This is a genomic window from Vibrio ostreae (genome assembly GCF_019226825.1).
Taxonomy (GTDB): Bacteria; Pseudomonadota; Gammaproteobacteria; order Enterobacterales; family Vibrionaceae; genus Vibrio; species Vibrio ostreae.
The window spans coordinates 57249-114919 of record NZ_CP076642.1 but is presented as its reverse complement, the minus strand read 5'-3'; the positions used below and the strand labels follow the sequence as shown (position 1 = coordinate 114919).

Here is a 57671-nt window from a genome sequence, read left to right as displayed (position 1 = left end):
AATCGGATGATTTTTGTGCTGAGACAAAATATCGTAAGATCCCTGGCGTTTCATCAGTTCATACACCATCTCCTGCGTCACCAGATCGATCAGAAAGGGAATGTTACTGTCATTGCTGCGCAGAATCTCCAGTGTGCGTAGATGTAAGGCTGACATCCGATCCTGTAAACCGGACAGCTGAAAGTGGCCGTTTTCAGCCTGTAAAGACGTGTCAACTTCCAACTGCTCATTGACTCTGGCACTGACATCTTCCAGTACATCTTCGCTGAACTCATACACCAGCGCCTCGGTAAACTCCGGCATCGACATCATGACATTGGCATGAGGTGGTAACAGCACACATTGCTCTTTATGGTAATTCAACGACTCAGACTGATTGATTCGGATATGCTTTTCGCCCTGCAAAATCGTACACAGGCGTGGCGTTTCAAAGCAGCGGTATTCGCCCTGAAAATGCTTAGGCAGATGATAATGCAGCAGATTGACTTTACCGGTCGATAACGCGTATTGCGTTTCATCGACGCGGTGGAAACTATTGAGTGTTTTCATGCCATCCAAGTCGTCATTATTGTTATTTTTCGAGATTGTCAGTGTAGTGAATAAATGCGGTGTTAAACATCACTTGCGCTGAAAAAGGGAGTATTTGGCGTGTAACAAAGGCAAGAATGAGGCCTAGTTTACAATCTTGAGCAGACTACACGATAAAACTGCAAATACAATGTGACAAGAATGCGAACTTAGCGACTGCACTCATTCTCGAAAACAAAACGCCCGCAGCGAAGTGCGGGCAGAATGTGTTTACTGTAATCAGTATGATGATGACAAAAGCGCAGCGAAATGGCATCCGCGCCTTATCTGATTACATTGCCGCTTTCAGAATCGCAACGATCTCTTCATGCGTAGCTTGTTTAGGGTTCGTGAAACCACAAGCATCTTTCAGTGCATTTTCGGCCAGGATGTCGAAGTCTTCTTCTTTAACGCCCAGCTCTGTCAGGCCTGCTGGGATGCGTACATCAGAAGACAACTGACAAATCGCCGCAATGGCTGCCGCCGCGCCGTCGCTGCCTGTCATACCTGTTGTATCCACACCCAGTGCTCGAGCAACGTCAGTCAGGCGCTCAGCGGCGACTTCGCTGTTGTAGCGCTGTACATGTGGCAGGAGGACAGCATTACATACACCGTGTGGCAGGTCGTAGAAACCACCCAACTGGTGAGCAATCGCGTGAACGTAACCCAATGATGCGTTGTTAAACGCCATACCGGCCATAAACTGAGCGTAAGCCATGTTGTCACGAGCCTGAATGTCATCACCATGATCGACTGCCTGGCGCAGATTAGCCTGAATCATCTCAATCGCTTTAATCGCCACCGCATCAGTGATCGGCGTTGCAGCAATAGAAACGTAAGCTTCGATGGCGTGAGTCAGTGCATCCATGCCGGTTGCCGCTGTCAGCGATGCAGGTTTAGCCAGCATCAGCTCCGGATCATTCACCGACATCAGTGGCGTGACGTGCTTGTCAACGATCGCCATTTTGATATGACGCGCATCATCGGTAATGATACAAAAACGGGTCATTTCTGATGCAGTACCGGCTGTGGTATTGACTGCAAACAGAGGAAGTTGCGGTTTCGCTGAACGATCCACTCCTTCATAATCTTTAACTTCACCGCCATTGGCCGCCAGCAGCGCAATCCCTTTCGCACAGTCGTGAGGTGAACCGCCGCCCAGTGACATCACACAGTCACAGTTGTTGGCTTTTAACTTAGCCAGGCCCGCTTCGACGTTTTCCACCGTTGGGTTAGGTTTGGTTTCATCAAACACAACAGACGCAACACCAGCTTGCTCAAGCAGTTTACTGACTTTTTCCACGACCCCGATTTTGTTCAGAAATTTGTCTGTCACGATCAGAATGCGATTAAAACCGTGCGAGGCAATGGCAGTTGCCGCTTCACTCAGACAGCCAGGACCCATCAGGTTAGAGGAAGGAATGTAAAACATATTAGACATTTTGTGCTCCTTTTGCGCAGCCAACAATGGCGCTTTGCGTGTCCGTAACTCCATACGTTACGAATCATTGCCGGTAGGCTATCAGGGACAAAAAGGGATAACTCACGCGTTTTTCAACAAAGTAGCTCGTATTTTCAAAACCACGAAAGGAAACTTGATCAAAATCATAAAAGTGAAATACCCAGTTAAAAATTGCTCAGCCAGGCTATTCTGACCTGCATCTTGAAACGTGTTGAATGCGTTCTCTCAGCGCCCCAAAAAGTGACCGTCATGAAAACAACTGACCCGCTCAACTTCACCGTCTTTGATAATATAGAAAGCATCCTGAGGAAGATCGAGTTGCCAGATGTCATCGTAGCTTAAACCCAGCAAAAGGCCGCGCAACACAATCCCGGTCAGGCCATGACAAACCACCACCAGATCCAGATGATGCGGCGCTTCATCTAACCACGCATTAACCCGATATTTTACCTCCGCAAACGACTCTCCGTCTGGTGCTTGCAGATACCAGTCGGGCGCATCCAGGAGATCAGGCTTTTCATCCAGCAGATCGAACAAAGGTTTTTCTTCCCATTGCCCAAGCGAGAACTCTTTCAGGCGGGGCTCATGGGTGAGGTCAGTTTTAGCATAACCGACTTCATCACAAATAATGTGCGCAGTTTCTACAGCACGTTCGAGTGAACTGGCATACATGCGATAGCTTCGGCCTTGTAAATGAGATTTGAGGTGTGTGCCCATCGCCAGGGCTTGCGCTTTGCCTGTCGCAGTAAGCGGTGAATTGCAGTGCCCCTGCAACTTACGTTCGGCGTTAAACTGGGTTTGTCCGTGCCTCAGCACAAAGATTTTTCTGGTCATGCCTGTCTTGACTTCATGGTCCGCAAACCGCCACATTACCCAATCCCGTTATCTAGGGCAAAGGCATCAGACCATAATGGCGATCGGGCTAACACTCCATCCTGCTGACCGCTCTCTCCGCTCCAGCGCTGAGTATTCCTCGTCATCCCTGCTGACCGCGAATTCGGTTGAGATGGATCAAGCTGGTCAGTTTGATCGCAGGTTTAATAATCAGTTGTGCGCTGCCAACAATAAACAGCCAGGTGCCGCTTTCAATCAGTGCATTATTGAGAAAGAAAAAACTGCCCAGCAAAAACCACACCGCAATCAATAAATCATTAAACGCGCCAAGTGCTTCGTAGCGTGCTTGAATGACAATATGCTGATTACCGATATCGAAATCCATTTCCCGAGTCTGTGTACTTTTCACCACTTCCACCTTAAGCTCAATCCACCTGACACTACCCTAGCGAAGCCACCTTCGATATGCAAACCTGACTCATAACTCAAACATTCGGTGAGTCAGTGTTTAAAAATCAACAACCTATTGTCTATCTGGGCTATAGTATTTCTATATGTGGCTGACGAGTTCATAACAATAGAGATGATTTATCTGATAATGCTGGTTGCGATGTTCGCTCTGATAGGTTTTATCGCATACGGCGCCATGCTGGGTATACGTTCGCAACGTCAGTTCGCCGAATTGCAGCGGCGCATTGATCAATTGGAACGTCAGTTGCAAAGTCAGTCAGACAGCGAGAGTTATGCCGCATCGTTTGCCGAGCAGCCTTCAAATCCGCAGCCAGTTTCTGTGCAGCGATCTGTTTCTGCGCAGCGATATATTTCTGCGCAAGAATTGGCTTCTCAAGCTCAACAACCCAAGGACTCAGGCCAGCAAACAGAAGCGCACGCCGCAGCCTGGCCACAAGGTTATCAGGTCAAACTGGCCGCTAAAATTTCACCTAACACAAATGCAGCTGCCAATGCATGGTGGAGCCGTATTCGTCAGGTGATCGCCAACTTTCCGACTGGCGATCAATCCACCAACGCGCTGTTCTGGCTCGGCGGAATTGTATTGACCTTTGGTGGTCTTTTCCTGGCCAAGTACACTCTCGAAGCAGGCCTGCTGTCACCGCTAACCCGGGTACTACTGGGCTTTATGGTCGGGATCGGCTTTATTGCGGCAGCGGAATATCTGACCCGTAAAAAACAAGCTCTAGAGATCCACAGCGACTATCTGTGCGCCGCGCTGGTGTCAGCCGGTGTCATCACCTGCTACGCCATGACGCTGGTCGCATCTCACTATTATCTGCTCATCTCGTCTGGCACTGCGTTCGTTATGCTTGCCATCATCGCACTGACAGCCACCGCCATGACACTGCGTTATGGACCGATCGTGGCGGTGATTGGCATTTTAGGCGCCTACTCGGTGCCGTTCCCTTTCTGGTCATTCAATGACAGCCTGCTGACCATCGCCGGCTATATTGTTTTGGTCAGCGCGTCCGCTATCGTAGTTGCCAACCGGGTCAGGCGCCCTTGGCTGTGGTGGCTAAGCTTCTGCGCTCACTTCAGTTGGCTGCTCGGATTGATTGTCCTCAGTGCGGTGTCTGATGCCTGGATTATTGTGCTGTTTGCCCTGATTTCAATTTACCTCTATGTACTGAGCGATGTCCTGGGGTGGCGCCTGCAACAAGGCCGGCAGCGGCCATTGTCGCTTAGGGTGCTGTTCATGCCGAGAAAGGAGCAAGCCGGCTTGCTCGCTTCATTATTGCCAGTGTGGCTCTTCTATGTGGTGCATGGTTATCAGCCAAGCTTAATTGTCGTCACGGTACTGTTACTGGCTCTGCTGTGCAGCGGGCCGCTGCGTCACTCTGCATTTGATACCTGGCCTCTGCTTGGCTGGCTGCTCTCCATCGCGACCTGGTGGTTGCTATTGCCACAAACGAATTATACCGATCTCGATTTCATGTTCAGCGGCGCTCATCTTTACAGTCAGGCGATCGCCCTGGCGCTGTTTAGCTACGCGCTATGGATGCAGCATTGGCTGCCCAAACGGCTGGCCTTTTCTCTGCTGCTGGTGATCGGGCCAACTTCCCTGCTCGCCCTGAGCTATATTTTCTCGCCGCCGCAGGCCAACCTGGGCATGTATTCACTATGGGCTGTTGAACTATTGGTATTGGCTTTGATTGCCGAGCGGATCACCGCCCAGCAGCCACGGGGCTGGGTCAAGTTGTCAGGTATTCTGCTCGCTAACCTTAATATCAGCCTGATCTTAACCATGCTGCTGGAATCAAGCACACTGACACTCGCCTTAAGCTTGCAGCTCATCGGGCTTGGCTACTGGTGTCAGCGTTTGACACTCACTCCGCCCCAATGGCTGGTCAAAGTGTTACTGGCCGTATTATTAATCCGCCTCACCCTTTTCCCGTGGCTGGATGAATACCAAAATGATCAGGTTCTGGGCGTACACTGGACCCTCATCGTTTACCCGCTGATCCTGATCATTCTCGCTTACGCCCGCCGCTACTATCAGGACAGCCAACTGCGTCAAGTTATTGCCGGAGCTATGTTGCACGTGGTGGCGCTGCTGGTCACCACCGAAAGCAGTTATCAACTGGTCGGTCACTATCCTGATTTCAGCGCGCCAAGTTTCAAAGAAGCGATACTTCTGGCAATGAACTGGCTGATCATGGCAACTGTCTATGCCTACCGTAGTCAGTATTCCCGCACACTGCGCCCGGTTTATCTAGGCTTCGCAGCTTTATTAACTGCTGGCTCCGCGCTGTACCACATCGCCCTGCTGACCACCTTTAATCCGTGGTTTTCAGCTTTGACCATCGGCAACGCTCCGCTGTGGAACTGGATGCTGCCGCTGTGGTTAATACCGGCGTTATTATTACTGGCCGCGGCGCGTTTAAATCTGCTCACCAGCCAGATAAAACCGGCACTGTATGGCATCAGCGCCTTGTGGTTACTGCTGTTTATCAACGGCACCATCAGGCATGCATTCCATCAGGATATGATTTGGCTTGGCCTACCGACCGAACAACTGGAGATGTACACTTACTCACTGGTCTGGCTGCTGATTTCCGTGCTGACGCTGATTGCCGCGCGCCGCATGACGCAACCTGCCCTCACCCAAACCGGTTTTATCGTGCTGGCCGCCGTGGTCTGTAAAGCATTTTTGATCGACATGTCGCAGCTGACCGGCCTGTACCGCGCGCTGTCTTTCCTGGGATTGGGTCTGAGTTTACTCGGTGTGGGGTGGCTGTTTCAGAGAATGAAAACAGAGAATAACGACGTTGGTCGTTGATGCTGTTAAAACGCCGAAACTCTCCATTACTATTCTAGGATTTAATAAACCAATCGGACTTCAGCCCGTCTAATGAAGACATACATGAAAAAAGATGCTCGTTTACAAGGACAGTCAACCCAAACGAAAATAAACAAGACTAGGATTATCCATAAGCCTATATATATTATTTCTCATGTCGATGATGATGCTTAACGTTTTTCAAGTAACGACGAGTACCTGCGATCGTCATAAGCAAGAGTGTCCATATCCCCAAAGCACCGCCAGAGCCGCCACCCGAGCCTGCATCTTCCGAATCCTTAATTTGATCATCAGGCTCACCAACTTGTGCAGAAGTCCACTGCGTGTTAACCGACAACAGGTCATAAGCTGAGTCACTGATTTCGCTATCACCCAACGCGACGATATATGTGCTTTGATCTGTACCATCAGCAGCGTCAAATATCGGATAAATATCATCAAAGAACACACTGGTTGACGCCGTAACTGCACCCACACCAAACGCGACATCAATCGGTGTCAGACCTGCACCGGTATCTGAATAACCACCCGCGATATACACGCGGATAATATCTGCTGCGCTGGTATCGGTACGAGTAATATTGATGTCAAACGACTGGGTATTCATGTTTTCAGACGCAGACACAGTTAAGGTACGATTATTGCGTTCTGCCGCTATGGTGCCAACTAATGGGGCATATTGATTGACAAAACCGACCACATCGCCGCCGCCCACCGAACAGTCTGTCGCACCGGCAATAGAAATATTCTCTTTATCGGTATAAAGCGAGGACGCACCGATGAGCGATTGATGCCCATTGTCGCAAATATTGGCAAAGCCGTCTTCACGAGAGTCGCCTTGTGTGTTGAAATTAATCGCTGTTGCTTCTTCGTGCACCGCCCCTACGGCATGTAGTAATTCATGCCCCGCGAGGTACACAAATGCAGAATAATTGCTCAGCCCCATCGAAGCTCCACCAGCGATAGCCATTTTACGAGTCTCGTTGGGTTCGTTTGTGAATGTGTTATCACGAATTAGCTGTGCAAAGCCATAATCGCTACCTAATCGTGGAAAGATACCGATCGCGATATCACCCACATCGGTCTTTGCCTCAACCGCAGCGTCCAACCCCCTCATGTACTGAAGCCCAGAAAACACATTTTCGGTAGGAGCGACTTCCGAGTCACTGAGCGTTCCGAAATAAGTGGGTTTAAATTCTGCGTTGATGCCCTTCTCAGCCATCAACTCGTTAATGTTTTCCAAGGAGCGATATACGCCCACAATTTCTTGTGAGACGTTGAAACCAGATCCGCTTTGATAAAAAGCACTGACTTCAATTGTGGTTGCAGAATAGGCCGTTGCTGATAACAGTGAGCTAACCAGACCGACGAGTAGATTTTTGTTCATGAGGATGTGTTCCTTTGCTTTATTCACTGGCAATCTAACTAGAACACCTAAAAAACCAGCAAAACAGATTAATACTCATATGAGGTAACCCCATCACTAACAAAAGAAAACTCAGTTGCATATTAATTAACTATCAACATGCTATGCGGTTAACAAAAAAACCAATCAATCCAATAGAAACCGCCATTATCAGGAGTATTATCAGTAGGACACACACCTCCAAAATAGCTACTGAGCCCGCGATAACTCACTCAGGGGTGAAAAAAAGAACTCCCCATACTCACCGCAACAATAACTAAAAACAGTGCCATCAGTTTATTAATCATGATCAGATAACGGGTTTGATTAATATTTTTTCCCATGAAGCGTCCAAACATACAGTACGCCCATGGCGCACCAAAGGCGAATACTGCAAGACCGATACACCAGGCAAACAGTAGCAGGCCAGTAATCCCTGCGTTCGAAAATTGCACGGTTGCGACCGGCAATGCCACCGTTATGCCTTTTGGGTTAAGCAATTGCATCAGCAGCCCATCGCGAAAAGTCAGCGTACGTGGTTGGGCATGAACATCATCTCCGACCGGAGCGCTGAATATCTTGTACGCCAGCCAGAGGATATACAGGCTGCCCAGCACTGAGGCGCCTTGTAGCAGTGATTCGTTCATCACCTGTTCACCGATCAGAGCGAGTGAAAAAAACAGGATAAACATGGCAACGGCCACACCAGAAAAAAAGCCCAAAATACGCGGCTGCTTTTGAATCCCATTATTTAAACCAATAGCGTTCACCGGCCCAGGCGTGTACATCACGCCAAAGGCATAAAGAATTATGTCTGTCATGGGTTACTCTTAGAATTAATCAGATAGTGAAAATCAAACGTTTAATTGACGCTGATATTGATGCGGTGTGATGCCGAAGCTCTTTTTGAACTTACGATTTAAATGGCTCACATCCGAAAAGCCAAAGTTAACCGCGACATCGGATACTTTATCCCCGGTATGCAGTGCCTGTTTCGCCCTGTTAATACGGCAATTAAGCACATATTGATGCGGCGTCATACCAAACTGCTGGTTAAATTCGCGAATAAAATGGTATTTGGACATGTTCGCTGCCTGGCAAATCTCATCGACTGTCATCTTTTGACTCAGATTACAGAGAATGTACTCTTTGGCACGCAGTAACAGAGTATCTTTACGCTGGTGATAATTGCCGGAATGAAACGTACCGCCTCCGAGGCGGATGACTGACTGGGCAATCGCCAGCAACGCGGCTTCTTCTTCCAGAGCGGACAGAGCAGCTTGCCCCATCATTTGGCTCAGATTCAATACCTGACTGCGTAGCGCGTGATCGTTGAAGATCGACGATTTAAGACGAATCTGATCGTCCGATATGTGTCCGAGCGACCGCATCAGATTAGTCAGGGTTGCCTGCGGAATATAGAGCATCTCATATTGCAGCTCCGAGCGTGCTCCTGCACTGCCATCGTGGACCTGCTCCGGATTAAACAACATCACGTTACCGGCATTACTCTTATGAAAAACGCCGTCACTGAAAAAATCCTGACGACCTTTGCGAGTCACACCAATGCTGTACTCTTCATGCGCATGCTTGTCATAGCTGAACTCTTTCATCTGGGCAGAAAAAGCGCTCAAACCATGAATATGCTGACTCGGAAGATACTGAAATTGCTCTTGCATGATGCTGCTAATCACTCGCGTTACTGTAGGGATTCAGTATAAAAACTCCGCCAGCGGAAGAATAGAATAAAATTGCGAAGTTTATCGCCAGCCTGATAATCGCCACACACTGACTGTTCAATACAAGGTGTAAAGTATGAACACTTGTGTAACCCAGCCTGCTTTACGCTAATTTTTCAGACACTTAACCGACTCTCCTCATTCTGAGCCTGTTGAATGGCACACAACAAGTGTTCACATTAGTAAAATCTTAACTATAAAAACCATAAAATTCAGAATGATACCTATTGGCCCACTCTATGCTTTCTGACCCGGTGCAACACCAACTCGATTTTTGTAAGAACAAACATGACGGTTGTACGGGAAATAAAACAGATTCCTGTACCCGGCGGAGGTTTTATGAAAGCGACACCAAAAACATGGTGGCACAGTATAGGTTCGCACTGCGCCGCTTTATCCGAGCTCAACCCACTCCAAGATTGGGAGGCCCGCAAAGTTATTAAATGGCTGGCGTGGCTGCTGATTGCGTGCGCGGCTGTGGGTTTTCAAACAGCTCAGAGCGCGGCCGGTGATGCATCCGGCCAGGGAGTACAACCTATGGAGGTGGACGGTAACCCTACCTGTTCTGATCTGTTAGGCATTCCCGACGTGCAAGAGCTCAAAGTTGAACCGGTCGCTGACGGGACTTACAGCGATGGCGACCTGACAGTCATGATCGAAGTTCAAGAGGGGGCCAAAACCTTCTCTTGGGATCAGGGTGACAGCAGCATCATCATGCACAGCGTATTTGTTAAAGGTGGCCCTGGCGGTAACCTCTATGAATACTATGCCGATGGTTTGCTGGTTAGCTCAGACACAGGCTTACACGCTCCGGTTGGCAAAAATGGTCGATACGCTGGTCTAAGCCATATCTCTTTTTGTTACACTCCTGGCGCACCAGAAATCAAAATCACTAAAACTTGTACCTATGGTGGTTTAGAAGGCGGTGACACCCTGCGTTACAACTACACATTGCTGGTAGAGAACACCGGCCAGTTACCTTTGTATGATATTACAGCCACCGATACAACGGCAGAAAATGTCGACCTGTCCGGTAACTCTCATGTCTACCCTTGGGGTATGCTGGACGTCGGGGATTCAAAAGAGTTCAATGGCTCCTTTACGGTCGGCCAAAACGGTATTCTTAATGAAGCCATGGTCACAGCCGCACTGGTCAGTGGTGGCACCCCATCCGTTACCGATGATGATTCATTCGACTGCCCTTCGCAAAACATCCCAGGCACACTGTCACTGCAAAAAGACTGTGATGTCTACGTGGTCAATCGTTTTGCAGAAACTGGCATGAATGAGTACGGCCTGAAAGTGCACTATAGCGGTAGCGTATGTAATACCTCTGACGTCACCATTAATGGCGTCATCGTTCAGGACAATAAAGACCCTGAACCACACGACATTGGCACCCTGTACCCACAAGGCACCGATGGCGATTGTGCCGACTATAGTGGTAGTTATGAACCTGTTCCTGAGGAAGGTGAAGGTCTGCCATTAGCGGGTGAAGCTGTGCGTGCCTTTACCGATGAAGTAAATGCGTTAGGTGTTACCGCATTTGGTGGTATTGTTGAAGCCGTTCCTGCAGATGCAAGTTGCACCTTATGCCCAGCTTGTGCTGACCTGGAGCAATGTCCGGTCGACGTAGTGCAGTTTTAATCAATGACATTAGACACCTGAAAAAATACCCGGCATCAGTGCCGGGTATTGTCATTATTTGTTACGCCCTTTGCCAGGCTTAGTCGTTCCGCCCGAAGTATCAGGATCTGCAGACGTCTGCAGGGCAATCGACACCACCGCGCTTGAACTACCAACACCATTACTTATGGTATATCTAAAGCTGTCGCTCGATTTAAAGCTCTTATGCGGCGTATATTTCAGGCTACCATCAGCCAGTAATTGTACGGTGCCTTTGCTTGGCTGAGTGAACGAGGTAAGAGTGACTGCAGAAGTGTCTTCAATCACATCGTTCGCTAACACATCAATCACCACAGAATCTGTATTCGCTAGAGAAACCGAATCATTAACTGCAACCGGGGCTGTGCCTGCTGAGCCGTTATCCGCCACAACAGTATAATTCACTGTGGTCGTTGCTTCTGTCTGGGTTTGTGAACTGTGCTTAGTTGAGACAGTCAGCGTATAGTTGTTCGCCGCCGCACTGTCCGACGACACCACGGAGATAACGACCTGACCAGACTCCGCAGGAGCCAAAGTCACCTGTTCACTGCTCGCCTGCCAACCGATTGGTACAGCCGTACTGACATTAAACGACTCCGTCTCACAGTCCGTACTGTCATGGTTGGTGACCGTAACTAAATACTGCACTTGCTCTCCGGCTGCTCCCGCATTATCGCTCATGGCAGTCGCACTGATTTGTGGAGCGCTCGTACTACAGCTTTGGGGCGAAACATTACCCTGCCCTGAATCTCCGAAATTAACGCTCACCTCTGCGATACCGTTTGCGGCACTGATGAGGCTGAACGTTACACCCGAATCTGGATCGGTATAGCTGTCACCAACCGGCATCGCCGGATCGAACCAGTCATTACGTCCATATGCCTGGTGAAACTGTGAATCAGTTTTAAAGTGAAGCAGATTACTGCTGCGGCCATCGCCATCGGTGGCAGCACGAACCACAATGCCATCCGTCACATCACCACGGTAAAAGCGATATGAGCGGTCAGCAAGGAAATCATCGAAGCCGACAGACTGACGGTATTCGATATAGAACCATTTCATTGCCCCAGTCGACGCATCGGTGCCTCGTGGGATTTTGATAGTAACCGGTTGAGTGTCTACGCTTTCATAATTGGAGATCGAGTAAGTTCCGCTTTGCGTCACTTCTAAAGTTCGTGCGGCATGCGCACCGTTCAGCCATCCCAGCTGTTCTTTCTGGAAGGTGTTGAAATAACCAATGTCCGGATTACCCATCACATCGTAGGTATCGCCATACTCATTGATTGTACAGCTGCTGCCCAATGTTTCATCACCACAGTCCAGAGCACGCGAATGATACAATCCGAAGTTATGACCCAGTTCGTGAGCAATGTTGGTCGCTGTCAGTACACCGTTAATAAACGCGCGGGTTGGGACACCGTCCATCGTGGCAGAGCCGGCAACACCACACGCTGCCGTGGTCATCAGATACACGATACGGTCATAATTACCTATATCGATGCCAGAATTGGCAGCCTGTTTATCCGCTTCGTCCTGTACCGCGTTCAAATCACACACCTGGTTGGACAAAGGCAGTGTGAACCAACCCGCAACCTGACCGGACAACCAGGTTTGGCCAAAAGAGTTCTCACGATAGAACTGATCAACCTGACCAAATACCAGATCATCCGCCTCGGCAAGTGTCAGTGGTTTTTCGTCAGGATTTTCCTGAAAATTCACCATCAGAACCAAGGTATTTTGCTGACCCGTAGTCGAAATATTTATTGCTGAATGTGCCGAGAATGGAACCATGGTCATGATGCTGAGCAATAGCAACCCAATAGCATGCAAATGATTAAGCAAGCTTTTCCCTACCCTAAATGGCACAACAGAGTTAATAGAATTCAACGTCTTCCCCTCAGACTCACGAGTAATAATTTTTAAAATATTCATTACTTAAGAAGTTATCATGTGAAATAACATAAACTTGCCGAACATATATTTACGCTTAAAATAAGTAGCGGATAAATGTTTATATACAATAAATTGCAAATATAACTTTTATGTTGTTAGCCAAAATTTCCGCAATACAACCCCCCTCCTCGCAGGGAAAGAGGATAAAGTTATAATATTAATTTTCAGTCAGTTACGAAAAAATAATATTACTTGCGATCATTTAGACAAACTCATCCCACACCTATTTTTATACAGATGGTGGCATACTTAAAAATATGATGTTCAGACTAATAAAATCCAGGATTAAAAAGACCCAATATGCTTACTTAAACATATTGGGTTATCCTTTAACGATGATAATGCTATCAATAAATATATTTATAACTCAAGGAAATTTTGGTTAATTTTTGGTCAAACCAAAAAATGCGGAATATTAACATTATGATAACAATTAATAAGCCTGACTAAAGCTAACAATATCAATATTTTCAACTAGTTTAATAATATTAATCTGAACATATTTTATTAACAGTCATCATTGAAATAGCATTTTCATCATCACTGAGCAACTGCATATCTGCTGCATTCAAATTTTAATTTGGAATAAAGATCACTATTAATTACAACCGTCCACGTGTTCGTGAAACACGCTGTGAGAGCAAATTGGAACTAAGCGTCAGATCCGGCAAATGATAGTGCCTTCTGATATCACATCAAGTCTCAGCCCGATTCACATCGTGAGAGTAACCCGCTTGCGTAACTGCCGATCTTTTCATGAACACAACCCACTTTCACAGGGTGCATGCGATTATCAAACCAACCTATATGGTTGCGCGGCAACTGTCCGGTATTGGACCTGTGGGTGCGCTGGCCCGGGCTGGAATAACACAAAAACTCGAACTGCCAGTGGGTAGCAGGAATCCGGGCCGTGCGGAGCAGTCGTTGGATAAAGCACACCGATAGTCAGTCGGTGTAACAGGGATAAACTTTAAATTTAACAGCGAAAAAGCGAACCCTGAGGTTCGCTTTTTCGTATCTGTTTACCAATCAGCGCATACGCTTACAGCATGGCCACTGACTGCTGGGCAATCACAAATTCTTCGTTAGTCGGAATCACAACCGCCAGTTTGGAGTCTTTGGCGGTAATCACGCCAGACTGACCGAAACGAGCGTCAGCATTCGCTTTGGCATCTTCTTGATAGCCAAACACTTTCAGGTAGTTAAGAATCTCGCTGCGAATTGGCAGTGAGTTTTCACCGATACCACCAGTAAACACAATCGCATCGACTTCTTCACCAATCGCCACCATGTACGAACCAATGTATTTCGCGACCCGGTAGGTAAAGATCTCAAATGCCAGACGGGCACGCGGATTGCCCTTTTCCATCGCTTCCAGCACACCACGCGCGTCGCTGGTCACACCGGAGACGCCAAGGAAACCTGATTTCTTGTTGAGCATGTCAAACAGCTCGTCTTGCTGCCAGCCTTTGCGGAACAGGAATTCGATCACGCTTGGGTCGATATCACCACAACGGGTTCCCATCATCAAACCAGCCAGCGGAGTCAGACCCATACTGGTATCAACGCACTCACCATTCTTAATGGCAGTGACCGACGCACCGTTACCCAGGTGAACCGTGATGAAGTTACTCTGCTCTACCGGCTTATCCAGCATCTTGGCCGCTTCACGGCTAACGTAATAGTGGCTGGTACCGTGGGCACCGTAGCGGCGAACTTTCTGTTCTTCATATAACTCGTAAGGAAGGCCGTAGATAAAGGCTTTAGGTGGCATGGTTTGGTGGAAGGCGGTATCAAAAACAGCGAACTGTGGCAGGTTTGGGAACGCAGCCATTGCAGCGCGCATACCGGTTGCATTGGCTTTGTTATGCAGCGGAGCCAGTTCAGCCAGGCGTTCAACTTCTTCTATCACCGCTTCATCCACTTTGACCGTACCTTTAAAGGTTTCGCCACCAGCCACGATACGATGACCCACAGCGACAAACTGAGAAGTCAGCCCCAAGGTCTCCAGCAAGCTTACCACCCGATTGACCGCATACTGGTGATGATTGCCTCCTGCCGGGATCGCTTCGACGGTTTTCTCACCTTGGTATTTCCAGCTGATTTCAGCTTCTGGCAAACCAAAACATTCACCAAGACCTGAGACCAGGGCGTCACCCGATTGTGAATCAATGACCGCGAATTTAAGTGAGGAGCTGCCTGAGTTGATAACCAGCACGTACGAGTTCGACATGGGGATGTATCCTGTTTCCGACTAAATTTGCGAAGCCTGAGCTTCTCCGTTTGCTGGCCCTATTATTCAATAATTTTTGAATCTTTCAACTTTGTTTTAGTTTTTTGTGTGATGAAAACGAAATTTTGTTGATCTTTGACAACAAAATATTTTTTTCGAGTGTAGAAATATTTCCATATGTCACTATTTTTTAACTGCATTTCTTAATGGAGCGTGTCTTGCCCGACCAGTAACGCGTAAAATGGATCATCAGAACGAAAAAAAGCCTGTGGCAGAACCACTGGCTTTTCGATTGAAAATGTCGGCATAGAATCGGTTGCGAAAAATCACCGCCTTGTGCCTCTGTCATCATGCTTAGTGAGTGTGATACAAGCACATGCGCTTGCCTTCGATCTCCAGCACCCGGAATGGGGTTTCGTAGATTTCACTCAGCACACTTTCCTGAATAACAGACTCCACACTACCCGTTGCAACCACTTCGCCTTTCTTCAGTGCAATGATGTAATCCGAATAACAGGAAGCAAAGTTGATGTCGTGAATAACAACCACCACGGCTTTATTCAGCTCATGGGCCAGACGCTGAATTGTTGCCATGATCTGCAGCGAATGCTTGATGTCCAGGTTGTTGAGCGGCTCATCGAGGAAGATGTAGTCGGTATCCTGCGCAATCACCATGGCAATAAACGCAAGCTGGCGTTGACCACCACTCAGTTCATCCAGATACTTGTGCTGAATCGTGCTCAAATCAAGGTAGTTGATCGACTGGTCGATCAACTGCTGATCGTTCGCATCCAGTTTGCCCTGCGAGTATGGGAAACGCCCGAAGGCCACCAGCTCACGCACTGTAAAACGCATGGTTAAGCTGTTCGCCTGACGCAACACCGACAGTTTTCTCGCCAGGGCTTTGGTATCCCAGTCCACCAGTTCTTTACTATCGATCCACACTTTACCGGCATCACGATTGACCAGGCGGCTGGCCATCGACAGCAAGGTACTCTTACCTGCCCCATTCGGGCCGATGATTGAGGTGACTTTACCTTTCTCGAACTCCGCACTGGCCTCTTTTACCACTGCATGTTGGCCGAATTTTTTCGTCAGTTTATCGAGTAGAATCATAGCTAAACCACTTTGTTACGAATCAGAAGAGAAAGGAAATAAATGCCGCCAACGAAGTTAATGATGACACTTAGTGTGGTCCCGAAATGGAACACTTTTTCCACCATCCACTGCCCGGCCAAAAGAGCCAGAACAGACATGGCAGAACAGGCAATCAACAGCACACGATGCTGGTAAGATTTAAACCATTCCCGGGTCAGGTTCGTCACCAGGATACCGAAGAACATAATTGGCCCCACCAACGCGGTGGAAATTGAAATCAGAACCGCGCTCAGCAGCAGGACCTGGCGGGTAGTTTTGCGAACGTCTACCCCAAGGCTGACTGCATTATCATTATCGAGCCAGAACACATCCAGCACGCGGTGCATTCGGAACAATAACAAGGCTATGCCTAACAGCAACGGCGTTGCCAGATATACCAGGCTCACTTTTACATTGTTAAAGCTGGCAAACATATTGGCCTGAACGGACGCAAAGTCATTCGGATCCATCAGCATGATCAAAAACGATGCAATATTCGAGAACAGCTGACCAAAAATCACCCCCATCAACAATAGCGCCATCAGGTTACGTTTCTCTTTACTGAAATAAAAAGTAAATAACAGGGCCGAGAACCCCATCATCGCCGCAACAGAAAGTGAAAAATTCAGATAAGCATTAATAGCGAAGCTGCTCAACCCACCAAACAGTGCCACAATCGCCACCTGTACAAACAAGTACAGGGAATCAAAACCCATGATACTCGGGGTAAGAATACGGTTGTGGGTGATGGTCTGAAACGCCAATGAAGACTGTGCGATTGCGATGCCGGCCAGCACAATAGCTAACACTTTCGGCACACGGCGCGACAGGAAATACTCATAATTATCGGCGGTTAATCCGACACCAATGAATAATGCAGCAAATACGACGGCAAGGGCAATCATCGCCGTCAGTTTGGTTTTATCCTGCATGACGCTGACCTCGCAGGATAAGAGCGATAAATGCAAAACCACCAAAAATACTGATGATCATAGAAATAGGCACTTCATAAGGGAAAATGATCACACGCCCTAACAAATCACACAGCAGTACCAGCAAGGCACCAAAAATAGCGGTGCGAGGAATGTTGAGACGCAAATTGTCGCCATAGTAATAACTGACGATGTTCGGCACAATCAGCCCCAGGAACGGCAACTCTCCGACAATCATTACGACAGTCGCCGACATCACCGAAACCAGACAGACACCAATGATGAGAACCTGCTGATAGTTAAGGCCGAGGTTAACCGCAAAATCTTTGCCCATACCGACCGCAGAAATACGTGCGGCATACAGATAGCTGAAAATCGCGACCGGAACCGCGATATACAGCAGTTCGTAATTGCCTTTCAACAAGTTGGCGAAGTTCGCGACTGCCCAGCCGGAGAGGTTTTGAATCGCATCGAATTTGTAGGCAATAAAGGTCGCAGCAGAGCTGACCACATTACCAAAAATGATGCCGACCAAAGGGACAAAAATGGCATTTTTAAACTGAATGCGCTGAATAAACTGCACGAACACCAGGGTTCCGGCCATCGCGACAGCAAAGATCAACCAAAGGTTGTTGCCATCACCAAATATCACCAGACTTAAGACGTACCCCAGCATGGCACATTCGATGGTGCCGGAAGTGGAAGGCGCAGCAAATCGGTTCTGACTGACCTGCTGCATTATCAGGCCGGCGATACTTAGTCCGCCTCCGGCCAGTAACACCGCCAGCAAACGCGGTACACGGCTGGTAACAAGCAGATTCCAGCTTTCGGCATCACCGCTTAGCAGGCCTACAAACGACAAATTGCCCACCCCCACAAACAGTGAAGACAGGCTCACAATTACAAAAACGAGCAATAATTTTTTCACAACTAACCTAGGCTTGCCAGTGCCTGCCCTAAGGGCAGACACCGTTACACATGATTAAAGGCCAACAGAATTTTTCATGTCTGCCACCATCTGCTCGGTGGCTTTAACACCAGCGGCTGAGATGTACCAGGCGTTCAAATCCAAAAACTTCATGCGTTTATTCTGATAAGCATCCGTAGCTTTCACCAGATCATTTTCAAACTCTTCATGGGTGTGGCTTACGCCTTTGTTAACCAGCTTGTCACGGTCAATGATGAACAGCGTCTGCGGGTTGTGCTCACGAATAAATTCGTAAGAGATCAGATCACCATGTTTGCCTGTCTGTTTTACCTTGGTGTTTTCTTTAAAACCAAAATCACGATAGATAGCAGAGAAACGAGAGTCTTTACCAAACGTGGTCAGGTTACCGCCTGAGCTCATCACCGTCAGGGCATCCACGGTATGGTGATCAGTGTAATCATGTACCTGTTTGATCTCTTTCTTCAGTTGATCAATTTTAGCGTCAACTTGCGGTTCAATATCAAACACTTTACCCAGGTTATGCCACTGTTCCTGCGTGCTTTCCCAGTAACCTTTACTGTCATCGACAGCAAAAACGATGGTCGGTGCAATTTTAGACAGCTCATCGTAGGCTGTTGCGGCACGTGAACCCACAATGATCAAATCTGGTTTCTGGGTGTAAATAGACTCGAAATCCGGCTCGAACAGAGAACCAGCCTGTGCGTAATCATCACCGTGGTATTTATCCAGATACGGCGGAAGTTGTGGCACTTTAGAGACAGCCACCGGCTTGATACCAAAGCTGTCGACCGCATCCAGCGCGCCTAAGCCAATCACAACAACACGTTGAGGTTTCTGTTCCAGAGTGGTTTTACCCATCTGATGTTCAATAGTCACTTCTGCAGAATGGGCTGAAAAAGACAGGACCAAAGCCAGAGACGTCAAACTGATAACGGATTTCATAATCTTCCTTTTACTAATCATTGCGATATATTTTGAGAAGCATTCGCATTAAGATGTGGCAACTATACCCAGTTACCCACCCTACCGCAACTGAGATAACCGACTTAGGATTGTAAATCTGTGTAAAACAGGGAAGATGTTGATCTGACGTTAAAAAAACGCCAGATCCTATGCAGAAACTAAGCTGCTCGTGGTGAAGATATCACCTGCGTTGTTAGGTCTGTGCCTGCGACGTGGGTAATCGTCTGCGGATCAACCAGGCTCCAACCGGTACTGTTATCCAAAGGCTCGGAAGCCAATACGATGTCATCGTCCATCACTTTGATAAATACCGTTGGCGGGTGCAGGTCCGAACTGTAACGTACCAGCCAGAACTGGTCGCCGTCTGACAGGCAAATCGACGCTTTAAACGGGGTAGTAATCCCCTTCATTGCCATCGCCTGTTCAATCTCATTCACCGTACGCCGGATAGCCGCTTCCGGATTGACAGCCAGGCCATTTTTCATCATCAGCAAGAAGATCAGCTCACTGTCTGTCGTCCCCTTGCGCTGTACATAAAGTGACTCCGGCAGCATGCATTCCAGGGTATAGCGTACCTTTTCAAACTCACCAATCTGGCCGTTATGCAGAAACATCCACTGCTCCAGCACAAAAGGATGGCAGTTACTGCGCGACACCTGAGTTCCGGTCGAAGAGCGGACATGAGCCATAAAGCGGTGTGAGCGAATATGGTGGGCAAGCGACTTAAGATTGTCATCCCCCCCAGGCTGGCAGAACTTCATGAAAAGTACCCGGCGTGCTGCGCTCGGTATACCAGCCTAAGCCAAAGCCGTCGGCGTTAACACGCGTCACAGCTTTGCGCGCTTCGAGACTTTGATGAACCAGCGAATGCTCCGGTTGATAAACCAGTTGTTCAAGATAAATAGGGTTGCCCTGATAGGCGAGCCAGCGACACATAAAGGTGATAGCCCTTAAAATAGAGAGGTCTTTACTAAACCACGTTTCCACCTTGCTGGCAATATCGCCGGGCAAGATTATCTTCTGCCGACCCAACGTTCATCCAGCCAGGCTGCTGACGAGAAGACATGCACCCGACAAATAGTAAAGCAGCTTACCAGTATATTGGTAAGCCGCTTTGCATACTACTTACTGGCAATTGAGCCGTTTTTGAACCGACTTTAACTCAGCTTAAACTGGGCCATATCTTTATCCAGTGCCGCAAACTGCTCTTGCACCTGTTGCGAGGTTTGGGTCGAACGACTGCTGATCGCCGCCACATCATCCACCGCATGATTCACTTGCTGCATCAGATGCGTGATGGCCTGCGTCGCCTGGGTTTGCTGCTCTGACGCATGAGTGAGTTCCACCATCTGCTGATTAAGCTGACTTATCTGATTGGTGGTCGATTCCAGTTTAACGACGGCTTCTTCAATATGTTGCGAACCGACTCCGGCAATCTGCTGCCCCTGCTGGATCTCTTTGACCACAGCAGCGGTCGAGGACTGAATCGCCTGCACAATCTGATTGATTTCGCTGGTTGATGCCGTCGTGCGTGTTGCCAACAGGCGCACTTCATCAGCAACCACCGCAAAACCCCGCCCCTGCTCTCCGGCGCGGGCGGCTTCGATCGCCGCATTTAAAGCCAGCAGATTGGTTTGCTCGGCCAGACCTTCAATCACTTCCGTCACTTTACCGATAGCAGCACTCTCCTGACTCAATTGCCCGACTAACCGGTTAGCCTGTTCAATGGTCTGGTGCAGGTTATTCATGGTCTCTTTATTTAGCGCCAGTGACGACTTACCCTCAGCGATTTCACGCTGTGATTCGGCCAGAGCGACCATTGAACACTGTGCCTGCTGTAAAGTGTGTGCGGTCGACTGGCTGACATCAGATAACTCTGCATCCATTGCGCTGATGTGCTGTTGCTGGTTTTTCACCTGCGACAGGGTATGTTGATTGGACTGCAATAAAGCGCCCATACTTTCACTGACACGCTGCGCTTTGTCCGTCACGCCCTGCACGATACCCGCTAAGGAAACATTCATGCGGTTGATCGATTCGGTCAGAGCAGACAGTTCATCATTTCCGTTAACGCTCAGCGGCGGCTGAGAAACATCACCGGACGCAATCAATTGTGCGCGAGCGGAAATACCCGCCACGCGACGGCCAATGCTGCGCCCCATGTAACCGGAAATCACCAGCGCCGCGACAATAACCAGAATCAAGGTAGTGACCAGCACGCTGAGCACCTGACTGATAGACGCTTCGATTCCCTCGCCGCTCTCGTCGGCTTTCAACTGCTGGGCTTTAACAACGGCTTCTAAGGCACTATCCAGGCTCTCTGCCGCTGGCAGCAATGTTTTCGCCATCTCCTGATGGGCAAAGTTCCAGTCCGGAGACTGCCGCAGTTCGATCACCTGATCAGCCAGCGGGAAAAACAACTGCTGCATCTCTTTAAATAGATCCCAAAGCGAGCGGTCACTGTCATTAAGCAGGTTCAGTTTACTGTCAATTTCACTGACCGACTGATTATGAGCTTTAATGAAATCATGATACTTGTCGAGATATTCACTGCGCCCGTATAACAGAAAATCGCGCATCGCTGAAAGTGCATTCGCGAGAGAGTTATAGCTGTCGGCGTAAACCTTAAACAAGCGCTTGCGCTCATCGCCTTCCTTATTCGAAGATTCGGCATTGATCAGCCCTTGTAACTGATCCAGAGCCACTTCGGCTATCGGGGCTGCTTCGTTGGTAAACAAATTGTGAGCTGGCAGGTTTTTGGCGCTGTGGGCTAACTCAACGATCTTCTCTACTGATGCTTTCACCGCTTGCCATTGTTTGACCACGGTTTGATAGTCTTGCTGGTCGATCAACGGCTCGAGAACGGGTAACGATTGATCAGTCTGCACAACAATCTGGTTTAACTGCTGTTTAAGGCGTTCCGCACTGGCTTCATTACTACCGAGCAGCATATAAGCCCGTACGGTCGATAAACTGGCCTGGACCGATTGCTGAATACCACGACTGGTGTCAACGGTCGGCAAATCAGAATTAAGAAGAGACTGGGCGTGATTATCCAGCACTGAGATACTGCGGTAGGTCATTGCCGCTGACGCGACAAACAAAAGGGCCAGCAACAAAAAACTGAGTTGCAACTTCCCTGAAATTGTTAGCTTCATCCATAAGCTCCTGTACAACTTTAGAACGACACTATAGCGTCAAACTCCGACAAGAGAAACCGAAGAGGATGAAATACTGTAAATAGGTAACCTTATGATATAAAACAGATTGCATCAAACATTGAACAATTGCTTATTAAAAAGCCAAAGGTCAATCATCGTTTGGCTCTTCAGTTAGTAAATGAGTTCCCCCACCAAAGGCAATACCACACACAAGCCAAACAAAGCATGGGTCTTATCCGAATAACGAATCGGGATCAGAAATGGCGCCGCAACAAACAAGGTTATCAACACAGGAATAGCACTCAGTGAGGTGGTCAAATAGCACAGCAACAAAACCACGCTGAGTACCACCAGCCAACGGTCTGGCACCATCAGCTTTTTACCCAAAGCCAGCATAAATACAAATGCAATAATGAAAGGTAACATCAAAACACCTTAACGATAATAATTTTCATTTAGATTTATACTAGACATTCCCCGTAACAAAAGCAAGGGATAATGATACACCAGCGCAAACGCCATTCGGGTTGGGGAATACGATGAGTTAAGGTATATTGCCCGACAACTTGACTGACGATTCGATTACCATGAAAACCCCTTGTATTGCCGCCTGCAAAAATAATGGCGGAATTTGCTCAGGCTGCCATCGCACCATGCCAGAAATTATCCAGTGGCGAAAGTGGTCGGATGCCGAGCGTGACGCTGTCATGCAGCAATTATCCCGGGAAAGTGCGACTCATGACTGCCCTGCTTGCGGCGATGCGGCGCACTGTGACATCAGTGCCGGTAAAAGTACCTGCTGGTGTTTTGAACTGGAAACGCGCGAAAGCAATCAAGAGCGTAAACAGCAAGCCTGTTTGTGCCGTCACTGTCTGTCTGCGCTGCCGATTGCTTAGTATTGTTCAACCGATGAAAGGCATTACCTTATGCCTTTCATGAACCACGTCCCTCAACGCACTCGTTGCCTATAGCGAATTGCTCACCATTGAAAAAGGAGGCCTTAGCCTCCTTTTTCAATATTCTGACGCGCGTTATTTTACACTCAAAGCCTTGGCTGCAAACTTCACGCCTTCCCAGCCATATTGCATAAAGTTGCGAATGTTCTGATGATCATCATTATCCGGATGCCCGAGTACATCTTTACGGTAGAAATCGCCAAAACAAGCCAGAGTCTGTTCCGGACTCAGGGTATGTAAACTAGCAAACGAAAAGATTTTGCATGAGCCGTTATTTTGGTTGGCTTCGTTGTGCAAGTCGCCATTTTCAAAAGCCGTTGGGGTGAAATCATAGTTCGCGTCAATCACGCTGATCACATCAGCAAATGCCACTTGCTCTGGCTGCTCGGCAATTTGAGTCAATAGCTCATTCAGTTCCATGGATTCTTATCCTGTTTGATTGAAAACCGGCAGTCTAAATAAAATTCGTCACGATGCAAACCGGAATGTCATTTGCGTAAACCGAAACGTAACTTGCTTAAACAGGAATATCATTTGCATAAACAAGATTGTAATTTGCTTAACGTCATAAGGTGCCACTTTATGCACATAAATCTATTGCTTTTATAGTGCGCTTGTGGCTTTTATTGTGCTAGTACACATACTATTCATCCGGTTTCAGCGTCGTTGAAATAACCGTTAATAAGGCGGCAGGACACATGAAAAAACTATTACAGCGTTTTCCTTTGTATAAAGTGGTTACCGTCATCGCAGGTCTGCCGATGTTACTCGCATTGGCACTGGCGACTTTAAATGTGATTGACCTAAATAACAAAGTTGACACAGCCCACCACGATAAAGAGACGGTGCAACTGATCTTGCTCTACGATAACCTCGCCCATAACCTGGCACTGGAACGCGGCCTCACTGCCGGCGTGTTAGGCTCCAAGGGTCAGGGCGCTCAGGTAGAACAGTTGAGTCAGCAACGCATTGAATCAGATAAACACGCTCAGGCGCTGCTTAATTTCAACCCGCAATACATTAACACCAGCCTGGCAGATAAACTCAAATCCGATGTCGCCAAACAGTTAGCTCAGCTGACGGAAGTACGCCGTCAGGTCGATAGCCTGCAACCTCAGATTTCGTCTTTTGCTTACTATTCCAATTTGAACCAACTGGCTATTGATGACTCACAAGTGTTGTTGTCCACCATTGATGATGTGGAAGTGGCAAAGCTTGGTAGTGCGATGCTATCTGTGGTGGTCATGAAAGAGCGAGCCGGACAGGTTCGGGGGGCACTCAATGGCGCTTTCGCGCGTCAGGCATCTTCACCGGCGCAGTATACGGCGGTGAAAGGTTACATTGATTCGGGTCAATACGCTGAACGTACAGCTATGACCATCTTGCCCGCTACACTTATCAGCGAGTTGAATCAGGCGAAAAGTAGTAACACCTGGAAAAATGTCGAACAAGTTCAACGCTCTTATCTCGACCAAGTCGATAGCCTGGAAAATCTGCAAGGGCCTGAACCATCACAATGGTTTGGCGCAGCGACAGAACGTATCAAGCTGATTAACCAACTACGCAACCATCTCCAACAACAGATGGTTACCATTTCCGATAGCCAGGCTGACCGTGCCCAAACCAATCAGCAGCTCATTCTGGTGGTGAGTATTGTCGTGGGTATTGTTTTAATCTGGAGTCTGGTCAGCATTGTTGCATCACTGCGCGAGCGAGTCGGACAACTGAATAAAACCATACACAACATGGCATCAAAGCGCGATCTGACCGTGGCATTGCAAGCGGAAGGCAATGACGAAGTTTCCCAGATTTCGACCAGTGTTAACGATTTTATCAGTAATATTCGTCAATTGTTGGCTGACGTGACTCAAACCAATAACCACAGTGCCGAACGGCTGAAAAACATCGTCCAGGGTGCGAAAGATCTCGGTAAAAGCAGCAGCAGTACCACTGCCAAATGTGAAAATATCGCCGCAGCCATGACCGAGCTTGCCCAGTCAAGTGTCGAAATCGCCCAGGCATCGGAACGTGCGCTGGAAGAAACCACACAAATGACCCAGCGCGTGGTCGAATGCCAGGGGCAAAGTCAGTCTTCGTTCAAGGCTGTCGAGGCCCTGGTTGAGCAGATAGAACAGACTCAGACCTGCATGACCGAATTGGAAAAAGATGCGCAAAGTGTCAGCAAAATTGTTGATACAATCAACAGCATTTCTGAACAAACCAACTTGCTGGCACTGAATGCCGCCATTGAAGCGGCGCGCGCCGGTGAACACGGGCGTGGCTTCGCGGTCGTATCTTCTGAGGTGCGCGATCTTGCTCAGCGTAGTAAAGCCGCGACAGAGCACATCAGCCAGTTACTGGGCAACATTACCAATAACACGACGATTGCGGTCAACAACATGCAAAAGAGTCATCAGGCTACCAGCGTGACCTTTGATTCCGTATCGACCGTAACCAGCAGCGTATCCGCGCTGGAGAGTGTGATTGATGAGGTTAACTCACACATTACCAGCATCGCTAATGCCACCATCGAGCAATCGAAAGCGAGCGAAGATGTCGATAAAGATGTCGACATCCTGGCGGAAATCGCCCAGAAAACGGGGCAGTTAGCACAAGATATGAACAACATCGTCAGCAATTATCATGGTGAAGTGGACCGGGTAAAACGAACCTTGGGCGAGTTTAAACTCAGCTGATGTGACTGACAAACAGCAACTAAAAAGGGCATCATCTGATGCCCTTTTGTCTTTCATTCATGCCCGCTTGATGGCAAACAGTACCCGCCTGGCCAATATCAGCGCCTAAAACGGTACTTCTATCTGCATAAACCAATCAGCCTGATACTCTTCATGCCAGCGATAATCCAGGCGAACTCTGGGCTCTCCGCTTTCACGTTCACCAAACCCAAGGCTGAACTTCAGCCCATGATTGATCAACCACTCTTCCGTGTTCATATCCTGTTCCTGCTCAACTAGCTTGGACGGAACCCACAGCCCGAGGCCAAGGTAACTGTGTTCGAGTTGTTGAGTCACAATCGGATTGCTGTCATTTTTATCATTGACCAGCCAACCCTGCCAGTAGTCGCCGCTTTGCGGAGAGCGGGTATCAGTTTCAACGTCGAATACCAAAGCCTGCTCACTACCCTGCTGCCAATGCTCGTCAAAGTTGTCACACGGAGTATAAACGGCAACATCATCTACTACTGGGTGGAGCGGATCGATGGATAAATCAGCATCGCAGACCGATGCCAGGCACGGCAGAGAAAAAAGCGCGACCACCCCAACACACACTTTCATCATTAACCACTCCTATTCACCAACAGGCGTTAATATACATCGAGCTCAAGCAAAAGCTTAGCGACCGACGGCGTTGTCAGATGCCGGATATCCTCCCGCTCTTTTAAACTCCGCCGCAGATCTGTGCTGCGAACCTGAACTCTCTCCGGACAAGCCATGACCGACCAACGTTGTAATATTTCTTTTGATTTGTAGAACCGACCAAAATTAAATAAATTATCCGGCCCAACAACAAAGGTGATATCCGCATCGGGAAACTGCTGTTGTAAGCGCTCCAGCACCGCATAGGTGGTAACGCTCTCGCCCGGCTGATAAAGATCCTGTTCTACCGAACAACGTTGTAACTTATCTGACGCTAAATCGCCAATGAAAGCATCAATAAGTTTACAGCGTATCTCATAATTCAGCATTTCTTTACCCCACGCATGGGAAATACTGGGCACCAGCAAAATACGGTCGAAATGTTCCAGTGAGTCAATCACGCTTTTATGGCCTAATGTCGGCGGGTTAAAAGCGCTGCCAAAAACAGCAATTTTGTCCATCTTTTCCCCGATTCAGTGTGAAAGTCGCTTTCACGGTTTTCTAATTGAATGTTTGCGGTATGATACTACGATAGTTTTTTATTGCTTGCAGGAAAAGGAACTCTAATGGAACAAATTATCCGCGAAGAGATGCATGTACTTCCAGTGATCGACCCACAATTCGAAATTGAACGTCGCGTTGGTTTTATCAAACGCAAACTATCAGAGTCCGGTTGTAAGGCGCTGGTTCTGGGTATCAGCGGTGGCGTTGACTCAACCACTTGCGGCCGTTTGGCGCAAATGGCGGTAGACGCGCTGAACAAAGAGCATGGCAGCAACGCTTATCAGTTTATTGCTGTTCGTCTGCCGTACGGCTCGCAAAAAGACGAAGATGAAGCACAACTGGCACTGTCATTTATCCAGCCAACCCATTCCGTTTCGGTCAATATCAAAGCGGGAGTAGACGGCCTGCACGCAGCGTCTCATGAAGCCTTGGCGGGCACAGGACTGATGCCTGCTGAAGCGGCTAAAATCGATTTTGTCAAAGGTAATGTCAAAGCACGCGCACGTATGGTGGCACAGTATGAAGTGGCAGGCTACGTAGGTGGCCTGGTGCTGGGGACCGACCATTCAGCTGAAAATATTACCGGCTTCTACACCAAATTTGGTGACGGAGCCTGTGATCTGGCTCCCCTGTTTGGTCTGAACAAACGCCAGGTTCGTCAGGTTGCAGCAACACTGGGCGCACCTGAACTGCTGGTGAAGAAAACACCGACGGCCGATCTGGAAGAACTGGCACCACAAAAAGCGGATGAAGATGCACTGAACCTGACCTACGATCAGATCGATGACTTCCTGGAAGGCAAAGCTGTCTCACCTGCTGTTGCCGATCGTCTGGTGTCGATTTACAAAGCGACACAGCACAAACGTCAGCCGATCCCAACCATCTACGACTAACTCTAACACAGCCAATAGCGCGTTTGAGCTTATGTCCGGCAGCGAAACACTTCTCGTTATTCAGTGTGTTAGGCTGTTTCTTTCAGCCGGGTCCTTACGGCCCGGCTTTTGTTTACACCCCACCTTATGTGCTACAACAGTTTTGCTACAAAAAAAACAAAAAATCATTACTTATCAATCAAATAGCGTGACAACACTCCCAAAGCCTTCATTCCGTTTTTGTACGCCTGCAATGTGTGAAGCACTCTCCATATTTTTTGTGAAATGCGTCGGAAAATAACCCCATCTGTTTCGTTCTAAAGGTTAATTCATATGTTGTATATGGAATTTATTTTCCTGCTATTGGTGCTCTATACGGGCTCTCGTTATGGCGGTATCGGCCTCGGTGTTGTTTCCGGCATCGGTCTGGTTATCGAAGTGTTTATTTTCAAGATGCCGCCAACCTCACCGCCGGTGACGGTGATGTTAATCATTCTGGCGGTCGTTACCTGTGCTTCAATTCTCGAAGCCGCCGGCGGGCTGAAATATATGCTACAGGTCGCTGAGCGCCTGCTGCGTAAAAACCCCAAACGCGTCACCATCATCGCGCCTCTGGTGACCTATTCGATGACCTTCCTACTGGGTACCGGGCACGCGGTTTACTCTATTATGCCAATTATCGGTGATGTGGCGCTGAAAAATGGTATCCGCCCGGAACGTCCGATGGCAGCGGCCTCAGTGGCATCACAGATAGCCATTACCGCGTCACCTATCTCTGCCGCTGTGGTTTACTATCTGGCAGAGCTGTCCAACATCAACCATAACATCACCTTACTCTCCATTCTGATGGTTACGGTACCGGCTACCCTGTTTGGCACCGTACTGATGTCGCTCTACAGCCTGCGCCGCGGTAAAGAACTGGATCAGGACCCGGGTTATCAGGAACGATTACAAGACCCGGTATTGCGTGAGCGCATTGAAACTACGACAGCCACTTCGCTGAACGAACAGTTGCCTGCGTCGGCAAAGAACTCAGTGTTGCTGTTTATCCTGTCGATTCTGGTCATCGTACTGGTTGCAATGTTTCCGGAAGTACGCCAAATCGGCGATGCCAAACCAATCAATATGGCAACCGTGATTCAGATGATGATGCTGTGTTTCGGCGGTATCATCATGCTGGTTGCCAAGGTTGAGCCGAAGAAAGTACCGGAAGGCGTGGTGTTTAAATCCGGTATGGTTGCAGCAATCGCTATCTTTGGTATTGCCTGGATGTCAGATACCTATTTCCAGTATGCGATGCCGCAGTTTCGCAGCGGGATCATCGATATGGTGAATGCATATCCCTGGACATTTGCCCTGGCGTTGTTTGTCGTCTCTGTAGTGGTTAACTCGCAAGCTGTGGTGGCAAAAATGATGCTGCCGGTTGGTCTGGCGCTGGGACTGGAACCGGCACTGCTCATCGGCCTGATGCCTGCGTTGTACGGATACTTCTTTATTCCGAACTACCCGTCTGATATTGCAACCGTGAACTTCGATATCACCGGCACCACCAAAATCGGCAAGTGGTATTTCAACCACTCGTTTATGGCTCCGGGTCTGGTCGGGGTCATCGGTGGCAGTTGCATGGGCTACATACTTGGTCAGATGGTGATTGGCTGACCGTGTAGCCAAACAGCAGAACATCTTATTGCGAAAAACATCACGAGTTGATGAAAGTCGGCGGATGTTTAGCAGTGAACTGATGATATAAACAGAAAGCCAGCCCGTTGAGGCTGGCTTTAACTTTATACCCTATCGATACCCTATCGCTCTATGGCACACCGTGGCCTTTCGAAGCTACCCAAACCCGGAACCACTGTTCGCGGGTCAGCGTTAGATCCAGCGCGGCTACAGCCGCCTTGACGCGGTCTATTTTGCCGGAACCAACGATAGCCAAAGGCTTGGATGGCAGCGCGCGAACCCAGGCATAGATCACCTGATCAATACTCTCGGCGCCAAGCTCTGCACGCAGTTCTTCCAGCACGCTGCGTACCCGCTGCGCCTGCTCGCTCTCACCGTTGAAAATAGCACCGCCGCCCAGACAAGACCACGCCATCGGACGAGTGCGCAGCATTTGCATCTGATCCAGCGTACCATCATGGGCGACTTCAAAATTAAGCGGGTTAATCTCCACCTGATTGGTCACCAGAGGTTTATTGATGCGTGACTGCAGCAGATTAAACTGCGAAGGACTGAAGTTAGACACACCAAAGTGCTTCACTTTGCCGACTTTATGCAGTTCGGTAAATGCTTCTGCCACTTCATCTGCATCCATCAGCACATCCGGACGATGGATCAACAGCACGTCAATTTCACTCACACCGAGGCGCTGCAGCGAGTTATTGACTGACTGATAAATGTGCGCGGCACTGGTATCGTAGTGATTAATTTGACGATCCGGGAACTGATCGCTGCACAGCTTAATGTCGCATTTAGTGACAATCTGCAGCTGTTCGCGCAAAGAGGGATCCAGCGCCAGCGCTTCACCAAACAGAGATTCACATTGATAGTTACCGTAAATATCAGCGTGATCGACAGTGGTGATACCCAGTTCAACGTGCTGTTTGAGGAATGTCAGTCGCTCCTGAGGCGACATACCCCATTCCGTTAACCGCCAGTAGCCCTGTACCAACTCAGATAAATCCGGGCCTTGCGGGGCAATCGTTACTTTCGCAACCATGGTTGTACTCCTTTTTCTTTGTCTGACATCCTAAGCTTGTTTTCCGCTGACCTCAACGGATAGACTGTCGAAGTTCGAACTGGAGTACGAAGTTGTGAGTTTTGCAAACCGATTACAAACATTAATAGGTGCTGAAAGCATCAGCGGTTTTGCCCGCCGGGTGGACATTTCAGAAGCACTGATCAGAAAATACCTCAAAGGCAGTGAGCCCAGCCTGAGTAAAGCCAACCAAATTGCCATGCGTGCCAATTGTTCACTCGAATGGTTGGCTACCGGCTGTGGTTATTTATACCGCCAGGCTGAAGTCGTAGATATGGAGGCCTGCGTTCTGGCCCATAAATTCGTAACCGGGCAGGAGCTGTCACCCAATCAGCAGGAGCAACTGCAACAGGTGATTGCCGGTTATCAGTATCTGCGCGCGCACAAAAAGGCCGACGGCTATCTGGACGAAACCGCTATGGCTGCGTTTCTGCAGCGTCATCCCAAAGCGTTGACACCGGAGCCTGTGTAAATAACAGTTGTACACTCTGCGCGTTGCTGTGCAGCTCTGCAAATCCATAGCGCGCCTGCCAATACAAGGTCTTAGGAAACTGGCGCGCATGTTGGCTGATGAACAGCATCAGCTCCCGATCCACCTGCTGCGGTGTCTGGTGCTGAAGACGCCGCACAACATCGAACCGCGCTTCACCGACAGTGACTTTGCGCAGCTCAAAACCATCACTGCGCAGTCCGAGCTGGAGCTGACTCCAGCTGTGAAGAGTGTAGTCAGAATGCAAAATCAGCGATGGACGAGCGATAGGCGTGGCTTCCCCTGTCTGCGCCCACACCCGGGTCGCGTAGTAGTAAAAAGGCTCGCTGCACCAACTCTTCTCTGTATCTTGCTCACTGCATTCGAACCAATCGGCACGTTGAGCCAACTGCTCAGGGGCGAGAGCCTGCTTTCTCCCCTCCAGATAAGACTGTAAAAAATCCGGATGAACAGCCAACACATCATGGCTCCACACAACTGCGGCACCACTGCTCCACAAAATAAGCATCAAAGACCACTTTTTCATCGGACATCCCACTGTTCCTTCCCATTTAACCCAGTGTGCCGCGCCAGCACCGATCAGACAAGCGCCCGTCTCTACGCCCCTGAACAGCGAAAACTGTGAACGGCTTCAATAGTGCGGGGCGTAGCCAAGAGAATGATGTCAGTTCGTTTTTTGCCCGCTATGGTTAACGCGCAATAATTCTAAAAAGAAACAAGGACCTGAACAGACATGAAACCCAGTACCCTGGCTATGGCACTGCTTACTCTGGCACCGGCCGCATCAGCGATGCCAAACCTGACGATCGCCACCACAACCAACAGCCGTGATTTCCCGCTCAACAGTGAACAGCCGTTGGTTATTCCCCTCACCAAAGACAGCTATACCCTGACCGTTACCGGGCTGACCGGCGACTGTCGTGCGCCCGAAGAACAGCAAGTTAAATTCAACACGCCAGTATCACTTAATTGTGATGCAGCTACCGTGTTGCCACTTAAAATACGCTTTAGTGGCGACTACGCGTTTCAATACGATGCTAAAGCCTTCACTCTGACCTTTGTGCGTCAGCCCAAAAACAGCGCCAAGACCGAGTTCAAACGCCCTGTCCCGAATGTCAGCTGCGAGGTGTATGCCGGCGGTGAGGTCACTCTGAATCTGGGCGATACCTTCAGCGACGGGACCCGGCTGCGAGAGACATTCAGTGGCCAGGTCGTCACCGTTCGCCAAAGTCAGGTCAGGCTCACACCCTCTGCTGACAGTGGCGGGCTGGTGCTGCTCGAACCCGTCACACCGACCTCGCATGACTTTAATTACCGTAATGCCAACATCTACTTTGTCATGGTGGACAGATTCAATAATGGCGATCCGGAAAACGACCACAGTTATGGCCGGCATAAAGACGGTGAACAAGAGATCGGCACCTTTCACGGCGGTGATCTAAAAGGTGTGATTGATAAACTGGATTACATTCAAAGCCTGGGCACTGACGCTCTCTGGTTATCACCGGTGGTGGAACAGGTGCATGGTTTCGTTGGTGGCGGCGACAAAGGCGCTTTCCCTTTTATGCCTACCATGGCTACTGGACCCGTGACTTTACCAAACTGGACGCCAACTTTGGCGTGGATGACGATCTTAAAACCTTAGTCGAACAAGCTCATCAGCGCGGTATGAAAGTGTTGCTGGATGCAGTGGTCAATCACGCCGGCTACACCACACTGGCTGACTTACAGTTGGATGGCATTAAAGTGGTCGACCCGGCGCGTTTACCGCCAAAATGGAGTGACTGGGCACCCGCTGCGGGACAAAACTGGCACAGTTTTCATCAGAATATCGATTATCAGAGTCCGAACTGGAAAAACTGGTGGGGCGGCGCCTGGGTGCGGGCCGGACTTCCGGGTTATCCGCAACCGGGCAGCAGCGACATCAGCATGACTCTGGCTGGTTTGCCCGATTTTCGCACCGAATCAAGACAACATGTCACCCCGCCGCCATGGTTACTGAATAATCCTGGCACCCGAGTGGTGGCCCGAGACGGGTATGATGTTTCTGATTATCTGATTGAGTGGCAGAGCGACTGGGTCAGACGTTTCGGTATTGACGGCTTCCGGGTGGATACGGTTAAGCATGTCGAAGGCGAAGTGTGGCAACGCCTCAAACAACAAGCCAGTGAAAAGCTCAGCCAATGGCGCAGCGAACGTGGCGAGCAAGGTCTGCCATTTTGGATGATGGGCGAAGTTTGGGGACACACAGCCTACCGCAGCCCCTACTTTGACGATGGGTTTGATGCCTTAATCAATTTTGATTTACAAAAACGTATGGATAACGGCGCCGCTTGTTTAAGCCAAATGGCGGACACTTACAGCAGCTATGCTAAAACACTGGCCGAACAACCAGATTTCAACCCGGTCAGTTACATGTCTTCCCATGATACTGAACTGTTTTTTGGCCGCTTCAACTCACTGGAGATGCAGCGCAACGCGGCGAATGCTTTGCTGCTGACGCCCGGCGCGATCCAGGTTTACTACGGTGATGAGGTCGCCCGGCAAGTCGGCCCATATGGGGATGATTTTCATCAGGGCACCCGTTCCGATATGCTGTGGCAACTCGATTCACAACGAGAGGCACTGCTCAGACACTGGCAACATCTGGGGCAGTTCCGTCAGCGTCATCCGGCGGTCGGGGCCGGCAAGCATCATGTGATCCCAAACAACAACGCCTACGTTTTCTCGCGTATTTTAGCTGACGATAAGATCGTTGCCGCCTATGTAGGACGACCACCGGCGGAATAATTCAGTGACACCCACTGGCGATCAAAAAAGGCAGCTTGACGCTGCCTTCTTGATTCATCCGACTAAGATCAGAACTTGTAACCCGCTGCCACCATGAATACCCAAGGGTTGATGTCAACGTCAGTAGACTGTGACACACCGCCTACTTTGTATTTGGCTGTAGTTTCAATGTTCGCGTACCACACCGCTGCGTTAGCAAACCAGTTGTCGTTGATCTTGTAATCGACACCAATGTTCGCGGCCAGACCCCAGGAATCATCCAGTTTCAGATCGCTCAAAGTGCCATCAACATTCGAGTTAAACTTCTCATCAAAGAAAATGGTGTAGTTGATACCGGCACCGACGTAAGGACGAAAATCTGCATTTGGTTCCATGAAGTAGTACTGAACCATCAGTGTTGGTGGCAGATGCTTGGTTTCACCGATTTTACCCAGACCACCTAAGTCGGTTGAAATGTCATGAGAAAATGGTGACGCGGCCAGCAATTCCACGCTGACATGATCAGTCAGCATGTAACCCATTGTTAAACCCAACTGGGTATTGCTATCGACATCCAGTTCTTCATCCGAACCGAGGATCTTATCACTGCTGTCATTTGGGACTACCGCAGCCAGACCAGCTCGAACAAAGATGTCACCTTCTTGGTGCGCCAGGACGTTGGTTGAAGCTAGAGCTGAAAGGATTGCGAGTCCGCAAAGTGTCTTTTTCATTATTGGTATTCCTTTTTCTGGGGCTTGGTTTTTAATTTTTGTTGCTGCGCACAGTAGCACATAAAGCCCACACTATTTTGATGGAAATCAATTTGTAAAACTAATTGTGCTAAAAAATAAAAAAATGGGGATTAAATCACCGTTTATTTGTAATTAAGCAAGAACTCAACCACTGAGCAATGAATAGGTATCACTATGAAAATTCGAATAAAAATTGATTTAGATCAATTCTTATTCGAATTAAATTTCCAGCTTTTGAAGCCGTTCTACACTTATCAAGGCGAGTAAAAAACGGCACATACAGGAGGGCGTTATGAGCTTAATTCCGCGTGACTCTTGGTCAGATATCTATCGTTTATTCGATAATACATTTCCATCAATTCGGCCACGATTTGATGCAGATACTTTCTCACCACGTGTCGATGTTATTGAGAAAGAAACAGCATTTGAAATTATTGCCGATTTACCCGGCGTGGCGAAACAGGACATCAACATCACCTGCCGGAATGGTATGTTGACGATCGAAGCGTCGACAACGAAAGACGAAGAAACCAAAGAGAATGATAAAGTCATCCATAAAGAACGCTATCACGGCAAAATGGTGCGTAGCTTTTCTTTGGGCGACAATCTGGACATGAAACAGATTTATGCCGAATTTGAAGAAGGTGTGTTAGTGGTTGTAGTACCGAAATTGGAGGGAAAACCAGAAGAAAGCCAACGCATCCATATCAGCTGAGACAGACTTATATTGCAAGCGGCGTGGTCACAGACGCCGCTTTTTTATTGTGGATAATTTGCCGATGATTTGACCGTCCGCTAACACCGCATGCAGCAGTATTGACCAAAATAGCAAAATGAAGAATCACCCTTTTGAGCTGCTATGAAACCTCTCATCGTATTGTTAATCACTCTGCTATTCAGTAGCGTAGCCTTATCCGGGCTTCGAGTGGGCACACCGCAGACCAATCTGACCACGGCCAGTTATCCGACGCAAAAACAAGCATCCCAAGCAGGAGACGAGCTGATCGAACAGTTAGAAACCATGTCACCGAGTGCTCTGCAGTATGTCTTACCTGCCGAAAGCGCACAAAATCGTCGCGATGGTATTGAAATCAGACAGTTACGCCGTAGTGTAAAACCGGTCTCAACACAAGCAGGTCAGATCGAGTTTCAAAGCATTGTCACGGTACATTACGCATACTCAACCGGACAATCTGCGCGCTGAACCTGTATACGGCCTGCCGCCGCTTCTTTTTTACTGAGTTGTGCGTTACTGGCTTTTGCGGGTTAATAGCGCAGCAATAACCAGCCCCAGACCAATACAAGCCAGCAACGTGCCAACAAACGCCAGCGCAGAATAGTGCAACAGAGTTAAACCGGCACCCAGCCCAATCAGAGTACATCCGCCGACTGCCCAGGCCGCGCTGTGTATTTTCCCTGGTTTCTCTTTCATAACATTTGTCCATGTTGATGAGCCTAAACGTTTTGTCTTAAACAAATCATCGCCTTGATTAATCATGGCACACTCAGCAACGATCCGGTGTCATTGGGTGGATTATTCCGGGTAATTCGAACTCAATTCGCATCAGCCTTATCCGGCCAAACTCGACACCAAGTTCACGCTGCTGTTCAGCGGCCGGCAGAGCCTGAGACGTGCTGCCCTCTCATTGCCGTGTTGCTTGCTGACACATCGGACGGATATCGCCCCTGTGCTTAATGACATTTACTGTAACAAAGTGATTTTAGCCGTACTGGCAAGTTGAGAATGCAGAAAATAACGGCTCAGCGAAACGAGATAAATTGGGAAGTTATCAGCATATTCGTCGCTGAGTTTCTCCCCCTTCTGCGACTTTGAAAAAAGGACATTTCCTACGAGGACACACACCTTAATGCGCCAATGGCCACTCGACCCCAGGCAACGCCTTGTTACAGTGTGCCTCCATATTGCTCCGGTGTGTGTCCATATTACTTCAGTGAATTATTTTGATAACTCTGCTTTCGCCTCAGCTAACTCTTGTCTGGCCTCTTTCAACTTTTTCTTACGTTTCTCTATTTTTTCCGGATTACCTGATTGTTTAGCCTCATCCAAATCCCGAAGACGCTGTGTGACTTCATGTTCCTTCTCGTGAACATCAGACAGACGCTCACGGCGCAGACTTTCGTCTGTACAATGTTCGCGAACTTCGCGCAAAGCCTTGTGCAAGCCATCGGCACGATGCGGGTTATTGTGCTTATGAGCCTGTTCAATCTGCTGCTTTATATCGTGTTCTTTTGCAGCACAACCGGTAAGCTGAGGCTTTGCCAGGGCCGAACAAACCGGAAGTAGCACCAACAGTCCTGTAACTAGAGTTCGTTTCTTCATACCATATCTCTTTGATAAAAATCAGAGGCATTCTGGCACAAGCAACAACCGATTAAGTTCGGACAACGTAAATTCCACATTAGAACTATGCCTTTATTTTTCTTTTGTCATCGGCAGTGGCAGGGACACACCGTCACTCATTGGCCAAAATCTGCTACCCGGTTCCGCAGCCACGCTGCGGCAAAGTCGCTCCATCCGGTCGCATGGAAAAATCGTGGGACAACTGACAGCCAGCCAAACGCGCAGGCTGATCTCAAAATGAGAGTGAAACGCCGCAGGTAACAACCAAGCGCCCGCGGTAACGTCACAAGTGACTGGTTGACCGCAACAAAGTGCTTTACCATGCCAGTTATCAGAATCGGTTTGTGAGCCATCAATGGGCAGTAAACATAACAGTAATCTCAGCATCCTTCTTAGACTCAGTACGTTTGTTTCCCCTTACAAATGGCGTGTCACGGCAGCACTGATCGCTTTAGTGACGACCGCCAGCCTGACGTTATCCATCGGTTACGGAGTGCGTATCCTGATCGATCAAGGGTTTGCTCAGCAATCGTTGCCACAACTGACCAGCGCGATTCAATTTATTGTTGCTCTCACGCTGTGTATTGCTGTCGGCACCTTCTTTCGCTTCTATCTGGTATCCTCAGTCGGTGAACGCGTCAGTGCCGATATCCGGTTGGCGGTGTTTAACCATGTGATATCGCTTCATCCGAGTTATTTTGAAACCCACAGCAGCGGCGATATTATGTCGCGCCTGACCACAGACACCACCTTGCTGCAAAGCATCATCGGTTCCTCCTTTTCCATGGCCATGCGCAGCGCCCTGATGTGTGTTGGGGCCATCATCATGCTGTTTGCCACGAATTTTAAGCTGACCTTAATCGTCCTCGCGTCAGTGCCTTTTGTATTAGTCCCTATTTTGGTTTATGGCCGGCGCGTGCGCGCATTATCACGCCAAAGCCAGGACTCGATGGCCGACGTCGGCAGTTATGCCGGTGAAGCGATAGAGCATATAAAGACCGTACAAAGTTTCGGCTCACAGCAATATGAAAAAGCCGCCTTTGCGGTTGAGGTGGAAAAAGCATTCGAAGTCGGCAGGCAACGGGTGCAGCAGCGTGCCATTTTAATCTCCGGAGTGATTGTGATTGTCTTCAGCGCGATTGCAGGCATGCTCTGGGTCGGCGGCAGTGACGTGATTCATGGCCAAATGTCTGCAGGCGATCTGGGCGCTTTTGTGTTTTACGCCATCATGGTCGCCTCATCGATGGCAACCATTTCAGAAGTACTGGGCGAGCTGCAAAGAGCCGCAGCAGCCACCGAACGCCTGATTGAGATCCTGCAAGTAAAAAGCGAAATCAGCGCGCCGGATGATCTTGTGCCGATTCACCCGACCATGCCCGCAGAGATAGTGTTTGATTCGGTCAATTTCAGCTACCCTTCCCGCCCTGGTCAGCATGCCATCAAACAGCTCAACCTGACCGCAGAACAAGGCAAGGTACTCGCGCTGGTTGGCCCGTCCGGCGCCGGTAAAACGACCTTGTTCGAACTATTGCAACGCTTCTACGATCCGCAGCAAGGCCAGATTCGGTTCGGAGGCGTGGACATTCGCCAGCTCGATCCCAACGATCTTCGCCGCCAGATGGCACTCGTACCGCAGCAACCTGCGCTATTCAGCCAGGATGTATTGCATAACATTCGTTACGGCACGCCCGAAGCAAGCGATGAGCAAGTGATTGCCGCCGCAAAAAAAGCCCATGCGCACGAGTTTATCGAGACGCTACCGCAGGGTTATCACAGCTTCTTGGGAGAACGCGGCGTCAGGCTATCCGGCGGGCAAAAGCAGCGCATTGCTATCGCACGCGCGATTCTTAAAGATCCGAAAATCCTGCTACTGGATGAGGCGACCAGCGCACTCGACAGCGAAAGTGAACACCATGTGCAGCAGGCACTGGAAGCATTAATGAAAGGCCGCACCACACTGATCATTGCGCATCGTTTGTCCACCATCCAGCATGCCGATAAGATAGCCGTCCTGGACGGCGGTACTTTGGTCGATATCGGTGATCACCAGTCATTAATGCAAAGTTGCGAACTTTATCAGCGCCTGGTCGCCCTGCAGTTTAAGCACCTGACCTAAGGCGATATCAGTCAGTTTTAATTGAATTACTTTTTCATGTTCATCAACGCCTTGGTTGGGTGAACATGATTAATGTGTAGACTGGACTAGATTAAAGGGGAGCTGCAGAAGGTCAAATAACCTTCTGCAGCTAATTTTGGGACGAAACCTGTTAGACCTGATGATCTAAAAGGGGTCTCTCAGATTAGGAGACTGTAAATAATTCTGTGTAGCTGTCGGGGTTACATATAATCACTCAGTCTGTCTTCAAACATAATCATAAAATCGTTCAGGGCCTGTCACCATTTTATGATGGGCATTGTCCACCTCTTGGAAGCTTCCTGGTGCGTTACGAAGATAACCTTCTGGGCCAATTTCTGTTGGGGACAGCTTACGTTTCTTGATGGCTTTTCTGATCACACTGTTCAACGACTCGATGGCGTTACTCGTGTAAATCGCCTCAGAAATCACGAAATGTTTCTATGAATTATTCGGTTTCACGTGGGAAATAAACGCCATAATAGTCAAAGTGCAGGTCACAACACACCTGCGCTTTGTGATTGAACCTAAAGTTTAATAGCTTTTCTAATCTTTGAATTTGTTCTTGAATCAGCAACATATTAACCTTAGCCCACAACATTATACGGCTCTGTCGGTTATACCCAAGTGACCTCAAGATGGGCTCCCGAAGGACGAGTTTTATTCGCTCCTATGCTGTGTTAATGATTTTCTACGTAGAATAACTATGTCTTCAAATCAGTGTCTTGCCTAAGAGCGAATAAATCCTCGCTGAACCAGCATCTTGAGGTTACTTGGGGATACAAACAAAAAGTGAGTTGAATATGCGCATATTGGTTATCGAGGATGACTCTGTACTAAGTGAAGCTATTACCTACCGAGTGAAGCGTTTAGGTCACGCTGTTGACCTAGCGACTTCAGGAATTCTAGCCGAAGTCATGCTTCAGCAACAGCCTTACGACTTAATACTACTTGATTTGAACCTACCTGATGCCAATGGCGCCAGTATTCTCGTCCACCTTCGTCAAAGGAAAATAAGTACTCCTGTATTGGTGGTGACAGCCCGCGATCAGGTGGAAGACCGAATCCAGTTACTCGACTTAGGGGCTGACGACTACATCACTAAACCTTTTGATTTTGGTGAGCTTGAAGCTCGAATCAGAGCGCTACTTAGACGTAGCCAAGGTCACGCACAAGACCTACTCGAGTTTGGCAACGTATGTTTCGATCACAAAAAGTGCTCAATTAGAATTGATGGTCAAGAGTTTGAATTGAAACAAAGAGAATTCCGCTTGCTTGAAATTTTTATGGGGCATCCTACACAAGTCTTGAGTAAAGAAGTATTAATGGATCACCTCTACGGTTTTGATGAAAACCCAAGCCCTAATGTCATAGAAATTTACGTCGCTCGCTTACGTAAATTGTTAAATTATAGCAATATCCAGATAAGAACCATCCGCGGCTTAGGTTACTTGTTAGAAAAGCAGTAGCTGGAAAAAACTAATGGCTAAACGCAATACCTCGATTCGCCGACAACTTTTTATCATGACCCTTCTTGTTCTTACGCTTATCAACGGAATAGCGATTTGGACCGCTACTCTCTATGCAAAGCAAGCTGCAAATGTCTCTTACGATCGACTCATACATGGCGCCGCACTCCAGATTATCGAAAACACCAACTTACTTGATAACCAAATTGTGGTCGATATTCCCGTTTCGGCATTCCAGACCCTAGCATTAGCACCTAATGACCGTGCCTATTATTCTGTCACAACATTAGATGGGCGATTGCTTACCGGATATAGCGATCTTCCTCAACCCGAGGAACTCCCTTACCCAGTCGCCGTACAAAACAGTTCACTGCTAACGCCTAAATATTACGATGCTCAATACAAAGGTCACGAAGTACGCTTTATCACTCTTTCCAAACAACTTATCGAATCAGACCACAGCGAAAATGTGTTAGTCACACTTGGGCAAACCACACTAGCTCGTACCCAATTGGCGAACGAAATGGAAAGTTTTGTTATTCAGTTCCTGATCGTGTTTTTCTGTGTGACGTTTTCGTTACTCATGTTCGGTATCTGGCAGGTTTTACGACCACTTAAGTCATTGAAGAGAGCTATTGCTTCAAGGCATTCAACCGAGCTTACTCCGCTGAACACGGATGTACCTATTGAAATTCGACCGCTACTCGAAACCATCAATTTCTTCATGTCTCAACTCGATACCACTTTAGAACGTTTAAAACGTTTTACATCTGAGGCTGCCCACCAACTGCGTACCCCACTCGCAGGACTTAATCTGCAGGCCCAGAATGCTTTGGTTGAAAGCAATCCACATATAAGAGAAAAGCAGCTTTTAGACATTATACAAAGTAGTGCACTCTTATCTGAAACCGTTCGTCACCTATTGAATGAAGCATCGGTAACCCATAGATTAAGAAGTGAAGTATTTCTGGATATTTCACTAGATAAAATAACTAAAGATGTTTGTCGCAGCCTCGTCGTCTGGGCTTTAGAGTCAGATGTTGAAATTGAATATTTAGGTGAATTAGAAGCTCAAATTTTAGGAGACGAGGTCGCTTTAACTCAAATGCTGCGCAATGTTCTGGAAAACGCTGTCAAATATAGCCCGCAGAACAGCTTGGTTAAAGTTACCTTAGGTCAGGAGGACGGAAGAATTTGTTTGAGTATTGCTGATCAGGGAATCGGAATATCAGATGAAGATAAACAGCATGTGTTCGAACGATTTTATCGCAGTGAACATAACCCAACGTCAGGAACGGGTATTGGATTAAGTATTGCTAAGGAAGTCGCTAATCATCACCATGCTCTGTTCTTACTTGAAGATAATGATCCTCAGGGGTTAATTATTAAGATTCTTTTTCCTGAGCAGGAGGAGCAACAATAATGACGATTTCTGCATTCAAGTTCATCCGCATTGATTTTTTATTATTAATTTCAGTGCTCTTTTCTACGTCACTATTCGGTGAAGAGAAACATACGTTACTTTCATCATCACTTCAGGAAGACGAAAGGTTCGTCGTATGGGGCGTAGCCAACTATGATGCGTTAGCGCCACTCTTGTTATCATTTCAACATCAATTTCCTAATGTCACCATTCAATATAACGAATACAACACTAACGAACTTTATTCCAAAGTATCTCACCTTCATCCAGGTAGCCTCGAAATTCCAGATTTAGTCATGAGTTCTGCGATGGAACTGCAGTTTAAACTGGTCAATGATGGCTACGCTCAGCCTTATGACTCACCACAAACTCTGGCACTTCCTGATTGGGCTAAATGGCATAACGAAGTGTTTGGATTTACTTTCGAGCCCATCGTTATGGTGATAAACACAGATATATTAGGCAGTGAAAAGTTACCCAGAAGCCGGGAACAGCTGCTTTCTTTGATTAGAGCCAAAGGACCACTCGTGGATAGAAAAATTGGTCTTAATGACGTTGAAAAGGTAGGACTCGGTTATTTAACTTGGTTCCATGATTCTCAGCAGTCACGAACTTACGGCCGACTGCTGGAAACGTTTGGTACACACCATGCCCAGCTTTACCCCAATAGCTCTAGTATCTTAAATGCACTTCTTAAAGGAGAGATTTTCATAGCGTATAATCTGGTAGGCTCATACGCTTTCGAATGGTCAGCGCAACATCCATGGATTGAAACCATAATGCCAACTGACTATACCTCCGTCATTATGCGAACTGCGTTTATCTATCGTTATGCTAGGAACTTAGAATTCGCCCAACAATTTTTAGATTATCTGATATCCGAAGAAGGCCAGAGCCAAATGGCTAAACATTCCAGCCTAATTCCACTGTCTGAAACGGCAGAAGGTAAGAACAGCAGAGCGATATTACAACGCAAACCACATGGTATATTTCGAGCAATTCCATTCGGTTTAGAAACCTTGGTACAAACAGATCAAGCAAAGAAACAACTGCTTTTAAAAGAGTGGAGCAACGCTATGAACAAAAGCGTGAAAAAGTAATTCTAGCGACCATCAAATTAGAACACTTACCCTGATCACAAAAGCGAAATGTTATACGCTTATTAGGCTCCATGAAAGGTTCATGAAAGGTTCGAACCTTATATTGCCTCTAAGGTTAAACGGAGATTTAGCCATTTAAAATACTATAAAAAATGAATACACCAATATCGAGGCACAAATGAAAAAGAACATCCTACTTGCAACGGCGTTAACCGCCGCACTCACCTCAACAATATCACTTGCATCTGATCGTATTTCTATTGGTACTGGTGGTACTGGTGGTCTATTTTACATCATCGGGGCTGGTGTTGCTGAGACATTGAATAAGAATTTAGATGATACAACGGCGCGTGCTGAAGTGACTGGCGCATCGGTTGAAAACAACCATCGAGTTGCTGCTGGTCAAATGACGCTTGGTTTGTCTTCTGCATCAACACTGTTCGAAGCGAAAAATGGTCAGGGACCCTTTGAAAAAACCGGAGCACTTGACGTCGCGGGTATTTCATACCTTTACCCTGCTGTTTTGCAAATCGCAACCATCGATGGCAAGGGTATTAACTCTTTTGAAGATCTCGTAGGTAAGCGTGTAAGCATGGGACCTCCAGGTAGTAATGCTGCTGTAATTGCTACTCGTCTACTTGAAGAATATGGTGTATACGGTGTTATTTTTCCTCGCTTCCTTTCATACACTGAAGGTGTTAAAGCGCTAGTTAACGGCCAGGTTGATGCTACAGTGGTACTTGCAGGTGCACCGACCTCTTCACTGATCGATTTAGACTCACAAGTTGATATGAAGCTTCTCTCTGCGGATGAAGACAAGCTCAACAAAATGATTAAAAAATACCCGTTTTATCAAGTCTCCAAATTGAAATCCGGGATATATCCAGATATCAAGCAACCGGTTACGGTAATCAACGATCCTGCGATTCTCTTTACCAGCGGAAAAGAAGATCAGACCAAAGTTTATAACATTACAAATGCTATATTTTCTCATCTTGATGAATTGGGACAGGTACACCCACAGGCGAAAAATATTCAACTTGAGACTGCGCCGAATACACCAATTGCTCTACACCCGGGTGCTCAAAAGTTCTTTGATCAAGCTAAAGCTAACTAGAGGTACTCAAGATGACGCAGACGACTTTTAAAAGTCTGCTTCTTCCATCTGAATATTTAGGTCGGAAGGAGCAGCTTGTAGTTTCCCTTTTGTTCAGCGTATTAGCCGTCAGTATCACAGGGCTAGTACTTTATGGAGCCTATTACGGCGGTATCACAGCTCTCCTTTTACGATCATCATTTTTCTCCCTCGTAGCTTGTGCCGCAATGATCTTCTATGCAGCTAAGCAACGTTCATCTCTCGTACGAGGGATCTTTTATATCCTGTCGTTAATAGCCCTAATACCAGGTCCGTACTTATGGAATAGCTATATCGATATCATCATGCGCGGCGCAATGTCTGTGCCGGACGATATATGGGTGTTTTTAGCATTAGTTCTGATAGTGTTTGTTTTCGTCAAAATGGCGGTGGGACGCACATTAGTCGTACTAATGACGGTGGCGTTCGCTTACGCTTATTTCGGTTATCTCATTCCCGGTCAATACGGACACGGTGGATACGATCTCAATCGCTTAACGTCAACCCTCTTGCTATCTACGGAAGGTGTTTATGGCGTACCTATGGGCGTTGCTGTTGAATACATTTTCCTATTCGGTTTGTTTGGGGCGATTCTGACCAAAATTGGTACTGGTGAAGTTTTCGTTGATATTGCTCGTGGTCTAACCGGTCGTGTCCAAGGTGGTCCAGGGCTTTCCGCAGCTCTCTCAAGTGCATTGTTGGGCTCACTAAACGGAAGTGCTGTAGCAAACGTTGTAACAACAGGTACGTTCACAATCCCATTAATGAAGCGTGTTGGCTATAGCCCTAAATTAGCGGGAGCAATTGAAGCCGCGGCTTCTTCTGCTGGTCAAATCATGCCACCTGTCATGGGTGCCGCTGCTTTCCTTATGGCAGAGATGATCGGTATAACTTATGCGGAAGTGGCACTGGCTGCATTAGTTCCGGCTTTGCTTTACATTCTTGCATTGATGGTTTCTGTTCGTTTAGAAGCAGGTCGTCTAGGTTTACAACCTGATACAGAAGCCGGATGGCAACTGCTTAAAGAAACGTTAAAATCAAAAAGCTATTTACTCCTACCACTAGTCGCGTTGGTTGGGCTCATGATCTCAGGCAAGTCTCCGACTCAAGCGGCAGTGATGGGTATTGTTGTAGGCTTAGTCATTAGCCCTTGGAGAGCATCGACTCGTATTAATTGGGTTGACTTGATTGAGTCATGCAAAGAGACATTAACCAACACATTACCAATCGTTGCTGCTGTTGCATCTGCTGGTATTGTCATTGGGGTTCTAAACCTGACCGGTATGGGGCTTATGGTTTCAGGTCTGATTATCGAAGTGGGTGACGGGAACCTTTGGGGCGTGCTTTTGTTAACGGCACTTGCGTCTTTCATTCTTGGTATGGGCTTACCAACTTCAGCGGCCTACCTGCTACTTGCAGTTCTGGTTGCGCCAGCGATGACAACACTGGGTATGGAAACACTTTCTGCTCATATGTTCATCTTTTACTTTGGATTAGTGTCTGCTATTACTCCACCAGTAGCACTGGCCGCTTACGCAGCAGCAACTATTTCAGGCGCAGAAGCCAATGAAACGGCTATTGAATCGATGCGGCTGGGCTTCGTCAAATTGCTGATCCCATTCTTATTCGTGACTATGCCAGGAATACTGCTAATTGGTGATTCTTTAAGTATTACCATTGCCATTATTGTTGCTACTTTGGCGACTGTATCATTAAGTATTGGATTCTCAGGCTGGCTTGGTTCACCGTTGTCCTGGGTTAAACGAATTGGCTTCATCGCAGCAGGGATTCTGATTGCATGGCCAGAGACTGCGACTAACTTCAGCACAGAAATCATTGCATTACGGCTATCAGGTCTGATTCTTCTGATCGCGCTTGGATTTATTACCAGCCCTATCTGTAAACGAAGCAAAACACAAATCGCTTAATCTTTTAAAAATGCACCTTCGGGTGCATTTGCTTTACAATAGGCATTATAACCTTACCTATTTTCACAGGCATCGGAAAAGTGAGTGCGGCCGCTATAAAGGCAAACGAATAATCCAAGGTAGGAGTGCATCGATATCAGGCTCAGCTTTCGCCAACTCCTTCATGCACTTAACCATACAGTCGTAGAGGTCATTAAACCACTACATACACCTTACGATCTAAAAGTCTTCTGTCAGATTAGGAAAAGTATGTTGATTCCTTGAGCGTTTGTTATACACTTCCTGCTTCAAAACTTAATAGTTCATCCATAGCATGAAACTCTAATTGCTTTGGGCTGCTTTTAACATTTAAGTACTCAGTTATTGATTCAAACAAGGCATCATGGTCAGCTAAATCAGAATCAGTGAAAACAAGGATTGAGATACCAAATTTTCTGAAATATGACTTTAACTTTCTCATTTCTTTTTCAAAATTTGCTAAAGCTTCTTCATTGATTTCTTTTTGCAATTTACCTTTGGTACCAGTTAGGGTACCGTGAGTTGACCATGGTGATAACTCAAAGCCAACCTTAGTCATGTTATAAGGGTTGATCACTGTAAAATCTAAACGATATTCGTGCTTCTTCTCTAACCCACCATAACGAAATTCAGGGATTAGGAGTGGAACGTTTTCAGGGTTATCGCTCGCTTTAACAAACTCGCAGTATCGTTTTGCAAACTCCATTTCATGTGTAGAACCAGAGTTACGCACTAATGTATTTTTGAAAAAGCTCAAGTATTGGTCTAAATCTGAAAAGGTTATTCTCTCGTCTTCACTTGGTACAACAAAACCAGTTTCTAGGATGTGCCCTATTGTCCAGTACGTTTTCTTAAAACGTCGAATTTCGCTCTTGTCATTTTCCCATTGACCATTGCTAAATCTAGGAGTTACCAATATTCCATATGACGCATTTTCCTGACCGATCCACATCACTGACTCTTCAACAGTAGGACGGACTTTTGAAAGCTCCTCATAATTTCTTAAGTACGTTCGTTCTAGAAACAGGTGTAACCACTCCCTAACTTCTTCATGGTCGCGATAATGGGAAAAGGCATCGAAATACTTATTTCCAGGTTTCGCGGAACAACCAAGTTCTTCAAGCGTGTTCAAAAAGCCTTTTAAATAGAGTGAACGAAACTGCTGTGGTGTATCAATCACCTCATTTTTAAGATCAATATACTCTGCATACTTACCACCAAAAGTCGCGTTCAAAGAATGCTCATTTCTATAACCAGTAAGCTCTAAAATTTTGGGAAGCAAAGATTTAATCTTTGCTGACAAATTGCTAATCTCTTTGTTTCTTCTAGTTTTTTTCGGATCTCTTTTTGCCATAACATTCTCTTTCTTTACTATATTTTCCGTACCTGACGAAGTGTATAACGCCCGGCTCACGCGCCGGGGTGGAGCCGCGAAGCGGTGGAAAACCGGTCGCTGTGCAGCCGATTGTTAAGAGTTTCCACTTTCATGAGCAATTATTATTTCGCTGTAGAATTTGTCCGCAGCGAAGGCCCATTCATTCACCATATTTAAAGCGTCGCCAATTGGAACGCTGTGCGTTTCATAGCTCGGAACCCAAGAACCTATCAGAATTATATTGGTGTACTCATCTGGCTTTTCTTCATCAGCAGCATAATCAATGTGCGTAATGCTTGTTTGACTCAATGCTCGGACCAACTTTTTAATTTGCTCGTCAGAGAAGCCGCGGCCAATTGATGCTGTTAGGCCAGGAGGCTTGAGGCCTGCGGGCCCGCCAAAGTATGAAGTGATTGGAATACCTTGAGACTTGAGCTCTTCATCTATAGCCTGCGCCCCTTCGATGTTTTGATTGAGCATAATACTATAGCCATCCCAAATTCCCCCCTTTTCCTTCGGCGCGCTTTCTAAAGTTTCATGAGGTCGGCTTTTGTCTCGCCCGTCTTTCGCAATCAAGTATTCGTGATAAAACAAGTCTTCTTGCATTTCTGGTCGGAACCTTGTCTGAAGAAGGAATAGACAAATTAGAAAAATCGGCACGTTGAGTACAGCAGCAATTACAAGCGTGCTCCTTAACCAGACTGGGGTTTCTATAGCTATCGCAGCTCCTAGAAAACTGCCATTTACGATAATCAAACCGACAAGCCACGCAGCCAGTAGCTGTATGGGCTTGGTGATTCGTTGAGGCTCAATCTTTTGACGCTGAGACATAATTGTTTCCGCTTAACGTCTAATTCAATGGTGCATAAACACCGCTATTACAAAACGCATGTAACTTAAAAACAATAGCGCCCGACGTTATATGTATCCATTGCAATTTTTTGTTATGTTACCTACCAGTAACTTTTAAAAAATCAAGAATATCAACCATTAATGAGACCTTTTTCCGAATAATTTCTTCAAGGGCATTATCATCTCCGGTTGGAGTATGGGTAATTGATGCTATTTTATCTTTAAGTAATGACTCATCAACTGAATGCCCAGGTCATTTGCATACTGGTTAATAAATTCAAAGAACCTATGTAAATCAAGATCATGATTCGAAGACCACGTATCCATATTTGCCCAACTTTCTAACTTCGCTTCTGATTCAGTTGATAAATTCATAATGCCTCACTTTGATTGGTAACATAACAGTGCTTTTTCAGCAGACATTGTCTTTATAATATTTTCAGAAAATACAGAAACCAAAGAAGCAACATACTGTTCTATAGGTCTTATACTTCCTTCCACTCACAAATTGCAGAACATGTCTGTATAAACACAAGTGCTCAATTAGTTTTATATTCTTCCATTAGGGAAAGTAGGTCAAGAATTGACTTAGGAAAGTGGTCAGGAAATTGATACCAAATGATTTTGGGGCAAAAGTGAGATAAGAATTCTTGGTTTTTTTTTGGGCGCTCGTTGAAGGGTGACTTTCGCTTCTGGGCCTAAATTGGGGCTTTTTGGGGCACTAAATGGGACTATATTTTCCATTTTACTGTTTATACACCCAGTATTATCCCAAACAAAAAGCGCCCCAACCGGAGCGCTTCAGATTCAATTTTGGGTTATTCCCAATCAAGGATAACTTTGCCGGAAGCTCCGCTACGCATGGTGTCGAAGCCTTGTTGGAAATCATCCACCTTGAAGTGGTGGGTGATGATTGGCGTCAGATCCAGGCCAGATTGAATCAGGCTCGCCATCTTGTACCAGGTTTCAAACATTTCACGACCGTAGATGCCTTTGATGACCAGGCCTTTAAAGATCACCTGGTTCCAGTCAATCGCCATGTCTGATGGCGGAATACCCAGCAGAGCAATACGGCCACCGTGATTCATGGTTTGCAGCATTGAGCTAAACGCACTTGGTACACCGGACATTTCCAGGCCAACGTCAAAACCTTCAGTCATGCCCAGTTCTGCCATCACGTCTTGCAGTTTTTGCTCAGCCACGTTCACTGCGCGGGTCACGCCCATTTTACGCGCCAGTTCCAGGCGGTATTCGTTCACATCAGTGATCACCACATGACGGGCACCAACGTGTTTTGCGACTGCGGCGGCCATGATACCGATCGGGCCGGCACCGGTGATAAGCACGTCTTCACCAACCAGGTCAAACGACAGCGCGGTATGCACTGCATTACCGAACGGATCAAAAATAGACGCCAGATCATCAGAAATGCCTTCCGGGATCTTAAATGCGTTAAACGCAGGGATCACCAGATATTCAGCAAACGCACCGGTACGGTTTACACCCACACCAATGGTGTTACGACATAAGTGAGTACGGCCGCCACGGCAGTTACGGCAGTGACCACAGGTAATATGACCTTCACCAGAAACACGGTCACCGATTTCGAAACCACGAACTTCCTGGCCAATCGCAACCACTTCACCCACGTATTCGTGGCCGACAACCATAGGAACAGGAATTGTCTTCTGTGACCATTCATCCCAGTTGTAGATGTGAACATCAGTACCACAGATCGCCGTTTTCTTAATGCGAATCAACAGATCGTTGTGGCCCATTTCTGGTTTGTCCACTTCGGTCATCCAGATGCCTTGTTCTGGCTTTAGCTTAGATAGCGCTTTGATTTTCATGTTCTTCACTCAATATACCCCGCGCTGTGCGAGGCAAAAATACGATGTTTTCGGCTCAAGGCCGTATCACTTCGGGCGGAGTTTTCTCCTCAGCCTGAATCAATACGGCTCCGCACCGGGGATCAGATAAGCCCCATCTCTTTACCGACTTCGATAAAGGCATCAATGGCTTTGTCGAGTTGCTCACGAGAGTGTGCCGCAGACATTTGAGTACGGATACGAGCCTGGCCTTTAGGGACCACAGGGAAAGAGAAGCCAATCACGTAAATACCTTTCGCCAGAGCGCGCTCGGCAAATTCCGCAGCAACCTTCGCATCACCCAGCATAATTGGAATGATGGCATGGTCTGCGCCTGCCATGGTAAAACCGGCCTCAGTCATACGAGCACGGAAGTGCGCCGCGTTGTCCCACAAGTGAGTACGCAGTTCACCGCTTTCCTGCAGCAGATCCAGCACACGCAGAGACGCAGAAACAATGGCCGGAGCCACAGAGTTAGAGAACAGGTAAGGGCGAGAACGCTGGCGCAGCCAGTCGATCACTTCTTTCTTACCAGACGTGTAACCGCCTGATGCACCACCCATCGCTTTACCCAGAGTACCTGTGATGATGTCAATACGATCAATCACGTTGTGGTATTCGTGGGTACCACGGCCGTTTTCGCCCATGAAACCAACCGCGTGCGAGTCATCAACCATCACCAGCGCATTGTATTTATCCGCCAGGTCACAAATCGCCGGCAGGTTAGCCACCACGCCGTCCATTGAGAACACACCGTCAGTCACGATCAGTTTGTTCCGTGCGCCTTTTTCATCGGCGGCGATCAGTTGCTCTTCCAGCTCCTGCATGTTGTTGTTGCTGTAGCGGAAACGCATCGCTTTACATAAACGCACACCATCGATAATCGAAGCATGGTTTAGTGCGTCAGAAATGATCGCGTCTTCTTTGTCCAACAGGGTTTCAAACAGACCGGTGTTGGCATCAAAACATGAGGTGTAAAGAATGGTGTCTTCTTTACCCAGGAACTCAGACAGTTTTTGTTCCAGCGCTTTGTGAGTATCTTGCGTACCACAAATAAAACGTACCGATGCCATACCAAAACCGTGCGAGTCCATGCCCTCTTTCGCGGCTTCAATCAACGCCGGGTGGTTAGCCAGGCCAAGGTAGTTATTAGCGCAAAAGTTGAGAACATCTTCACCAGAGGAGATATGAACCGACGCTTGCTGTTGCGAGGTGATAATGCGCTCAGATTTGTAAAGACCCTCAGCTTTGACTTCCTCAAGCTGGTTGCGAATCTGTTGATAAAAAGCAGAAGACATTGCATTTTCCTTCTTTGTTCTTAGGTTGACGTGCAGTCAGTAGGGCCAGAGAACCGATCCTGTTTAGGATCCATTTACACTGTAAACATTCACTACCAGTAAGTGTAATCCAAGCGCCAGAAAGGGATTATCCTGATTTGCGGAAAAACATTAGTGAATCATAGGAATAAATAGAGTTTATTATTTTAACATCGCACAAAAAACGCCCTTTCGGGCGCTTTGGTGTTGAATCTAAGCGGCTAATCAGCCAGGGAAGTGATGGAGCCGAACTTAGAAGAAACCCAGAGGGTTAACATCATAGCTCACCAACAGGTTTTTGGTGTTTTGGTAATGATCCAGCATCATCTTATGGGTTTCACGGCCAATACCTGATTTTTTGTAGCCACCGAATGCTGCGTGTGCCGGGTAAGCGTGGTAACAGTTGATCCACACGCGCCCTGCTTCAATATTGCGCCCCATACGGTAAGCCAGGTTGGTATCTCGGGTCCAGACACCGGCGCCGAGGCCGTATTCGGTATCATTGGCGATAGCCAGCGCTTCAGCTTCATCTTTAAAGGTGGTGATCGCGATAACCGGGCCAAAGATCTCTTCCTGGAAAACGCGCATTTTATTATGACCTGCCAGCATGGTCGGCTGAATATAGTAGCCTTGGCTGATATCGCCCTGTTGCAGCGCAGCAGCGCCTCCAAGCAGCACCTGAGCGCCTTCCTGACGGCCAATCTCCATATAGCTTAGAATCTTATCGAACTGTTCCTGTGAAGCCTGAGCGCCGACCTGGGTATCGGTATCCAGCGGGTTGCCCTGCTTGATGGTTTTCGCACGCTCCACCAGCTTGGTAATAAACTTATCATAAATGTCTTCATGCACCAGCACCCGCGAAGGACAAGTACACACTTCGCCCTGGTTGAAGAAGCCCAGTAAGGTACCCTCCAGACATTTTTCCAGATACGCATCTTCATGATCAAAGATGTCAGCAAAGTAGATGTTTGGTGATTTACCGCCCAGCTCAACGGTGGATGGAATCAGGTTGTCAGCGGCACATTTGAGGATATGGTTGCCCACTTCGGTCGAACCGGTAAAGGCCAGTTTGGCGATGCGGTTGCTGGTCGCCAGCGCCTGGCCTGCTTCAGAACCGTAGCCATTAACCACGTTCACCACACCTGCTGGCAGCAGATCGCCGATGGTTTCCATCAGCACCAGAATAGACGTTGGCGTCTGTTCGGCAGGTTTGAGCACCACACAACAACCGGCCGCAATCGCAGGAGCCAGTTTCCATGCTGCCATCAGCATCGGGAAGTTCCATGGGATAATCTGGCCTACCACACCGATAGGTTCCGGGAAATGGTAAGCGGCCGTTGTCGCATCAATTTCGGCCGCACTGCCTTCCTGGGCACGAATACAGCCGGCAAAGTAACGGAAATGGTCGACGACTAATGGCAGGTCAGCCGCCAGTGTTTCACGGATTGGCTTACCGTTTTCCCAGCTTTCCACATACGCCAGTTTTTCTAAGTTTGCTTCTACGCGGTCAGCAATTTTAAGCAGCAGATTGGAACGTTCAGTCACACTGGTTCTGGCCCATTCTGCACGCACTTCATGAGCCGCATCCAGCGCCAGGCTGATATCTTCCGGGCCGGAACGTGCCACTTTACAGAACGGCTGGCCGTTGACCGGCGATGTGTTATCAAAATATTGGCCGTTGACTGGTTTTACCCACTGGCCGCCAATGAAATTATCGTAATGACTTTTGAAGTTGAAAATCGCGTTGTCCGATCCGGGTTGTGCATAAATCATCGTTCGTTCCTTCTTACTTTCTCGTTCACGTATAAATGGAGTGTTTATGTTTCAACAGCGCCGTTTGAGCTGATTATTGTGGTTATCGATGTTGGGTTGATGATTGCGCAGCAGGTCGCGATAAAAGACAGCATTGCCATACCTTGCTGCACCGTTGCTTTACTACACAACGCAAATCACAGGCCAGAATGAGAAATCTTGTTGTTAAATAAATGTAAAACTATGATTACCAATATGATTACAAGAACAGTGTCATCCGGGAACCGAAGTTGGGTACTGCCACCCAGTGTTCCAGTGTGCCAAAATGACACACTGCCACTGTGACAACATGGAACAGTTATGCAAATTCAATCAGTTAATCAAGACTGGCTGACCACGTCCTGGCACAGAAGCCAGCAAGCAGGTCTGAACCAAAGAAGTCAGCCAGAGCACATTCGCCTGCCAAACTATCAGTTGAAGGAACGTCAGTGGCGCGCGACCTCTCTACTCGCTGCGGTAGAAAAATACGCGTTGCCCCTGTTTAACCAGATGTGCGCACACAGTGACAGTCGTCTGATTGTGACCGATCAGGAAGGCGTTATTCTTTCCAGCTGGGGACAATCCCGTTTCGAACAGCGTTTGACCGAGATAGCGCTTGAATCCGGTGCCTGCTGGCAGGAAAAATCAAAGGCACCAACGCCATTGGCACCGCGATTTTTGAAGCCAGGCCAGTCAACATTATCGGTGACCAGCATTACATACGGCAGCATCACTTTATCAGTTGCTCCGCCTGTCCGGTGTTTAACCACCAAGGCGAGTTGATCGGTGTGCTGGACATTACCAGTGAGCAAAAACAGCACGATTTATCCACTCAGGTTCTGGTGCAAAACATGGTACAGCTGATCGAAAATCATCTGCTGTGCGATATTCCGCAAGGTACGATGCGAATTGATCTGGCCTGTGATCGCTCACTACTCAACAGTGGCTGGCAAGGCATTGTGATTGCGGATGAGAGCGGAAAAGTGCTGGCCCATAACCACATCGCCGCTCAGCTGCTGGCGCAACACTCCGTGATTGGCCACTCGATTGAAGATTTGTTCGGCGCGCATTCTGCCGCTTTCGTGTATGAAAAGCATGAGCTAAAGTCACCACCGCACAAAGCGCGTCACTACTCTGCATCTTGCGACTTACATTTTGGCGATATGACGACCGAGCGAGCCTGGCAACAAGCCAACAAATTGATTGATAAAGACATTACGTTGTTGATTCTGGGCGAAACCGGCGTGGGTAAAGGTGAGTTCGTTAAGGCTCTGCATCAACGTAGCTCACGTAAAAACCAGACTCTGGTCAGTGTTAATTGCGGCGCGCTGCCTAAAGATTTGATTGAATCAGAGCTGTTCGGATATGTCGGGGGGCGTTTACCGGAGCGAACAGTAAAGGCTATCAGGGCAAAATCAGACAAGCCGATCAAGGCATCTTGTTTTTAGATGAAATCGCCGATATGCCGCTTGAAGCGCAATCAAGGTTACTGCACGTACTGCAGGATAAACGGGTGGTGCCGGTGGGATCCAATCAGAGTTATCAGGTTGATATTCAGATCATCGCCGCGACACACAAAGATCTGCAACAGGCCGTGGCTGAAGGTCGTTTTCGCCAGGATCTGTTCTATCGCCTTAATGGCTTGGTGTTGCCGCTACCTGCACTGCGCGAGCGCCAGGACAAAGCCGCATTAATTGAACATATTCATAACAAGTACCGGCTGGGTCAACAGACTTTGTGCCCTCATCTGATGAGCTTATTGTGCGGGTATGATTGGCCTGGCAATATTCGTGAACTCGATAACCTGATGAAGGTGGCTTGCCTGCTGGCGAGCGATGAGCCACAGCTCAGGCTTGAGCATGTACCAGGTCATATCAGTCAGTCTCTGACCGCCAAAAAACGACGCGAGCTGGCGACAGAAAGTGTTGATCTCAAAACCACGGTAGATGATACCCTGCTGCAAGCCTATCAGGCCAACCAGGGTAATATCAGCCGCACATCGAGAATGTTAGGGATAAGCCGCAACACCTTGTACCGAAAACTTAAAGCACTCGGCATACTCCAATAAGCCGATTGCTCTTGCCACTGATGTTCCTGCCAACTTCGGCTACGCAGTTGGCACGTTTTTTAACAGCATGAACGGTCTGCACGCCCCGTTTTCGCTGAATAATTCCGCAAAAAACGGCCAATCTAACAAATATCTATGACCTGAATTCACAAAATAAGCTAAAATAAATACTTTCCTATCAATAACATATGTAGCCAAACTTTCTTTTTACCCCTTCCTGTTAACATTTTTTTTTGGCACAGCGCACAGATTGACAGATAAAAAGCAATCACTGGACACTCATTACACATAAATCTGCAAGAATGAGACACTTTATCATGCTGTCACATCGTACTTTAAATCGAGCGTGACGACAGATTGTCATCGAATTCAATTCGTTGCCGGCTTGACCGCACAGCCAAAGAGCGCCTGGCAAATCCACATTGAATTTTAATTTAGTAACTGAAGAAAAATCGGACATGCTCAATACCAAACTGATAGGCCTGCTTCCTGACTTAGCGACTTTTATTTTAGTGGTCAACGAAGGCAGTTTTACTGCTGCAGCAAAAAAACTCGGAGTGACCCCCTCGGCGTTAAGTAAATTGATCACGCGTCTGGAGCAGGCGCTTTCAGTCAAACTGTTCGAACGTACTACTCGTAAGCTGGTGATCACCCAGGCGGGACAAAAGGTCTACGACCAATGCCTGGTGATGGTAAATGCGGCGCAACAGGCGGTGGAATTATCGGGATCAGACCATACGGAACCGTCAGGTTCATTGACCGTTGCCGCTCCTGAAGCGTTTTTAAACTCGGTGCTTCAGCCCTTTGTTATTCCATTTCTAAAGCAATATCCGCAGATCCAACTTAAGTTGCGCGCCGCCGATGGTGAGATAGATCTGTTTAAACATGACATTGATGTCGCATTTAAACTGACTGATAAACCGGATGAAAATCTGGTGTTGCGTGAGTTGTGTAAAACCAATCTGGTGCTGTGCGCCAGTCCGGAATATCTGGCTGAACGCGGTAATCCCGCCCATCCGACTGAACTTGCCCAGCATGACTGTTTGTATCTCGCCGAAACCAACAAAGACCACCTCTGGGATTTTCTCAAAGATGACGAGTTCCATACCGTTGCCGTGAGCGGGCGTTATGCCGTGAACCATTCGCAAATGCGCTTAAACGGGGTAAAAAACGGCCTGGGCATCGGTATTTTTCACGATTTTGTGGTGCAGGATGATTTGGCCAGCGGTAAAGTCGTGCAGTTACTCAAAGACTGGACGATCAAGAGTAACTACCATGGTGCAATTGCGATGCAATATGCGCAAACCAAATACATGCCGGCGCGGTTACGGGTGTTTATCGACTATGTGATGACACACCTGAGCGTGAAGTTAAATGACAAAGGCTGAATTAAGGACTGATTAACGGATGCTGAAGCGGTTACATCATGCAGCGATTATCTGCGCTGATTACCAGCGTTCTAAATACTTCTACAGTGAGATATTAGGGCTGGAGATAGTCGCAGAGAATTACCGTGCCGCGCGCGACTCATACAAACTTGATCTTGCTCTGCCGGATGGTGCACAAATTGAACTGTTTTCATTTCCGGATGCACCGCCACGCCCGAGTTATCCGGAAGCTCAGGGACTCCGCCATCTCGCTTTTGCCGTTGAGGATGTCAGGGAGGTAAAAACCATCCTGGAATCACAGGGGATCGAGGTAGAGCCAATCCGAATTGACGAGTACACCGGGCGCATGTTCACCTTTTTCCAGGATCCCGATGGATTGCCACTGGAAGTTTATCAAGCCTGATGGATCTCCAATCATGTCATGACCTGCAGGTAAAAAAGCCAGAATTTTGTCATTCTGGCTTTTTTGCATCCATTGTCTCGTCCTGAAATGTGTTTACACATTGAGGACGACACACATCAACTCAGCATATAACGCAGGCGTGCAACACGGCTGAACAGCAGCCAGTCGAGCAATAACACGCTGATAATACTCAGCCCGGCCAACGGAAAAGCGACGCCTATCAGAATGAGCGTCACCAGCCCTACTTTCC

The 57671-nt window shown here is 47.8% G+C and carries 46 protein-coding genes and 4 pseudogenes (2 of these 50 cut by a window edge); 19 read left to right on the top strand and 31 right to left on the bottom strand.

Annotated features, from left to right (window positions below; all coding sequences use genetic code 11):
- The 4 genes from KNV97_RS00505 to KNV97_RS00490 form a co-directional block, all read right to left on the bottom strand.
- Positions 1-549 carry the 5' portion of a helix-turn-helix domain-containing protein gene (locus KNV97_RS00505; RefSeq protein WP_136486852.1) on the bottom strand. Its footprint begins 303 nt before the window's first position, so the window shows 549 of its 852 coding nt (coding positions 1-549); it begins with the start codon at positions 547-549; its stop codon lies beyond the left edge, outside the window.
- A gap of 310 nt (positions 550-859) precedes the next feature.
- Entirely contained in the window at positions 860-2008 is a 1149-nt protein-coding gene (gene yiaY / locus KNV97_RS00500) for an L-threonine dehydrogenase (RefSeq protein ID WP_136486855.1), read from the bottom strand.
- 246 nt (positions 2009-2254) lie between these two features.
- Positions 2255-2863, bottom strand: a complete 609-nt coding sequence (locus KNV97_RS00495; protein ID WP_136486857.1) for a histidine phosphatase family protein — start codon at positions 2861-2863, stop codon at positions 2255-2257.
- Between the two features lie 142 nt (positions 2864-3005).
- Entirely contained in the window at positions 3006-3248 is a 243-nt protein-coding gene (locus KNV97_RS00490) for a YrhK family protein (RefSeq protein WP_136486966.1), read from the bottom strand.
- A 198-nt stretch (positions 3249-3446) separates the two neighbouring features.
- Here KNV97_RS00490 and KNV97_RS00485 point away from each other — a divergent pair, with 198 nt between their 5' ends.
- Positions 3447-6155, top strand: a complete 2709-nt coding sequence (locus KNV97_RS00485) for a DUF2339 domain-containing protein (RefSeq protein WP_136486859.1) — start codon at positions 3447-3449, stop codon at positions 6153-6155.
- Positions 6156-6321: 166 nt separating this feature from the next.
- Here KNV97_RS00485 and KNV97_RS00480 read toward each other — a convergent pair whose 3' ends face one another.
- From KNV97_RS00480 to KNV97_RS00470, 3 genes are all read right to left on the bottom strand, one after another.
- Positions 6322-7563, bottom strand: a complete 1242-nt coding sequence (locus tag KNV97_RS00480; protein ID WP_218561837.1) for a GlyGly-CTERM sorting domain-containing protein — start codon at positions 7561-7563, stop codon at positions 6322-6324.
- A gap of 251 nt (positions 7564-7814) precedes the next feature.
- On the bottom strand, positions 7815-8402 hold the full coding sequence (locus tag KNV97_RS00475; RefSeq protein ID WP_218561836.1) for a LysE family translocator: 588 nt from the start codon (positions 8400-8402) through the stop codon (positions 7815-7817).
- Positions 8403-8435: 33 nt separating this feature from the next.
- On the bottom strand, positions 8436-9260 hold the full coding sequence (locus KNV97_RS00470) for an AraC family transcriptional regulator (protein ID WP_218561835.1): 825 nt from the start codon (positions 9258-9260) through the stop codon (positions 8436-8438).
- 399 nt (positions 9261-9659) lie between these two features.
- Here KNV97_RS00470 and KNV97_RS00465 point away from each other — a divergent pair, with 399 nt between their 5' ends.
- Complete coding sequence (locus tag KNV97_RS00465) at positions 9660-10967, top strand: DUF7507 domain-containing protein (protein WP_240798203.1); 1308 nt, start codon at positions 9660-9662, stop codon at positions 10965-10967.
- Between the two features lie 54 nt (positions 10968-11021).
- Here the strand turns inward: KNV97_RS00465 and KNV97_RS00460 are convergent, their stop codons facing one another.
- The 9 genes and pseudogenes from KNV97_RS00460 to KNV97_RS00420 all read right to left on the bottom strand — a co-directional run bounded on the left by KNV97_RS00460 (position 11022) and on the right by KNV97_RS00420 (position 22739).
- Positions 11022-12827 (bottom strand): Ig-like domain-containing protein, encoded by a 1806-nt coding sequence (locus tag KNV97_RS00460; RefSeq protein WP_256611650.1) that lies wholly within the window; start codon positions 12825-12827, stop codon positions 11022-11024.
- A 1153-nt stretch (positions 12828-13980) separates the two neighbouring features.
- A complete protein-coding gene (locus KNV97_RS00455) occupies positions 13981-15171 on the bottom strand; it encodes an acetate/propionate family kinase (RefSeq protein ID WP_136486871.1) in 1191 nt (396 codons plus the stop codon).
- Between the two features lie 354 nt (positions 15172-15525).
- On the bottom strand, positions 15526-16287 hold the full coding sequence (gene vctC / locus KNV97_RS00450) for an iron chelate ABC transporter ATP-binding protein VctC (RefSeq protein WP_218561834.1): 762 nt from the start codon (positions 16285-16287) through the stop codon (positions 15526-15528).
- A 2-nt stretch (positions 16288-16289) separates the two neighbouring features.
- Positions 16290-17240 carry an iron chelate uptake ABC transporter permease subunit VctG gene (vctG, locus tag KNV97_RS00445; RefSeq protein WP_218561833.1) on the bottom strand — a complete coding sequence of 317 codons (951 nt, stop codon included), beginning with the start codon at positions 17238-17240 and terminating at the stop codon, positions 16290-16292.
- Positions 17230-18168, bottom strand: coding sequence for an iron chelate uptake ABC transporter permease subunit VctD (gene vctD, locus KNV97_RS00440; protein WP_136486877.1), 939 nt, complete (start codon positions 18166-18168; stop codon positions 17230-17232). Before vctD ends, vctG begins: the two co-directional genes overlap by 11 nt.
- A 54-nt stretch (positions 18169-18222) precedes the next feature.
- Positions 18223-19131: a siderophore ABC transporter substrate-binding protein gene (locus tag KNV97_RS00435; RefSeq protein ID WP_136486879.1), complete on the bottom strand. Its 909-nt coding sequence runs from the start codon at positions 19129-19131 to the stop codon at positions 18223-18225.
- 179 nt (positions 19132-19310) lie between these two features.
- Positions 19311-20088, bottom strand: a pseudogene (locus tag KNV97_RS00430) (class II glutamine amidotransferase).
- Positions 20089-20309: 221 nt separating this feature from the next.
- Positions 20310-22310, bottom strand: coding sequence for a HAMP domain-containing methyl-accepting chemotaxis protein (locus KNV97_RS00425; protein WP_218561832.1), 2001 nt, complete (start codon positions 22308-22310; stop codon positions 20310-20312).
- 174 nt (positions 22311-22484) lie between these two features.
- The gene (locus KNV97_RS00420) at positions 22485-22739 is read right to left on the bottom strand and encodes a hypothetical protein (RefSeq protein WP_218561831.1); all 255 of its coding nucleotides are present in this window, start codon (positions 22737-22739) and stop codon (positions 22485-22487) included.
- A gap of 161 nt (positions 22740-22900) precedes the next feature.
- Here KNV97_RS00420 and KNV97_RS00415 point away from each other — a divergent pair, with 161 nt between their 5' ends.
- A complete protein-coding gene (locus KNV97_RS00415) occupies positions 22901-23209 on the top strand; it encodes a cysteine-rich CWC family protein (RefSeq protein ID WP_136486889.1) in 309 nt (102 codons plus the stop codon).
- Between the two features lie 135 nt (positions 23210-23344).
- On the opposite strand, the gene KNV97_RS00410 is transcribed toward KNV97_RS00415, so the two are convergent.
- Positions 23345-23689 carry a HopJ type III effector protein gene (locus KNV97_RS00410; RefSeq protein ID WP_136486891.1) on the bottom strand — a complete coding sequence of 115 codons (345 nt, stop codon included), beginning with the start codon at positions 23687-23689 and terminating at the stop codon, positions 23345-23347.
- Between the two features lie 278 nt (positions 23690-23967).
- Between KNV97_RS00410 and KNV97_RS00405 the strand changes: the two genes are divergently transcribed.
- Positions 23968-25965, top strand: coding sequence for a methyl-accepting chemotaxis protein (locus KNV97_RS00405; RefSeq protein ID WP_218561830.1), 1998 nt, complete (start codon positions 23968-23970; stop codon positions 25963-25965).
- Between the two features lie 105 nt (positions 25966-26070).
- Here the strand turns inward: KNV97_RS00405 and KNV97_RS00400 are convergent, their stop codons facing one another.
- Both KNV97_RS00400 and KNV97_RS00395 read right to left on the bottom strand, forming a co-directional pair.
- Complete coding sequence (locus KNV97_RS00400; protein ID WP_256611643.1) at positions 26071-26568, bottom strand: hypothetical protein; 498 nt, start codon at positions 26566-26568, stop codon at positions 26071-26073.
- 26 nt (positions 26569-26594) lie between these two features.
- Complete coding sequence (locus KNV97_RS00395) at positions 26595-27107, bottom strand: nicotinate-nicotinamide nucleotide adenylyltransferase (RefSeq protein ID WP_136486893.1); 513 nt, start codon at positions 27105-27107, stop codon at positions 26595-26597.
- Between the two features lie 105 nt (positions 27108-27212).
- Between KNV97_RS00395 and nadE the strand changes: the two genes are divergently transcribed.
- Entirely contained in the window at positions 27213-28043 is an 831-nt protein-coding gene (gene nadE, locus KNV97_RS00390; RefSeq protein WP_218561829.1) for an ammonia-dependent NAD(+) synthetase, read from the top strand.
- A 312-nt stretch (positions 28044-28355) separates the two neighbouring features.
- The gene (locus tag KNV97_RS00385) at positions 28356-29681 is read left to right on the top strand and encodes an anaerobic C4-dicarboxylate transporter (protein WP_136486897.1); all 1326 of its coding nucleotides are present in this window, start codon (positions 28356-28358) and stop codon (positions 29679-29681) included.
- A 151-nt stretch (positions 29682-29832) separates the two neighbouring features.
- On the opposite strand, the gene KNV97_RS00380 is transcribed toward KNV97_RS00385, so the two are convergent.
- Entirely contained in the window at positions 29833-30741 is a 909-nt protein-coding gene (locus tag KNV97_RS00380) for an aldo/keto reductase (RefSeq protein WP_218561828.1), read from the bottom strand.
- A gap of 94 nt (positions 30742-30835) precedes the next feature.
- Here KNV97_RS00380 and KNV97_RS00375 point away from each other — a divergent pair, with 94 nt between their 5' ends.
- Positions 30836-31252: a helix-turn-helix domain-containing protein gene (locus KNV97_RS00375; RefSeq protein ID WP_218561827.1), complete on the top strand. Its 417-nt coding sequence runs from the start codon at positions 30836-30838 to the stop codon at positions 31250-31252.
- Here the strand turns inward: KNV97_RS00375 and KNV97_RS00370 are convergent.
- Positions 31197-31796 (bottom strand): hypothetical protein, encoded by a 600-nt coding sequence (locus KNV97_RS00370; RefSeq protein ID WP_218561826.1) that lies wholly within the window; start codon positions 31794-31796, stop codon positions 31197-31199. The two genes, KNV97_RS00375 and KNV97_RS00370, sit on opposite strands and share 56 nt — an antisense overlap.
- Positions 31797-32003: 207 nt before the next feature.
- Between KNV97_RS00370 and KNV97_RS00365 the strand changes: the two are divergent.
- A pseudogene (locus tag KNV97_RS00365) lies at positions 32004-34060 on the top strand (alpha-amylase).
- A 68-nt stretch (positions 34061-34128) separates the two neighbouring features.
- Here the strand turns inward: KNV97_RS00365 and ompW are convergent.
- A complete protein-coding gene (ompW, locus tag KNV97_RS00360; protein ID WP_218561825.1) occupies positions 34129-34770 on the bottom strand; it encodes an outer membrane protein OmpW in 642 nt (213 codons plus the stop codon).
- A gap of 313 nt (positions 34771-35083) precedes the next feature.
- On the opposite strand from ompW, the gene KNV97_RS00355 reads away from it, so the two are divergent.
- Together KNV97_RS00355 and KNV97_RS00350 are read left to right on the top strand one after the other, a co-directional pair.
- Entirely contained in the window at positions 35084-35506 is a 423-nt protein-coding gene (locus KNV97_RS00355; RefSeq protein ID WP_136486910.1) for an Hsp20 family protein, read from the top strand.
- Between the two features lie 144 nt (positions 35507-35650).
- Positions 35651-35995 carry a DUF3316 domain-containing protein gene (locus KNV97_RS00350; RefSeq protein ID WP_218561824.1) on the top strand — a complete coding sequence of 115 codons (345 nt, stop codon included), beginning with the start codon at positions 35651-35653 and terminating at the stop codon, positions 35993-35995.
- A gap of 45 nt (positions 35996-36040) precedes the next feature.
- Here KNV97_RS00350 and KNV97_RS00345 read toward each other — a convergent pair whose 3' ends face one another.
- Both KNV97_RS00345 and KNV97_RS00340 read right to left on the bottom strand, forming a co-directional pair.
- The gene (locus KNV97_RS00345; protein WP_218561823.1) at positions 36041-36223 is read right to left on the bottom strand and encodes a hypothetical protein; all 183 of its coding nucleotides are present in this window, start codon (positions 36221-36223) and stop codon (positions 36041-36043) included.
- 525 nt (positions 36224-36748) lie between these two features.
- Positions 36749-37132 (bottom strand): DUF1090 domain-containing protein, encoded by a 384-nt coding sequence (locus KNV97_RS00340; RefSeq protein WP_218561822.1) that lies wholly within the window; start codon positions 37130-37132, stop codon positions 36749-36751.
- Between the two features lie 376 nt (positions 37133-37508).
- On the opposite strand from KNV97_RS00340, the gene KNV97_RS00335 reads away from it, so the two are divergent.
- Positions 37509-39269: an ABC transporter ATP-binding protein/permease gene (locus KNV97_RS00335; protein ID WP_218561821.1), complete on the top strand. Its 1761-nt coding sequence runs from the start codon at positions 37509-37511 to the stop codon at positions 39267-39269.
- Positions 39270-39547: 278 nt separating this feature from the next.
- On the opposite strand, the pseudogene KNV97_RS21820 reads toward KNV97_RS00335, so the two are convergent.
- Positions 39548-39716: pseudogene (locus KNV97_RS21820) on the bottom strand (transposase); the annotation flags it as partial.
- A gap of 374 nt (positions 39717-40090) precedes the next feature.
- On the opposite strand from KNV97_RS21820, the gene KNV97_RS00330 reads away from it, so the two are divergent.
- The 5 genes from KNV97_RS00330 (at position 40091) to KNV97_RS00310 (ending at position 46342) form a co-directional block, all read left to right on the top strand.
- Positions 40091-40756 (top strand): response regulator transcription factor, encoded by a 666-nt coding sequence (locus tag KNV97_RS00330; protein ID WP_218561820.1) that lies wholly within the window; start codon positions 40091-40093, stop codon positions 40754-40756.
- A 13-nt stretch (positions 40757-40769) separates the two neighbouring features.
- Entirely contained in the window at positions 40770-42179 is a 1410-nt protein-coding gene (locus KNV97_RS00325) for a sensor histidine kinase (protein ID WP_218561819.1), read from the top strand.
- Positions 42179-43279: an ABC transporter substrate-binding protein gene (locus KNV97_RS00320; protein ID WP_218561818.1), complete on the top strand. Its 1101-nt coding sequence runs from the start codon at positions 42179-42181 to the stop codon at positions 43277-43279. The genes KNV97_RS00325 and KNV97_RS00320 overlap by 1 nt, the downstream gene beginning before the upstream one ends.
- 178 nt (positions 43280-43457) lie before the next feature.
- On the top strand, positions 43458-44396 hold the full coding sequence (locus KNV97_RS00315) for a TAXI family TRAP transporter solute-binding subunit (RefSeq protein WP_218561817.1): 939 nt from the start codon (positions 43458-43460) through the stop codon (positions 44394-44396).
- Between the two features lie 11 nt (positions 44397-44407).
- Positions 44408-46342, top strand: coding sequence for a TRAP transporter permease (locus tag KNV97_RS00310; protein ID WP_218561816.1), 1935 nt, complete (start codon positions 44408-44410; stop codon positions 46340-46342).
- A 271-nt stretch (positions 46343-46613) separates the two neighbouring features.
- Here the strand turns inward: KNV97_RS00310 and KNV97_RS00305 are convergent, their stop codons facing one another.
- The 5 genes from KNV97_RS00305 to exaC all read right to left on the bottom strand — a co-directional run bounded on the left by KNV97_RS00305 (position 46614) and on the right by exaC (position 53544).
- Complete coding sequence (locus KNV97_RS00305; protein ID WP_218561815.1) at positions 46614-47714, bottom strand: hypothetical protein; 1101 nt, start codon at positions 47712-47714, stop codon at positions 46614-46616.
- 114 nt (positions 47715-47828) lie between these two features.
- On the bottom strand, positions 47829-48566 hold the full coding sequence (locus tag KNV97_RS00300; RefSeq protein WP_218561814.1) for a hypothetical protein: 738 nt from the start codon (positions 48564-48566) through the stop codon (positions 47829-47831).
- A gap of 839 nt (positions 48567-49405) precedes the next feature.
- Positions 49406-50437, bottom strand: a complete 1032-nt coding sequence (tdh, locus tag KNV97_RS00295) for an L-threonine 3-dehydrogenase (protein WP_136486928.1) — start codon at positions 50435-50437, stop codon at positions 49406-49408.
- Positions 50438-50559: 122 nt separating this feature from the next.
- On the bottom strand, positions 50560-51753 hold the full coding sequence (locus KNV97_RS00290; protein WP_218561795.1) for a glycine C-acetyltransferase: 1194 nt from the start codon (positions 51751-51753) through the stop codon (positions 50560-50562).
- A gap of 270 nt (positions 51754-52023) precedes the next feature.
- Complete coding sequence (gene exaC / locus KNV97_RS00285; protein ID WP_136486932.1) at positions 52024-53544, bottom strand: acetaldehyde dehydrogenase ExaC; 1521 nt, start codon at positions 53542-53544, stop codon at positions 52024-52026.
- Positions 53545-53883: 339 nt separating this feature from the next.
- Here exaC and KNV97_RS00280 point away from each other — a divergent pair.
- The 3 genes and pseudogenes from KNV97_RS00280 (at position 53884) to gloA2 (ending at position 57421) form a co-directional block, all read left to right on the top strand.
- Positions 53884-55630 (top strand): annotated as a pseudogene (locus KNV97_RS00280) (sigma-54-dependent Fis family transcriptional regulator).
- 458 nt (positions 55631-56088) lie between these two features.
- Entirely contained in the window at positions 56089-57018 is a 930-nt protein-coding gene (locus KNV97_RS00275; RefSeq protein WP_136486936.1) for a LysR family transcriptional regulator, read from the top strand.
- A gap of 19 nt (positions 57019-57037) precedes the next feature.
- Positions 57038-57421 carry an SMU1112c/YaeR family gloxylase I-like metalloprotein gene (gene gloA2 / locus KNV97_RS00270; RefSeq protein WP_136486938.1) on the top strand — a complete coding sequence of 128 codons (384 nt, stop codon included), beginning with the start codon at positions 57038-57040 and terminating at the stop codon, positions 57419-57421.
- Between the two features lie 116 nt (positions 57422-57537).
- Here gloA2 and KNV97_RS00265 read toward each other — a convergent pair whose 3' ends face one another.
- On the bottom strand, positions 57538-57671 hold the 3' portion of the coding sequence (locus KNV97_RS00265) for a PepSY-associated TM helix domain-containing protein (protein ID WP_218561813.1). Its footprint extends 1366 nt past the window's final position; the window shows 134 of its 1500 coding nt (coding positions 1367-1500); its start codon lies off the right edge, out of view; the stop codon is at positions 57538-57540.

Excerpts from the sequence above, each read along its gene's own strand:
- yiaY (WP_136486855.1), bottom strand. The coding sequence starts at position 2,008 with ATGTCTAATATGTTTTACATTCCTTCCTCTAACCTGATGGGTCCTGGC.
- KNV97_RS00495 (WP_136486857.1), bottom strand. The coding sequence starts at position 2,863 with ATGACCAGAAAAATCTTTGTGCTGAGGCACGGACAAACCCAGTTTAAC.
- KNV97_RS00490 (WP_136486966.1), bottom strand. The coding sequence starts at position 3,248 with ATGGATTTCGATATCGGTAATCAGCATATTGTCATTCAAGCACGCTAC.
- KNV97_RS00485 (WP_136486859.1), top strand. The coding sequence starts at position 3,447 with ATGATTTATCTGATAATGCTGGTTGCGATGTTCGCTCTGATAGGTTTT.
- KNV97_RS00480 (WP_218561837.1), bottom strand. The coding sequence starts at position 7,563 with ATGAACAAAAATCTACTCGTCGGTCTGGTTAGCTCACTGTTATCAGCA.
- KNV97_RS00475 (WP_218561836.1), bottom strand. The coding sequence starts at position 8,402 with ATGACAGACATAATTCTTTATGCCTTTGGCGTGATGTACACGCCTGGG.
- KNV97_RS00470 (WP_218561835.1), bottom strand. The coding sequence starts at position 9,260 with ATGCAAGAGCAATTTCAGTATCTTCCGAGTCAGCATATTCATGGTTTG.
- KNV97_RS00465 (WP_240798203.1), top strand. The coding sequence starts at position 9,660 with ATGAAAGCGACACCAAAAACATGGTGGCACAGTATAGGTTCGCACTGC.
- KNV97_RS00455 (WP_136486871.1), bottom strand. The coding sequence starts at position 15,171 with ATGTCGAACTCGTACGTGCTGGTTATCAACTCAGGCAGCTCCTCACTT.
- vctC (WP_218561834.1), bottom strand. The coding sequence starts at position 16,287 with ATGATTCTACTCGATAAACTGACGAAAAAATTCGGCCAACATGCAGTG.
- vctG (WP_218561833.1), bottom strand. The coding sequence starts at position 17,240 with ATGCAGGATAAAACCAAACTGACGGCGATGATTGCCCTTGCCGTCGTA.
- KNV97_RS00435 (WP_136486879.1), bottom strand. The coding sequence starts at position 19,131 with ATGAAATCCGTTATCAGTTTGACGTCTCTGGCTTTGGTCCTGTCTTTT.
- KNV97_RS00425 (WP_218561832.1), bottom strand. The coding sequence starts at position 22,310 with ATGAAGCTAACAATTTCAGGGAAGTTGCAACTCAGTTTTTTGTTGCTG.
- KNV97_RS00420 (WP_218561831.1), bottom strand. The coding sequence starts at position 22,739 with ATGTTACCTTTCATTATTGCATTTGTATTTATGCTGGCTTTGGGTAAA.
- KNV97_RS00415 (WP_136486889.1), top strand. The coding sequence starts at position 22,901 with ATGAAAACCCCTTGTATTGCCGCCTGCAAAAATAATGGCGGAATTTGC.
- KNV97_RS00410 (WP_136486891.1), bottom strand. The coding sequence starts at position 23,689 with ATGGAACTGAATGAGCTATTGACTCAAATTGCCGAGCAGCCAGAGCAA.
- KNV97_RS00405 (WP_218561830.1), top strand. The coding sequence starts at position 23,968 with ATGAAAAAACTATTACAGCGTTTTCCTTTGTATAAAGTGGTTACCGTC.
- KNV97_RS00400 (WP_256611643.1), bottom strand. The coding sequence starts at position 26,568 with ATGATGAAAGTGTGTGTTGGGGTGGTCGCGCTTTTTTCTCTGCCGTGC.
- KNV97_RS00395 (WP_136486893.1), bottom strand. The coding sequence starts at position 27,107 with ATGGACAAAATTGCTGTTTTTGGCAGCGCTTTTAACCCGCCGACATTA.
- nadE (WP_218561829.1), top strand. The coding sequence starts at position 27,213 with ATGGAACAAATTATCCGCGAAGAGATGCATGTACTTCCAGTGATCGAC.
- KNV97_RS00385 (WP_136486897.1), top strand. The coding sequence starts at position 28,356 with ATGTTGTATATGGAATTTATTTTCCTGCTATTGGTGCTCTATACGGGC.
- KNV97_RS00380 (WP_218561828.1), bottom strand. The coding sequence starts at position 30,741 with ATGGTTGCGAAAGTAACGATTGCCCCGCAAGGCCCGGATTTATCTGAG.
- KNV97_RS00370 (WP_218561826.1), bottom strand. The coding sequence starts at position 31,796 with ATGAAAAAGTGGTCTTTGATGCTTATTTTGTGGAGCAGTGGTGCCGCA.
- ompW (WP_218561825.1), bottom strand. The coding sequence starts at position 34,770 with ATGAAAAAGACACTTTGCGGACTCGCAATCCTTTCAGCTCTAGCTTCA.
- KNV97_RS00355 (WP_136486910.1), top strand. The coding sequence starts at position 35,084 with ATGAGCTTAATTCCGCGTGACTCTTGGTCAGATATCTATCGTTTATTC.
- KNV97_RS00350 (WP_218561824.1), top strand. The coding sequence starts at position 35,651 with ATGAAACCTCTCATCGTATTGTTAATCACTCTGCTATTCAGTAGCGTA.
- KNV97_RS00345 (WP_218561823.1), bottom strand. The coding sequence starts at position 36,223 with ATGAAAGAGAAACCAGGGAAAATACACAGCGCGGCCTGGGCAGTCGGC.
- KNV97_RS00340 (WP_218561822.1), bottom strand. The coding sequence starts at position 37,132 with ATGAAGAAACGAACTCTAGTTACAGGACTGTTGGTGCTACTTCCGGTT.
- KNV97_RS00335 (WP_218561821.1), top strand. The coding sequence starts at position 37,509 with ATGGGCAGTAAACATAACAGTAATCTCAGCATCCTTCTTAGACTCAGT.
- KNV97_RS00330 (WP_218561820.1), top strand. The coding sequence starts at position 40,091 with ATGCGCATATTGGTTATCGAGGATGACTCTGTACTAAGTGAAGCTATT.
- KNV97_RS00325 (WP_218561819.1), top strand. The coding sequence starts at position 40,770 with ATGGCTAAACGCAATACCTCGATTCGCCGACAACTTTTTATCATGACC.
- KNV97_RS00320 (WP_218561818.1), top strand. The coding sequence starts at position 42,179 with ATGACGATTTCTGCATTCAAGTTCATCCGCATTGATTTTTTATTATTA.
- KNV97_RS00315 (WP_218561817.1), top strand. The coding sequence starts at position 43,458 with ATGAAAAAGAACATCCTACTTGCAACGGCGTTAACCGCCGCACTCACC.
- KNV97_RS00310 (WP_218561816.1), top strand. The coding sequence starts at position 44,408 with ATGACGCAGACGACTTTTAAAAGTCTGCTTCTTCCATCTGAATATTTA.
- KNV97_RS00305 (WP_218561815.1), bottom strand. The coding sequence starts at position 47,714 with ATGGCAAAAAGAGATCCGAAAAAAACTAGAAGAAACAAAGAGATTAGC.
- KNV97_RS00300 (WP_218561814.1), bottom strand. The coding sequence starts at position 48,566 with ATGTCTCAGCGTCAAAAGATTGAGCCTCAACGAATCACCAAGCCCATA.
- tdh (WP_136486928.1), bottom strand. The coding sequence starts at position 50,437 with ATGAAAATCAAAGCGCTATCTAAGCTAAAGCCAGAACAAGGCATCTGG.
- KNV97_RS00290 (WP_218561795.1), bottom strand. The coding sequence starts at position 51,753 with ATGTCTTCTGCTTTTTATCAACAGATTCGCAACCAGCTTGAGGAAGTC.
- exaC (WP_136486932.1), bottom strand. The coding sequence starts at position 53,544 with ATGATTTATGCACAACCCGGATCGGACAACGCGATTTTCAACTTCAAA.
- KNV97_RS00275 (WP_136486936.1), top strand. The coding sequence starts at position 56,089 with ATGCTCAATACCAAACTGATAGGCCTGCTTCCTGACTTAGCGACTTTT.
- gloA2 (WP_136486938.1), top strand. The coding sequence starts at position 57,038 with ATGCTGAAGCGGTTACATCATGCAGCGATTATCTGCGCTGATTACCAG.